We start from the raw sequence: 56179 nt of genomic DNA, 5'->3' as shown, positions 1-56179 counted from the left end.
CTGTATCGGCTGTGGCTACTGCATCACCGGCTGTCCGTTCAACGTGCCGCGCATCTCCAAGAAGGACCACAAAGCGTACAAGTGCACCTTGTGTTCCGACCGCGTGGCCGTCGGCCAGGAGCCAGCCTGCGTGAAGGCCTGTCCCACCGGGGCCATCGTGTTCGGCACCAAGGAAGACATGAAGCAGCACGCCGAAGAGCGGATCGTGGACCTGAAATCCCGCGGTTTCGATCAGGCTGGCCTGTATGACCCGCAGGGCGTGGGCGGCACCCATGTCATGTATGTGCTGCATCACGCCGATCAGCCCGGGCTGTATCACGGGCTGCCCAAGGACCCGCATATCAGCCCCATGGTGTCGTTGTGGAAGGGGCTGGCCAAACCCTTGGGCGTGGCTGCGATGGCCCTGACCGCGCTGGCAGGTTTCTTCCACTACGCCCGCGTCGGACGCAACGAGGTCTCGGAAGAAGACGAACGCCGTGCCGAAGAGGAGGTGCGCCATGACTGAAGATCGCCATTACCGCCGGATCAAGCGCTATTCGCCGGGCGAGCGCACCAACCACTGGATCATCGCGTTCACGTTCATCCTGTTGGCGCTCTCTGGCCTGGCGCTGTTCCATCCGTCGATGTATTGGTTGACCAACCTGTTCGGCGGCGGGCCCTGGACGCGCATCCTGCATCCTTTCATCGGGCTGGTGATGTTCGTCTGCTTCGTCGTGTTCGCCGGTCACATGTGGCGGCACAACATGATGACGAAGGCCGACCGCCAGTGGTTGAAGCAACTGAACGACGTGGTCGAGAACCGCGAAGAAAAACTGCCCGAAGTCGGCAAGTACAACGCCGGCCAGAAGCTGCTGTTCTATGTGCTGGTGCTGTGCATGCTGGGGCTGTTCGCCAGCGGCATCGTGATCTGGCGCGAATTCTTCGCGTTCTATTTCCCGATCTGGGTCGTGCGGGTCGCCTCCGTGGTGCACGCCGTGACGGCGCTGGTGCTGATCTGCTCGATCATCGTGCACATCTACGCGGCGATCTGGGTCAAGGGATCGTTGACCGCGATGCTGCGCGGTTACGTCAGCGCCGGGTGGGCGTGGAAACATCACCGGGCGTGGTTCCGCGAACAGGTAAAAAAATAAAAGCTGGGGTGCCCCCACGGTGCCCCACGGTGCGCGCACTGCGTGCGCTTCCTGCCCCCCGAGGGGCCTCTCCCTCCTCGGGGCGGCCCGGCGGAGGGAGAGGCCCCTCCACCTGGTTGTCAACGGCTGCTATCCTTCTTTGAAGGCCAGCAGCCGTGTTTGTTTTTCTGGAGACGCAATTGCAGCGAATTCTTCCGCGCGGCGAGATCGAAGCGCTAGACCACAACGTCATTCCCCGTGTCAGCCTGCCCGACCGCGGTTCCGTGTTCGCCACGCGTGCGGCGCGCCTGCGCCAATTGGCGGCGGACAGCCCGGTGGCCGACTATCTGCTGCTGATGGCGCAGTTGGTCGACGCCCAGCACCGCGCCTTGAAGGACTGCGCGGCGCCCGAGGCGTCCGAAGACCGTGTCGCGTTGGCGCAAGCGCACGGCATGCCGCCGTTGCAGGCAGTGGGCTGGCCGCGCGATCCCCTGTGGCGCGGCATCCTGGCGCAGCTGGTGGACGACGTGTCGCGCGGCAAGGACGTGCCGGCCGAAGCCATCGAAGTCTGCGCCGCGTTGCGCCGGGCGGTCGATGAAGACCCGGAGGCGCTGGAAGACCTGGCCGAAGCCGTGCTGTCCGAGCAGGACCAGGGCGTGGATGGTGCCGCGGCTCCGTTCGTGATGGCGGCCTTGCAGGTCTATTGGACCGATCTGGCCAGCCGCTTCGACGACAAGCAGCTGCCGGTGGTCAGCCCGTTCGGCGTCTGTCCCGTGTGCGCCAGCCTGCCAGTGGCCAGCGTGGTGCGCGTGGGCGGTCAGTACGAAGGCTACCGCTACCTGTGCTGCAGCCTGTGCGCCACGCAATGGCACATGGTGCGCGTGAAGTGCACGCATTGCGAAGACGTGGAATCGGTGGCGTATCAGGCCATCGATGGCCGTTCACCCGCGGTCAAGGCCGAAACCTGCGACCACTGCCACACCTACCGCAAGATCTTCTACCAAGACAAAGACTTCAATGTAGAGCCGGTGGCCGATGATCTGGCCAGCCTCATGCTGGACGTGCTGGTGGGCGAGGCCGGCTATTCGCGCGCCAGCGGCAACCCCTTGTTGTGGCATGGCGCCGAGGAATAGCATGGCCGAGCACCCGCCAGAAGGCGGCGTGGCCGCCGTCTCCGACATTCCCCCGCTGGACCGGCTGCTGAACGCCGATGCCCTGCGCGCCGCCTTGGAAACACACGGCCGCACCCAAGTGGTGGCGACGCTGCGGCGCGATCTGGATGCGCAGCGCCAGCGCGCGTTGGCAGGCCAATTGCCGCGTCGCGACCTGGAAGCGTCCGCCGTCGCCGGCCGTGTGTCGGCGGCGCTGGATCGCGCCGCCCAGCCGCGCCTGCGTGCCGTCTACAACCTGACCGGCACCGTGCTGCACACCAACCTGGGCCGGGCGCTATTGCCCGATGAAGCTGTTGCGTCCGTGTTGCGCGCGCTGACCACGCCGGCCAATCTGGAGTTCGACCTGGACACCGGGGGCCGCGGCGACCGCGACGACCTCATCGACGAACTTCTGTGCGAACTGACGGGCGCCGAAGCCGCCACCGTTGTCAACAACAACGCCGCCGCCGTGCTGCTGATGCTGAACGCATTGGCCGACCGGCGCGAGGCCGTTGTGTCGCGCGGTGAACTGGTCGAAATCGGCGGCGCGTTCCGCATCCCCGACATCATGAAACGCGCGGGCGCCAAGCTGGTGGAAGTGGGCACGACCAACCGCACCCACGCCGCCGACTACGAAAACGCCATCGGCCCGCGCACCGCGATGCTGATGAAAGTGCATTGCAGTAACTACGCCGTTACCGGTTTCACCAAGAGCGTCAGCGTGGCCGAGGTGGCGGCGCTGGCGCACGCGAAAGGCCTGCCCGCCACGGTCGACCTGGGCAGCGGTACCCTCGTGGACCTGACCCAGTTCGGCCTGCCCAAGGAAGACACGGTGCGCGAGACGATCGCTGCCGGCGCCGATCTCGTGACCTTCAGCGGCGACAAGCTGCTGGGCGGACCGCAAGCCGGCCTGCTCGTGGGCCGCGCCGACCTGATCCGCAAGATCAAGAAGAATCCGCTGAAGCGCGCCCTGCGCGTCAGCAAGCTGACGCTGGCCGCGCTGGAGCCCGTGCTGGGCTTGTACCGCGCGCCGGAATTCCTGGCCCAACGCCTGACCACGCTGCGCCTGCTGACCCGCCCGCAGCGCGAGATCCAGCCGCAGGCCGAGCGGCTGCGCGGTGTGCTGGCGCATGCGGCGGGCGCCCATTACGCGGTCGAGGCCGTGCCCATGTTCAGCCAGATCGGCAGCGGGGCGCTTCCGGTTGATCAGTTGCCCAGTTGGGGGCTGGCGCTGCGCTACACGGGCAGCGGCCGCCCGGGGCGGCACCTGGACAAGCTCGAGGCGCAACTGCGCCGCCTGCCCACGCCGGTCATCGGCCGCATCGCCGACGACGCCTTGTGGCTGGACCTGCGCTGCCTGGAAGCGCGCGACGAAGCGGCCTTCGCCGCGCAGTTGGCGGAGCCGCTGGCATGATCATCGGCACCGCCGGGCATATCGACCACGGCAAGACCACGCTGGTGCGCGCCCTGACCGGAGTCGACACCGACCGGCTCAAGGAAGAAAAAGCGCGCGGCATCTCCATCGAACTGGGCTACGCCTATACGCCGCTGGCCAACGGCGAAGTGCTGGGGTTTATCGACGTGCCCGGCCACGAAAAGCTGGTGCATACGATGGCGGCCGGGGCCAGCGGCATTGATTTCGGCCTGCTGGTGGTGGCGGCGGACGACGGCGTCATGCCGCAGACGCGCGAGCATCTTGCCATTCTGTCCCTGCTGGGCGTGGCCCAAGGCGCGGTGGCGCTGACCAAGACCGACCGCGCCGACGCCGCGCAGCAGATGGCCGTGCGAGCCGAGATCGCGGAACTTGCCGCTGGCACCTTCCTGGCCGGCGCGCCGGTGTTCGCCGTGCAGGCGTCCCAAGCCGGCGATCCCGGCGCCGCGGAACTGAAATCCTATCTGCATGCGCAGGCCGAAGGCGTGCGCCAGCGCGACGCCGCCGGTCTGTTCCGGCTGGCCGTTGACCGCGTGTTCACCTTGGCGGGCCATGGCACGGTCGTGACCGGCACGGTGCACGCAGGGCAGGCCCGGGCGGGCGACGACACGGCGGATCTACGCCTGATGCCTGCGGGCACGCGGGTGCGCGTGCGCAGCATCCACGCGCAGAACCAACCCAGCGAAACCGGCGCGGCCGGGCAGCGTTGCGCGTTGAACCTGGCGGGCATCGACAAGAGCGCCATCTCGCGCGGGGATTGGATTGCTGACGCACGCTGTTTTCTGCCCTCGCGCCATATCGATGTTGCGCTGACGTTGCTGCCTTCGGCCGATGCGCCCGTGCGCGCCTGGGCGCCGTTGCATGTCCATATCGGCGCCGCGCGCCATGTGGCGCATGCGGTGCCGCTTAGCGCGGAGACGCTGGCGCCGGGGCAATCGGGATGGGTGCAACTGGTGTTCGACGAGCCGGTCTGCGCCATGCCGGGCGACCGCTACATCGTGCGCAATGCGCAAGCCACGCGCACCGTCGGCGGCGGCCGGGTGCTGGACCCGAATGCGCCAGACCGCAAGCGCCGCGCCGCCTCGCGGCTGCAAGGCTTGCAGGCATTGATCGACATGCTGGATGGCGGCGGTTTGCCGCCCGTGCTGGCGCACGCGCCGCTGGGCCTGGACGAAGGCGCGTTGCAGCGCCTGACTGGCAAGCCGGTGCGCGCGATCGACGCGCCGCACGGCGCGCTGTGGATCGAAACGCGCAATGCCCAGGCGCCGCGCACGCTGATCCTTGGCACGCACTGGGATGCCTTGCTTGAACGCGTCGAACAAGCGCTGGCGGCCTTTCATCACAGCGCGCCGGACGAGCCTGGCCCGGACAGCGCGCGCTTGCGCCGGATGGCGATGCCGGTGGGATCGGATGCGTTGTGGACTGCGGTGCTGGACCAGCTGCAACGCGACGGCCGTGTGGCGCGAAATGGTCCGTGGCTGCATTTGCCCGCCCATACGTCCACGCTGGCGGACGCCGAATCGGCGCTGGCCCAGCGCCTGCTGCCGCTGTTGCAGCAAGGCGGGTTCGATCCTCCATGGGTGCGTGACCTGGCCCGTGCGCAGGACGAGCCCGAAGAGCGCGTGCGCCAATTACTGCGCAAGTTGTTGCGGCGTGGCGATGTGGCGCAGGTCGTGAAAGATCTGTTCTATCACCGTGACCAGGTGCGGGCGCTGGCGCGGCTGGCGGCCGACTTGGCGGCACGGCCCCAGGGGCTGAACGCGGCGGTGTTCCGCGACGCAACGGGGCTGGGCCGCAAGCGCGCTATTCAGATCCTGGAGTTCTTCGACCGCGTGGGCTATACGCGGCGCGTGCGCGATACGCACCTGTTGCGGCCGGAAAGCGCGTATGCCGCGATGCAGGCGGACGCAGAGCCGGTATCATAGGCGGTCCGCTGGGGAAGGCATTCGTGCCCGGCGGCACGGCTGGGCTTCAAACCCAGTTGGGGGCGTCAGACGTTCCCAGGTAGGTTCGACTCCTGCTGCCTTCCGCCAATCGCGCCACTTGCGCAGCATTCGCGCCACTTGCGCAGCATCCGCGCCGCCAGCGCAGCATTCGTATTATCTGCGCAGCATCCGCGTCACCACGCTCGTCACGCGGTCCGACCGCCAGTCCAGTTCCCCCAAATGCCAATACCTGATGGACCCGCCGCGGTCCACCAGGTAGTTTGCCGGCAGCCCGATCGCTTCCCACTTTTTTGATGCCGCGCTGTTGCGGTCGTGCAGCACCGTGCCGGCCACCGGCCATTTCGCCAGGAAGGTCGACACCTTGCCCAGCGCCTCGCCGACGTTCACCGCCACCAGGCGCAGGCCTTCTTCGCGGTGCCGCTTGGCCATGGCCGACATCAGCGGGATCTCATCGCGGCAGGGGTCGCACCAGGTGGCCCAGAAACTCACGATCACGACGTTGCCGCGCCAGGCCGAGAGCTTTTGTTCGCGGCCGCTCAGGTCGGGCAGGACGAGCGCGGGCGTGGGCGCGGTCCACGGCGCCCAATCGAGGCCGGTGGCGGCCTTCAGCCCCGAATCGCTGGCGGCCCGGGCCCAGGCGGGCAAGGCAGCCAGCGACAAACCGGATTGCAGCAGACGGCGACGGCTGATCAAGGCGGCTTCCTCAGGGGCAGGTTCAGATGGCGATGGGCCGGGCGCTGAGCTTATAGCTGAAACTGTCGGGGTCCAGGCTGTCCAGGCGGCCGGCGCGGGTTTCGCCGTTGGGGTACATCAGGAACGGCACGGGGTCGTGCGCGGAGCCCGGCAGCACAACATCGTGGCCATGGTTGTAGGCAACCCAGTTCATTTCCCATGCGCCGAACAGCATGACGCGGGCAGCCCGCACTTTGGCGTCGGTCAGCGGCAAGTCGCCCGGCGGTTCCTCCAGCATGACCTTGCGCACGTCGGCGGGGTCGACCGGAATCCAGCCGTACCCGGCCGCATGGAACTCGGCGCGGCAGTGCTGTGCCTTCGTGACGTCGAAGGCTTTGCCCAGGCTCTTGTAGCCCAGTTCGGAATTGGCCACGCGCACGCCATAGGCGTCGCGCGCGGGGATGCCGGCAGCGCGGGCAAGCGCCACGAACAGTGCATTGATGTCGGCGCATTTGCCGTTCAGATCGTTCGCCGTCAGCATGTAGCGCACGTCGCCCACGCCGCAGCCGCGCGTGGAGGCGGTTCTACAGGTGTTCTCCACCACCCATTCGTAAATGGCGCGGGCGCGCGCCACGTCGCCCACGTGACCCCGCGTGATGTGGTCGGCGGTTGTTTTGACGATGCCGTCGGTGGGCAGCAACGCGGTGGGTTTCAGGAATTCCCGTAGCGTGGCGGGGCGTTCAAGCGTGGCGCCCGGGGGCGGCGGCTGGGTGAGATCCACGCGACGGTTGCGGGTCTGGAACCGGCTGGTCACGGTGACGTTGCGCGGCGCCTGTCCGTCCGGCCATTGCACGGCCAGCATCTGAACGTCGTAGCCCGGCGTCCGCATCAACTGTGCAGTGCCGCCGCCGCTGACCTGCCAGGTGCTTTGCGCACCGCGCTGGTAAGGGGTGTCGATGGCATACGGCACCGGTATCCAGATGCGCGTGTGCGCGCCGGGCTCTTTCACGCTGATGTCGGTGGTCAGTTCAAAGCCGCGCCAGCCGGCGCTGACGGGGGCCTGCTGGGCGCGAAGCACCTGCGGCAAGGCGGTTGTGGCGGCGCACAATGCGCCGGAAAGTTGGAGAAAGTGTCGGCGATCCATGAAGCCCTCACGCACGGTGAAGTTTGGCTATCGGTGCGCCCGTGGCCGGGCGGCCGTCCCTTGGGGTGTGCTCCTGCGCGTCCAGCCGAATCATCATAGAGCCAACTTCTGCGGCGGTGCTATCCTTTTTGCATTGACTCATGGAGATTGAAATGACCCAGGATGTTGCCACGGCGGCCGTGCCGCGTTTGACGTCGCTGTCCCACGGGGGCGGCTGTGGCTGCAAGATCGCGCCGGGCGTGCTGTCCGAACTGCTCAAGCGCTTCGGACCCGCCGCCAGTTATCCGAACCTGATGGTGGGCACCGAGACCGCTGACGACGCCGCGGTCTACCGGCTGAACGACGAACAGGCGCTGATCGCCACCACCGATTTCTTCATGCCAATCGTGGACGACCCCTTCGACTTCGGCCGCATCGCGGCGACGAACGCGCTGTCGGACGTATATGCGATGGGCGGCACGCCGATCATGGCGCTGGCCATCGTCGGCATGCCCATCAATGTGCTGCCGCATAGTGTCATCGCGGATATTTTGCGCGGCGGTGAATCGGTCTGCGAGGAAGCGGGTATTCCGGTCGCGGGTGGCCATAGCATCGATTCGGTGGAACCCATCTACGGTCTGGCGGCGATGGGGCTGGTGCATCCCGGCCGTCTCAAGCGCAATGCCGATGCGCGGGCGGGGGATGTGCTGATCCTGGGCAAGGCGCTGGGCGTGGGCATCTTGTCGGCCGCGCTGAAAAAGAACCGCCTGGACGACGCCGGCTATCGCGTCATGATCGACACAACGACGCGCCTTAACCGTCCCGGCCCGGCGCTGGCCGCGCTGGACGGCGTGCATGCCATCACGGACGTGACGGGTTTTGGCCTGCTGGGCCACGCGCTGGAGATGGCGCGCGGCGCGAAGCTGACGGCGCGGCTGCGCCTGGATGCCCTGCCTTGGCTGCCGGGCGTGCAAGCGTTTGCGTCGGAAGGCGTGATCACCGGCGCGTCGGGCCGCAACTGGGCGTCCTATGGCGGATCCGTGCAGTTGGGCGACGCGGTGACCGACACGCAGCGTGCGTTGCTGACTGACCCGCAGACGTCCGGCGGCTTGCTGGTGGCATGCGCGCCGGAGGCGGCCGCCGCGGTGTTGGACCTGTTCCGCAGCCAAGGTTTCGAACAAGCCGCCGTGGTGGGCGAAATGACCGCCGGCGACGCGCAGGTGCGGGTGGAATAGGCAAGCGGAAAAGGCCGTCCAGCCGCGGCATGCCCGGCGGCCGGCCTTAACCGGTCGTCGCCGCCGGCGACAGTTCCCGCGCGGTCATGGCGGCTTGTTCCGTCAGCCACCGCGCCACCACGTCGGCGTCTGGCGTGCTGCGCCGCGTGTTGCGCACCAGCCAGTAGGCAAGGTCCGTGGCACGGGCGGCCTGCCCGCCCACCGCTTCCAGCCGGCCATCCGCCAGCATCGGCGCGATCAACGCCAGCCGGCCCAGCGCGACGCCGTGGCCCGCCAGCGCGGCCAGCACGATCTGGTCGTACTGGTTAAAGCGCAGCATGCCCTTGCCACGTACCCGCCCCAGTCCACGCGCGTTCAACCATTCCGACCACTGTAGCCAGGGGCGTGTAGGATCATCGAATTCCAGCAAGACGTGGCGTTGCAATTCGCTCGCGTCCAATTCGCGGGCATGGAGCGACGGGTGCGCGACCGGCACCACGGATTCCCCGAACAGCCAGGCCGCGCCGTCGGGCACCATGTCGCGCGGGCTGTAGCGGATGGCGATGTCCACGCTTTCACGGTCGATATCGATCAAGCGGTTGTCGGCCGCCACCCGCACGTCGATGTGCGGATGCGCCGCCTGGAATTCTCCCAGCCGGGGCAACAGCCACAGCGACGCCACGCCGATGGTGGTGGTCACCGTGATGGGGGTGCGCCGTTCGGGCGCGCGCAATTGTTCGGTCAGGTCGCCCAGTTGGCTGAGCCACACGTCCGCCATGCGGAACAGCTGCGCGCCTTCGGATGTGAAGGACACGCTACGGAATCCACGCACCAGCAGCGGCACGCCCAAGTGCGCTTCCAACGCCCGGATCTGACGGCTGACGGCCGATTGCGTCACATGCAGATCCTGCGCGGCAAGCGTGATGCTCATGCGGCGGCCCACGGCGACAAACCCGCGGACCAGGTCAAGCGGGGGAAGTTTGGCCAGGGGATATGGCATTCGTATAACTCATGCGTATCGGACGGAAATGTCGCTTGAGCAATAGTACGTCGGCGGGTTCAATGACAGACATGCGACAGGCATCCGGGACATCGATCCCGGGCCTTGCGCGATGGTTGTCGTTGCGGCCCCGAGAAAGCGCAGGTCGCGCTACTTTCCTAGCCATGCTGCCCACCCGGAGGTTCTTTGATGACCGCGCCCTTGCCTGATTCGCCCCGCATGCAGATGTGGTTCGATTTCGCCAGCCCCTACAGCTACCTGGCGATCGAGCGTCTCGACGCCTTGGCGCGCACGGCTGGCGTGCAGGTCGACCTGCGCCCCTTTCTGCTGGGCCCGATCTTCCAGGCGCAGGGGTGGAACGACACGCCGTTCCGGCTGTTTCCGGGCAAGGGCGCCTACATGATGCGCGACATCGCCCGCCTGGCCGACAAGTACGGCGTGGTCTACCACCGGCCGCGCCTTTTCCCGCGCATGAGCGTGCTGCCTGCCCGGATCGGGCTGCTGGGCCAGGACGAACCCTGGGGGCGCGATTTCTGCCTGGCCGTGTTCCGCGCCAATTTCCAACACGATCTGGACATTCAGGCCGAAGACGTCGTGCATGACCTGTTGACCGGCCTGTCTTTGGACGCGGATGCCTTGATCGCCCGCGCCAAATCCGAAGCCGCCAAGGAAGCGCTGCGGCGGCAGGTGGACCGCGCGCGCGATCTGGGCGTGTTCGGCGCGCCCACGTTCTTCGTGGGCGATGAAATGTTCTGGGGCAATGACCGCCTTGAAGACGCCCTGGAGTGGGCTCAACGATGAAAAACGCAAGCAATGCCTATCGCGGCGCGCCCATGCCGGGCGGCCGTTCGTTCACGCAATTCCGCGCCGCCCGCATCCGCCGCGTGTCGTTCCAATGGAAGCAGGCCGGGCAGGCACAAGGCCCGGCCGGCCAGGGGCGGGACAAGGGCGGGTCGTTCACCCCTTCGTGACCGGCGCGACCCGCGCCCATTCGTCGTCTGAATACAGGCGAGAGCGCAGCAGAAAGCGCTTGCCTTCCGCGCTGTCCAGCGAAAAGGCGCCGCCGCGTCCCGGCACGGCGTCGATGATCAGCTGCGTGTGCTCCCAATACGCAAACTGGTCTTCGCCCATGTAGAACGGGCAACCTTCCAGGTCGCCCAGCAGCACGTCCGAGCCGCCCACCATGAACTCGCCCAGCGCGTAGCACATGGGCGAACTGCCATCACAGCATCCGCCCGACTGGTGGAACATCAGCGGGCCATGCTTGGCCCGCAACGTATCGATCAATTGGCGCGCCTCGTCGGTCGCGACCACGCGCGGCGTGTGTTCTGCCATGGCGTCATTCCTGTCCGCAGCGCCGGGCGCGCCCGGCCCGAAGGCCGATGCGCCCGGCTGCCAGTTGGCGATCAGAAGAAACCCAGCTTCTTCGGCGAATAGCTCACCAGCAGGTTCTTCGTCTGCTGATAATGGTTGAGCATCATCTTGTGATTCTCGCGCCCGATGCCCGACTGCTTATAGCCGCCGAACGCCGCGTGCGCGGGATAGGCGTGATAGCAGTTGGTCCACACGCGGCCGGCCTTGATGGCGCGGCCCATCCGATAGCACGTGTTCGCGTCGCGCGACCACACACCGGCGCCCAGGCCATAGAGCGTGTCGTTGGCCAGCGCCAGCGCGTCGTCGGCGTCCTTGAACGTGGTCACCGCGACGACCGGCCCGAAGATCTCTTCCTGGAACACGCGCATCTTGTTGTGGCCCTTGAAGACCGTGGGCTGCACGTAATAGCCGCCTTCCAGCGCGCCCTGCATCTGCGCGCGCGAGCCGCCAGCCAGCACATCGGCGCCTTCCTGCTTGCCGATGTCCAGGTACGACAGGATCTTCTCCAATTGTTCGGTGGAGGCCTGCGCGCCCAGCATCGTGTCGCCGTCCAGCGGGTTGCCCTGCTTGATCTCGGCCACGCGCTTCAATGCGCGCTCCATGAACTTGTCGTAGAGCGATTCCTGGATCAGCGCACGGCTGGGGCACGTGCACACTTCGCCCTGGTTGAGCGCGAACATGACGAAACCTTCAACGGCCTTATCCAGGAAGTCGTCATCCTGCGCGGCCACGTCCGCGAAGAAGATGTTGGGCGACTTGCCGCCCAGTTCCAGCGTGACGGGGATGATGTTCTGCGACGCGTACTGCATGATCAGGCGGCCGGTGGTGGTTTCACCGGTGAAGGCGATCTTGGCGATGCGCTTGCTGGAAGCCAGCGGTTTGCCGGCTTCCAGGCCAAAACCCGTCACCACGTTCAGCACGCCCGGCGGCAGGATGTCGCCGATCAATTCCATCAACAGCAGGATGCCCAGCGGCGTCTGTTCAGCGGGCTTCAGCACCACGCAGTTGCCGGCCGCCAGCGCGGGCGCCAGCTTCCATGCGGCCATCAGGATGGGGAAGTTCCACGGGATGATCTGGCCGACCACGCCCAGCGGTTCATTGAAGTGGTAGGCCACCGTGTCGCTATCGATTTCAGACAAACCGCCTTCCTGGCTGCGGATGCACGAGGCAAAGTAGCGGAAGTGGTCGATCGCCAGCGGGATGTCGGCGGCCCGCGCTTCGCGAATGGGTTTGCCGTTGTCCCACGTTTCAGCCGTGGCCAGGCGTTCCAGGTTGGCTTCCATCACGTCGGCAATCTGCATCAGCATGCGGGCGCGCTCGGCGGCCGGGGTCGCTCCCCATTTCGGCGCGGCGCGGTGCGCGGCGTCCAGCGCCATATCGATGTCGCGTTCCTTGGAACGCGCGTTGCGGGTCAACACCTGGCCGGTCACTGGCGTGACGTTGTCGAAGTACTCGCCATCGGCGGGCTTTTGCCACTTGCCGTCGATGAAGTTGTCGTACTGCGTCTTCAGGTCCAGACGGGTGCCATACGTGTCCGGGGTGATGCGGGTCGCGATATCCATGCTTGTCTCCGATATTGTGGAATAGCGGCAGTGGGCTGCCTGTCTGGTATCAAGCAAGGAACATGCCAACCTGCGGGCTTCCCCCGCTGGACAGCGCGCGCCCTCGCGTGCGAAAGTTGACTTCGCCGCGCCGTGCCGCGCGTGCAACAGTTTTGCCCCTTCGAGGTGTCGTTATTTGCGACGTTGTCGCGGAACAGGTGTCGCAGAAGCGCCTGTCCTAGGAGACACGCATGGCCAGTCAATCCCGTCAGCACTCGCTGACGCAAGCGCGCCTGCTGTTCAACCAGCAGGGCGCCGTGCCCGGCGGCATCGTTGCCGAGCCCATCCTGCGATCCTGGCGCCGGTGCGCCGACCTGGGCTTTGACATGCGTGGCGTGCGGCGCGCCGAGCTCATGACACAGGGCGAACTGCGCGAGGCCCAGCAACGCAACGAAGCCTTGCGCCGCTTGTCGGAACCCGCCATGTCGTACTTGCGCCGGCAAGCCGGCGGCAGTGGCAATCTGGTGATTCTTTCGGACGCCCAGGGCCTGGTGCTGGACAGCGATGGCGACAGCGGCTTCGCCAGCCGCGCGTCCCGCGTGGCGTTGATGCCTGGCGCGCCTTGGGATGAGGCCGCGGCGGGCACCAACGCCATCGGCACCGCGCTGGTCGAGGGGCGGCCTATCGCCGTGCATGGCGCGGAACACTATTTCGAACCCAACCGCATCCTGACCTGCGCCGCGGTGCCTATCACCGACAGCGAGGGCCGCACGCTGGGCGTGCTGGACTTGTCCAGCCAGGCACGCGACATCCGTCCCGACATGCTGGAACTGGTGCGCGCGGCGGTCGACCTGATCGAACATGGGCTGTTCGAGCAAACCTACGCGCAGCATGCCGTGCTGCGGCTGCACACGGACCACGCCGGCCTGGGTGCGCCCGGCGAAGGCCTGCTGGCGTTCCAGGGCGACCTGCTGATCGGCGCCAACCGCCGCGCCTTGCTGGCGTTGGGGTTGGCGGCCACTGCCTTGGGCGTGTATCGCTATGCCGATGTATTCGACGGCGAGCTGGACCGCTGCCCGGATGCCGCGGGCCGAGTGCATGCACGCACGGGCGCCAGCTATCACGCCCGTCTGCACCTGCCGCGTTCGCGCCCGCCACAGCCTGTGGCGCCGGCGTCCCTGCGGGCAAGTTCCCCGCAGCCCGTGGCGCCCAGCTTCGACGCCGCGACCTTGGGGGCGCTGGCGCGCGCCGTGCATCTGGCGGATGCGGGCGTCTCCATTTTGCTGCAAGGCGAAACGGGGGTGGGCAAGGAAGTGTTTGCCCGCCAACTGCATGCGCGTGGCAAGCGCGCGTCGGGGCCATTCGTGGCGGTCAATTGCGCGGCACTGCCCGAAAGCCTGATCGAATCCGAACTGTTCGGGTACGAAGACGGCGCCTTTACGGGGGCGCGCAGGCAAGGCAGCAAGGGCCTGCTGCGCCAGGCGCATGGCGGCGTGCTGTTCCTGGATGAAATCGGCGATATGCCGCTGCTGCTGCAATCACGTTTACTGCGCGTGCTGCAAACGCGCGAAGTGTCGCCACTGGGCGCGGCGCGGCCGGTGCCGGTGGATTTTGCGCTGGTGTGTGCCACCCATCGTCCATTGGCGCACGAAGGATCCGATGCGCCGGTGCGCCCCGACCTGTACTTCCGCATCGCCGAATATACGGTCACGCTAGAACCGCTGCGCGCCCGCGCCGACCGCCTGGAGTTGTTGCGCGCGTTGTGGGCGGCGCAGGGCCCCGGCCCGGTGCTGCCGCCGGCGATCGAAGCCCGTCTGGCCGCGTATTCGTGGCCGGGCAATTACCGGCAGTTGGTGGCGGTGCTGCGCACCTTGCATGTATTGGCGGGCCCGTCGGGTGTGGTCGATGCCGACATGCTGCCGGCCGAACTGTTGCAGTCGCCGGCTGCGTCCTGCGCGCCGGACGCGGCGCCCACGACGGGCAGCGGCGCGGCGGATCTGCAATCCATGACGGATGCCGCAATACGCGATGCGCTGGCCGCGCACGGCGGCAACGTCAGCCGTGCGGCGCGCGCGCTGGGTGTGCACCGCAGCACGGTGTACCGGCGAGCGGGTAATCTGGTTGTGCCGCGTCCGCGATAGCTGCGCGGCAAGTTCGCAATAGCGTTCGCGCAGCCCCTGGCCGCAGGCGCCTCAGCCCACCAGACGCGCAAGCTCGGCGCCCGGATCCTTGGCGCGCATGAACGCTTCGCCCACCAGGAAAGCGTTGACCTGGTGGTCGCGCATCAGCTTGACGTCTTCCGGTGTCAGGATGCCGCTTTCGGTCACGACGCGCTTGCCCGCCGGAATGTTGGGCAGCAGGTCCAGCGTGTTCTTCAGGCTGGTCTCGAACGTGCGCAGATTGCGGTTGTTGATGCCCAGCAGCGGCGTCTTCATGGTCAGCGCCACATCCAGTTCCCGCGCGTCGTGCACTTCCACCAGGACGTCCATGCCCAGTTCCATCGCCAACGTTTCGTAGTCGCGCAATTGCGACGGTGACAGCGCGGCCACGATCAGCAGCACGCAGTCCGCGCCCATCGCGCGGGCGGCGATGATCTGGTAGGGGTCGATCACGAAATCCTTGCGCAGCACCGGCAGCGAGCAGGCGGCGCGCGCCTGGCGCAGGTGGTCGTGCGAGCCCTGGAAGAACTGCACGTCCGTCAGCACCGACAGGCACGCCGCGCCGTGCACCGCATAGGTCGAGGCGATGTCGGCGGGGGCGAAGGTGTCGCGCAGCACCCCCTTGGAGGGCGAGGCTTTCTTGATTTCAGCGATGACGCCGGCTTTGCCCTGCGAAATCTTGTCTTCAATGGCTTGGGCAAAGCCACGCACGTCCTGCCGTGCCTGCGCTTCACGCAGGACCTCGGCTTCGCTGCGCATCTGGCGAGCGGCGGCGACTTCCTCGACTTTGACGGCGAGGATCTTCGCAAGAATATCGTTCATTTCTGGAATTTCCGGGTATATGCGCAGAATTCTTCCAGCTTGGCTCGCGCCGCGCCGGTGGCAATCAATTCAAATGCTAGCGCTAAGGCTTCGGGAATGGAATCAGCTTTATTGCCGGCATAGATGGCTAGCCCCGCATTCAGCGCGACGATGTCGCGCGCGGCGCCCTCCACATTGTCCAGCGCTTCAATGACAAGTTCGCGCGACTGCTCGCGATTGGACACCTTGATGGACCGGTTGGACATCATGGATAGCCCGTAGTCCTCAGGGTGGATTTCATATTCCCGTATTTGACCATCTTTCAGCTCGCCCACAAGCGTGGCGCCGCCCAGCGAGGCCTCATCCATGCCGTCCTTGCCGTGTACGACCAGCACATGGCGCGACCCCAGGCGTTCCAGCACGCGCACCTGGATGCCGACGAGGTCGGGGTGGAACACGCCCATCAGCTGGTTGGCGGCGCCCGCGGGGTTGGTCAGCGGCCCGAGGATGTTGAAAATGGTGCGCACGGCCAGTTCCTTGCGCACGGCCGCCACGTTTTTCATGGCGCCATGGTGGGCGGGCGCAAACATGAAGCCGATGCCGGTGGCCTGGATGCACTCGGCCACGTCTTCGGGCGTCAGCACCAGGTTGGCGCCCAGGGCTTCCAGCACATCGGCGCTACCGCTGGAGGACGAGGCGCTGCGGTTGCCGTGCTTGGCGATCGGCACGCCGGCCGCCGCCGCTACGAACATGGCGGTGGTCGAAATGTTGAACGTGTGGCTGCCGTCGCCGCCCGTGCCGCACATGTCCAGCAGGTCCTGCGGATTGGGCGTCACGACCGGCGTGGCGAATTCGCGCATGACCTGCGCGGCCGCGGTGATCTCGCCGATGGTTTCCTTCTTCACGCGCAGACCCATCAGCAGGGCGCTGGCGATCTGCGGGGACATCTCGCCGCGCATCAGCATGCGCATCAGATGCAGCATCTCGTCGTGGAAAATTTCGCGGTGTTCAATGCAGCGCGTCAGCGCTTCGGTGGGGGAAATCGTCACGGTGCGTCCTTCTCAGGCGAGGTTCAGGAAATTGCGCAGCAGGGCGTGGCCATGTTCGCTGAGCACGGATTCGGGGTGGAACTGTACTCCGTACAGCGGCAGGGATTTGTGGCGGACCCCCATGATGTCGCCGTCCGGGGCGGTCGCCGTCACCGCCAGGCAGTCGGGCAGGGTGGCGGGGTCGATGGTCAGCGAGTTGTAACGGATCACGGTGTACGGGGTGGGCAGGCCGGTGAAGAGGTCGGTGCCCGTGTGCGAGATCTTGACGGTTTTGCCGTGCATGATCTGCTGCGCGCGGACGATGTCGCCGCCGTAGGCCGCGCCGATGGCCTGGTGGCCCAGGCACACGCCCAGGATGGGCTTCTTGCCGGCGAAGGCCTGGATCGCGGCCACCGAAATGCCGGCCTCGGCGGGCGAGCAAGGCCCGGGCGATACGCAGATGCGGTCCGGATTCAGGGCGGCGATCTCCTCCAGCGTGATCTGGTCATTGCGCGCCACGCGCACGTCTTCGCCCAGTTCGCCGAAGTATTGGACCAGGTTGTAGGTAAAAGAGTCGTAGTTATCGATCATCAACAGCATTTTTTTCTCCGTGCGGGGGCGGTATTCAGGTTGGGCGGGGCCGCGATCAGATGGGTTCGTCCAGGCCATGCTGCACCTGTTCGGCGGCGCGCAGCACGGCGCGGGCCTTGGCTTCCGTTTCGGCCCATTCGGCTTCGGGGTTGGAGTCGGCCACGATGCCGGCGGCGGCCTGCACGTACAGCGTGCCGTCCTTGATGACGCCGGTGCGGATGGCGATGGCCACGTCCATTTCGCCGCCATACGACAGGTAGCCAGCCGCGCCGCCGTAGATGCCGCGGCGCACGGGCTCCAGTTCATCGATGATCTTCATGGCCTCGACCTTGGGCGCGCCCGTCAGCGTGCCGGCGGGGAACGACGCGCGCAGCACGTCCATGCTGCTCATGCCGGGGTTCAGGTTTCCGGTCACGTTGGACACCAGGTGCATCACGTGCGAGTAGCGTTCGATGACCATGGTGTCGCTGACTTTCACCGAGCCGACTTCGGCCACGCGGCCCACGTCGTTGCGGGCCAGGTCGATCAGCATCACGTGTTCGGCCACTTCCTTGGGATCCGCCTTCAGTTCGGCGGCCAGCGCCGCGTCTTCCTCGGGCGTGGCGCCGCGCTTGCGGGTGCCCGCCAGCGGCCGGATGGTGATCTGCGACTTCGGCACGCCGTTGTCCACCACGCGTTCCTGGCGCACCAGGATCTCGGGCGATGCGCCCACGACCTGGAAGTCGCCGAAGTTCCAGAAGTACATGTAGGGGGACGGGTTCAACGACCGCAGGGCGCGGTAGAGGGACAGCGGCGAATCGCGGAAGGGCTTGGCGATGACTTGGCCCACCTGCACCTGCATCAGGTCGCCGGCGGCGATGTGTTCCTTGGCGCGGCGCACGGCCGCCAGATAGTCTTCCTTCTTGAAGTCGCGCCGCTCTTCGGTCTGCATGCTGGCGTGGCTGTAAGGGATTTCCACCGGGCGTCGCAGGCGCGCGCGCAGGTCGTGCAGGCGCTGCTGGGCGCGGCTATAGGATTCGGGCTGGCTGGGGTCGGCGTAGACCATCAGGTAGATGCGGCCGGCCAGGTTGTCCACGATGACCAGTTCGTCCACGTGCATCAGCATCAGGTCGGGGGTGCCGCCTTCCATGCCAGCCGGGAACGGTTTGACGGCGGGGCCCAGGCACGGCTCGATGTGGCGCACCGTGTCATAGCCGAAGTAGCCGGCCAGGCCGCCGCAGAAGCGCGGCATGCCTGGGCGCAGGGCAACCTTGAAACGGCCCTGGTACTGTTCGATGAAGGCCAGTGGATCGCCTTCGTGCGTTTCCACCACCTGACCGTCGTGCAGCACTTCCGTCACGGTGCCGCTGGCGCGGATCACCGTGCGGGCCGGCAGGCCGATGAAGGAATAGCGCCCGAAGCGCTCGCCGCCCACCACCGATTCCATCAGGCACGTCATGCGGCCGGCCAGGGGGCCCGCATGCGCCAGCTTCAGGTAGATGCCCAGCGGCGTGTCCAGGTCGGCGTAGGTCTCGGCGACCAGCGGGATGCGGTTGTAGCCTTGCGCGGCGAGGGCCTTGAATTCGATTTCGGTCATGTCGGGGTCTCGTAAGCGATGGGGTGTTTGCTTTCAGACCGGGCGCACAACAAAAAAGCCCGGTCCAGGTTACTGGTTCCGGGCTTGGCTCTGTGGTTTACACAGCTACGGCACTAGGCGGCATACGCGTCCAGGGCCGGGAGGGATCATCGCCACCCGGAAGACAAACGCCACCAGCGCCACGAGGCGCCGAGCATTTGGTTCTGGGGATAAGCGTTCATTGATCCGAAATAAGTCTTTGATAATTCAGGTGTTGCCAGGCCGCGTATGTTCCAGCAAAGCGTCCTTTTCAGGAGGCTGCCGTGGCGGCGTTCTGGTTTTGGTTCCAGAGCGCCACCCACTGCGCGGCGTTGACTAGCGTGTCCACTATACCATCGACATCCAGCTCGCGCACGTCACGGCCTTCGTTGTAGCCGTAAGGCACCACCAGCACCTGCGTGCCCGCCGTGCGGCCAGCCTGCGCGTCATTGATCGAGTCGCCGATGGTCACGGCTTCGGTCACCGCCACGCCCAGCAGTTCGCAGGCGTGCAGCACCTGGTCGGGGTCGGGCTTGCGGCGCGCGCAGGTATCGCCGCAGACGACCACGTCGAAAAAGCCCGCCAGGCCGGTGCGCTGCAAAAGCGGCAGCGTGAACTCGGTGGGCTTGTTGGTGACGACGGCCAGCTTCAGACCTTGGTCGCGCATGTGTTTCAGCCCGTCGATGACGCCCGGGTAGACCTGGGCGCGTTCGCCATTGACCAGGTGGTAGTGGCGGTAGAAGGCCTCGCGGGCGCGGGCGAAGTCCTCGGCCGACGGGTCGGCGGCGTCCAGGCTGCCCGCCAGGCTGCGGCGGACGAGGTTGTCCACGCCCTTGCCGACGAAGGTGGCCACCACGTCTTCGCGCAGCGCGGTCATGCCGAGCTCCACGCGCATGGCATTGGCCGCGAAGGCCAGGTCGGGGATGGAATCCAGCAAGGTGCCGTCCAGGTCCAGCAGCGCAGCGCGAAAAGCGGTCATGTCGGGTCCTGGTCCTTAGATGGCGGTGGTTTCGCCGATGGCGATCTGTTCGCGCATGGACGTGATGATGCCGGCGTAGTCCGGCTTGCCGAAAATGGCCGAGCCGGCCACGAAGGTGTCGGCGCCCGCGCGGCGGATCTCGGCGATGTTGTCGATTTTGACGCCGCCGTCTACCTGCAGCACGATTTCCTGGCCGCCGGCCTGCATCCAGGCGTCGATCTTCGCGCGCGCTTCGCGCAGCTTGGTCAGCGCGCCGGGGATGAAGCTCTGGCCGCCGAAGCCCGGGTTCACCGACATGATCAGGACCAGGTCGACCTTGTCCATGACGTAGTCCAGGTAGGTCAGCGGCGTGGCGGGGTTGAACACCAGGCCGGCTTTACAGCCGTTTTCGCGGATCAGCGACAGCGTGCGGTCCACGTGGCGGCTCGCGTCCGGGTGGAAGCTGATGTAGTCGGCGCCGGCCTTGGCGAACATCGGCACCAGGTCATCCACCGGTTCAACCATCAGGTGCACGTCGATCGGCACCTGGACATGGGGGCGGATCGCGGCGCACACCATCGGGCCGATGGTCAGGTTGGGGACATAGTGGTTGTCCATCACGTCCACATGGATCCAATCGGCGCCGGCGGCGACAACGTTGCGGACTTCCTCGCCCAGGCGGGCGAAGTCAGCCGACAGGATGCTGGGGGTGATGCGGGTGGTGGCCGTGGAGGGTGACATGATGTTCGGGGTCGGGAAGGGCATAATGTGCCATTATTGCAGTTTGAGGCGCGATATCGGGAACAGCCCGGTCCCGCGGGTCCGAAAACTGCGTCTTGCAAGCGTCCGGCGCCGTCATCCGGCCACCGCGCCCAGCCACACAGGGAAGGACTGTGAAACCTTACGAGCTTAGCGTCTCTGTCTCTCCGCGCTTCGTGCCTGAACAGTCCGATCCGGGCGAACAGCAATTCGTGTTTGCCTATACCGTCCGCATCACCAATACGGGCGAACATCCCGCCCAGGTGATCAGCCGCCACTGGGTCATCACCGATGGCAACCAGCGCGTGCAGGAAGTGCGCGGGTTGGGCATCGTCGGGCAGCAGCCCCTGCTGGCGCCCGGCGAGACCTTCGAATACACCAGCGGCTGTCCTCTGCCCACCCCGGTGGGCACGATGCGCGGCACGTACCACTGTGTCGGCGAGAACGGAATTCCGTTCGAAGTGCCGATCTCCGAATTCGTCCTGGCCATGCCGCGCACCCTGCACTGAATGGTCCGGCCCGTTGCCCCGTTTTCTCCTCTGCTCATGAAGCGCATTCTTAGCCTGTCCGTGCTGTCGGTCCTGCTGGCGGCATGTTCCACGCCCTCCGACGTCCCGCCCGACTCCGGCGACACCGGCCTGCCCGGCACACGCCCTCCCACGGCCGAAGGCCCCCTGGTGGTGCCTTCGCTGTCGGCCCTGCCGGATACCGCGCCGCGCGCGCTGGCGGGCAAGTTCAAACCGGCGAACTGGTCCGAGATGCCGGGCTGGTCCAACGATGACCTGACTCAGTTCTGGCCGCTGTTCCTGCGCAACTGCCGCGGCTTGATGCGGCCCACCAGCGGCAACCTGGCCGCGCCCGCGCGCGCCACGCCGCGCGCCTGGCAGCCGGTGTGCGCCGCGGCCGTCGACCCCTCCCGGGCGCCAGCCGCCGGCGACGGCGAGGGCGTGCGCCGCTTCCTGCAGACCTATCTGCAGCCGTGGCGCCTGAATGCGGCCGACGGCAAGCCGGCCACCAATACCGTCACCGGCTACTACGAACCCCTGGTGCGCGGCTCCCGCCGCCAGGGCGGCAATTACCAGTGGCCGCTTTACGCCGTGCCCGCCGATCTGCTGACGATCGACCTGGGTTCGATCTATCCGGATCTGGCCGGCAAGCGCGTGCGCGGCAAGCTGGAAGGCAAGCGCGTGGTGCCCTACGACACCCGCGCCGCGATCGAATCATCTGGCCGCCGGCCGCCCGTGGTTGTGTGGGTGGATGATCCCGTCGACAATTTCTTCCTGCAGGTGCAGGGTTCGGGCCGCGTGCAACTGACCGACGGCCCCGATACCGGCAAGACCATCCGCGTGGCCTACGCCGACCACAACGGGCAGCCTTACGTGTCCATCGGCCGCTGGCTGATCGACCGCGGCGAACTCACCGCCGACCAGGCGTCCATGCAGAACATCCGTGCCTGGGCGCAGCGCAATCCCAAGCGTGTGCAGGAAATGCTGAACGCCAACCCCGCAGTCGTCTTCTTCCGCGAAGAGCCGGTTATCGACCCCGAGCAGGGCCCGAAGGGCGCCTATGCGATCCCGCTGGCGCCCAAGCGTTCGGTGGCGGTCGACGCCACGTTCGTGCCGCTGGGCACGCCGGTGTACCTGGCCACCACGTTCCCGGCCTCCGACCGGCCGCTGCAGCGTTTGGTGTTCGCCCAGGACACGGGCACGGCCATCCGCGGCGCGGCGCGCGCCGACTTCTACTGGGGGTACGGCGAAGAGGCCGGCCAGCAGGCGGGCCGCATGAAGCAACGGGGCCAGATGTGGGTGCTGTGGCCTAAGCAAGCAGGGGAGCCTTCGGCAAGATGACCCATCAAATCGTCGTTTGCGGGGCCGGCATCGTCGGCCTGTCCACCGCGTTGGCGTTGGCCCGCCGCGGCCAGCGCGTCGCCGTCCTGGCGCCGCGCGCGTCGGTGCCGGCCGCCGACCCCAACCGCTATCACGCGCGCGTCTATGCCATTTCACCGGCCAGCCAGCGCTTTCTGGCAGAGCTGGGCGTGTGGGACGCCATGCCCGCGTCCCGGCTGATGCCGGTCGAAGCCATGGAGATCCACGGCGATGCGGACGGACAGGTCAACCTGAACGCCTGGCAGGCGGCACTGCCGCAACTGGCCTGGATCGTCGAATCCGGCGAAATCGAGCGCGTGCTGATTCAGGCCGTGCGCATGTTCGGCATCCCGTGGCTGGAAGACCGCTGCACGGGCTACCAGGATGGCGCGGTGGATACCGAAAGCGGCGCGCGCATCCGGGCGGAACTGTTCGTGGGCGCCGACGGCGCCGCCTCGCCGCTGCGCACGGCCGCCGGCATGAAGCACGATGCCGTGTCCTATGACGACACGGGCCTGGTCGTGCACCTGGACGCCGAACGCGCCCATCAGGGCACGGCGATCCAATGGTTCCGCGATGACGGCGTGTTGGCGCTGCTGCCGCTGCCCGATACCGCTGACGGCCCGCAAGTTTCCATGGTCTGGTCCATGCGCACCGAACCGGCGCAGGCCTTGCTGGCATTGCCGGCCGACGCGCAGGCCGCCAAGCTGGAAAGCCTGCTGGCCGAGGCTTCCGAGGGCCGCCTGGGCCGGCTGAAGGTGCGCAGCAAGCTGCACGGTTTTCCGTTGACGCTAGAGCGCGCCCAGATGGTGGCGCCCGGCATCGCGCTGGCCGGTGATGCCGCGCACCGCCTGCACCCGCTGGCGGGGCAGGGCCTGAATCTGGGCCTGGGTGACGTTGAAGCGCTGGCCCGCACGGTGGCCGGTCGCGAGCCCTACCGAACGGCGGGCGACCTGCGCGTGCTGCACCGTTACCAGCGCGCGCGCGCCGAACCGGTGCTGGCCATGCGTCTGGCCACCGACGGCCTGCACAAGCTGTTCGCGTCCCGCGTCACGCCGCTGGTGTGGCTGCGCAACGCGGGCATGCATTGGGTCGACAAGGCGCCGCTGGTGAAGCGCCGCCTGATCGCCGGCGCATCCGCCAATTGAGTCCTGCCGCGGCGGGCCATTGAACCTTGGCCAGGCGCGGCAGTCTGACAGGCTTCACGCTGCGTTCGGACCTGTCCCCGCCGGCACTGCCGGGATGCGTTACGCTTGCGTCCAAAGAACACGATAAGTACAGGAGTACTGATGAACTTCCGCATCTCCGCCACGCTGGCGGCTTGTTTCCTGGCCAGTGGCCTGGGGTTGTCCGCCACGGCGCTGGCGCAGGCGCCCGCCAAGGGCGACAAGTCCGTGTCCACGCAGTCCGTCGGCCAGCCTGGCAAGGGCGAAAAAAGCGTCTCGACCACGCAGGCCGATCCGGTGGCGGATGCCGTCAAGGAACGGTTCCAGCAGCGGTTCACCGGCATGGACGTGACCGCCGTGCGCCGCACGCCCTATGGCCTGTTCGAAGTGCAGCTGGGCATGGACCTGATCTACACGGACGAAAAGGTCACCTGGGTCATGGAAGGGCCGTTGATCGACGCCATGACGCGCCGCGACGTGACCCGCGAATCGCAGGAAAAGCTTAGCGCCGTCTCGTTCGACCAGCTGCCGCTGGATCTGGCCATCAAGCAGGTCAAGGGCGACGGCTCGCGCAAGGTCGCTATCTTTGAAGATCCCAATTGCGGCTATTGCAAGCAGTTGCGCAAGACGATGGAAGATCTGGACAACGTCACCGTCTACACCTTCATGTACCCCATCCTGTCGCCCGATTCCAAGGACAAGGTGCGCGACGTCTGGTGCGCGGCCGACAAGGGCCGTGCTTGGGACGACTGGATGGTGCGCGGCAAGAAGCCCGCCACGGCCAGCTGCGACGTGCCTGAAGACAAGCTGCTGGCCCTGGGCCACAAGCTGATGGTGCGCGGCACGCCCACGCTGTTCTTCGCTGACGGTTCGCGCGTTAGCGGGGCGATCCCGCTGGACCAACTCAATGCCCGTTTGAACTGACCGGCGCCGCGCGCGCCGGCCGGGTTGGCTGGCGCGGCTAGCGCCACGCCACCCGGAGACACCCTTGAAAATCGCAATTCTCGACGATTACCACGACGTAGCCCGGCGCTATGCGGATTGGACCTCTCTGGGCGGCGGCGCCGAGGTGCAGATCTTCAATAACTTCATTCCGAACGAACAGGTCGAGCCCACGCTTGAGGCCTTCGACGTGATCGTGGCCATGCGCGAACGCACGCCGTTCCCCGCCGAACGCATTCGCGCCCTGCCCAAGTTGCGCCTGCTGGTCACCACCGGCATGCGCAACAACGCCATCGACATGCCGGCCTGCACCGCGCAGGGCATTGTCGTGTGCGGCGCGCCCGGCAGCGCGGACGCCAACACCGCCACGGCCGAACTGGCCTGGGCGCACATTCTGGGCCTGTTCAAGCACCTGCCCGCCGAAGACGCGGCCATGCGCCGCGGCATGTGGCAAACCGCCATGCCCGAGCCTCTGGCCGGCAAACGGCTGGGCGTGCTGGGCCTGGGCAAGCTGGGCGCCGCCGTGGCCAAGGTAGGCCAGGCGTTCGGCATGGACGTGGTGGCCTGGAGCCCCAACCTGACGGACGAGCGCGCCGAGGCCGCTGGCGTCAAACGGGTGGATAAGCACGAGCTCTTCGCAACGTCGGATGTCGTCAGCCTGCACTTGATCCTGTCCGACCGCAGCCGCCATGTGGTCGACGCCGCCGCATTGGCCGCGATGAAACCCACCGCTTATCTGGTGAACACGTCGCGCGCCGGCCTGGTGGACCAGGAAGCGTTGATGGACGCGTTGGTGAAGTTCCGCATCGCGGGCGCGGGCCTGGACGTCTATCCCGAAGAACCGCTGTCGCCCACCGACACCGTGCGCGACCTGGACAATGTGATCCTGACCCCGCACCTGGGCTATGTCAGCCGCGAGAATTTCGAAGCGTTCTACCAAAATGCGCTGGAAGCCGTGAAGGCGTTCCAGGCAGGCAAGCCGATACGGGTGCTGAACGCCTGACCTGGGATGGGTTACGCGCGAAAAAATGGCCGCAGAACGCGGCCATTCAATGCGCGCAACCCATCGGCGTCAGCGACGCGTGAACGTCACCTTCTTTTCCAAGATGGCACCGGGTTCCAATGCTTCCGGCGTATCGCCGCAGGCGTCGTCGCTGTCTTCGTCGGGATCCACGGCGTCAAACGCCGTGTCGCCATTGGCGTCCGGCACGCCGGTGGGCTTCAAACCCACGAAGTCGAACAGGTCGCGGTCCATCAGGTGCGACGGCACCACGCGCGACAGCGCGTTGAACACGTTCCACGAGCGGCCGGGGTGCTGCTTGTCCCAATCCTTGATCATCCGGCCCACTTCCTTGCGCTTCAGGTTTTCCTGGGAACCGCAAAGATTGCACGGGATGATGGGGAATTGCTTTAGCTCGGCGTAGGCAATCAGGTCCGATTCGGCCACATAGGCCAGCGGGCGGATCACCGTGTGACGGCCGTCGTCCGACACCAGCTTGGGCGGCATGCCCTTGGCCTTGCCGCCGTAGAACAGGTTCAGGAAGAACGTGGCCAGGATGTCATCGCGGTGATGGCCCAGCGCAATCTTCGTGGCGCCCAGCTCCGATGCCACGCGGTACAGGATGCCGCGGCGCAGGCGCGAACAGAGCGAGCACATCGTCTTGCCTTCTTCCAGCACGCGCGTCACGATGGAATACGTGTCTTGCGTTTCGATATGGAAGGGTACGCCCAGTTCTTTCAGGTACTGGGGCAGGATGTGGTCGGGAAAGTCGGGCTGCTTCTGGTCCAGGTTCACCGCGATCAGTTCGAACTTGAACGGGGCGCGCTTTTGCAGCTGAAGCAGGATGTCCAGCATGGCATAGGAATCCTTGCCGCCCGACAGGCACACCATGACGCGGTCGCCTTCGCCGATCATGTTGTAGTCGGACAGCGCGCGCGTGGTCTCGCGGGCCAGGCGTTTGGTCAGCTTATTGCCTTCGTAGCGGGCCTTCTCCGCAGCAAGCGCATCTTGTGCGCGCAGCGTGGGGGCCGTCTCCCCGCCGGGCCGCCCCAAGGGGGGAAAGCCCCCTTGGGGGGCAGCAAGCGCATCTTGTGCGCGCAGCGTGGGGGCCACATTTTCTTCGGTTTCGGTACGGAAGCGGATGCCGGGGGGAGCGATATCGTTCATGGTCAACGGGTGATCTGTATTTCCACGCCCACCGCCGCACAGTCGGAAAAGGCCATGGGCTTGCTGATGCGAAGGCGCAGCGAGCGGATTTCCTGGAAGTCGGCCAGCAGGCGCGCAGCGACTTGTTCGGACAGGGTTTCAATCAGGTTCACATGCGCCTGCGTGCATTCCTCGACGATGGCTTCGCGCAGCCGGCGGTAATCCAGCACGCTGTGGATATCGTGATCGTCGACCGAACGTTGGATATCCACGTCGAACTCGGCGTCGACGTGCAGGGGCTGGGTGGCGCGTCGCTCGTGTTCGAGGATGCCGATGCGGGCGTCGAGCGCAAGCCCGGAAAGGATGATGCGGCGTGTGGGCATGATGGAAACCTGGGTGGGACAGCCGGAATTGTAAGGCGACAGCGGAACGGGGGCGGCGCGCTGGCTACAATTCGGCCATGTCCGAGCGTCTTCACGACGCCGGCGCAGTCAATAAGGGGTGAAATGCAACATATGCACGATGCGGTCATTGTAGGCGGCGGCCCGGCCGGCGCTTCCTGCGCCCTGTGGCTGGCCAGGCTGGGTCTGTCCCCGCTATTGGTCGAAGCCGGCTCCCGCCTGGGCGGCCTGGGCAATGACAACCCGTTCGCCGACGATTGGATCGCCGTGCTGCCCGGGGTGACCGGGCAGCAGGTCGCGGCCAACATCGACGCCAGCGTGCGCGCGGCCGGCGTGCCGCTGCGCCTGGAAACCCGCGTGACGGGCGTGCTGCCCTGCAAGGGCGGTATCCAGGCTACCTTGACCGGCCAGGACGGCAGCCAGACCCAGGTGCGCGGACGCACGCTGGTGATCGCCTCCGGCGTGCGGGCCAAGGGTTTGCCGGACCATCCGCCGGGGGCATCCTGGCCCGGCGTGCTGATCGGCCCGGGGTCGCCCATCGTCGCGCAGGACTACTCCGGCCTGTCGGTCGCGGTGCTGGGCGGGGGCGACAACGCGTTCGAGAACTACGTCTATGTGCGCAATCGCGGCGCCCGCGCCGTGCATCTATATGCGCGCAGCGTGCGCGCCCAGCAGCAGTGGGTCACGCGCGCCGGCCGCGAAGGCGTGCGCATCGGACCTTACCAGGTGGATCCCGCCCGGCGCAGCGTGGACGGCCAGCCCTACGACCTGATCCTGGTCTTCTACGGCTGGGAGCCGCAAGCCGCCTTTGCCGACGGCTTGCGATTGGCCCGCGATGACCGTGGCTACATCCGCACCGATTTCGCCACCGCCGAAACCAGCGTGCCCGACATCTACGCCGTGGGCGAAGTGGCGCACCGCATGCACCCCTGTGTCGTCACGTCGATGGCCGACGGGGTCGTGGCGGCCAAGGCCATCCAGCGGCGCTGGGAGCGGGCAGGGGAATAAGCCGTCCCGGCGCGCCCCGCCACTAGCGCGCCAGCAGGAACTCCAGCACCGCGTCCATGAATTGCGCAGGCAATTCGATGTTCGACAGGTGCACCGCTGGCAGTTCCAGCAACCGGGCGCCGGGCACCGTGGCCGCGATGGCCGCGCCATGGCTGGCGGCCGTCACGGTGTCATCGCGACCCGAGATGACCAGGGTCGGCGCCGTGATCAGCGCAATGGTGCGGCGCAAGTCCGCGTCGCGCACCGCCGCGAACGCACCCGCCAAACCGTGCTTGTCAGTGGCCATCAGCATGGCGCGGAACGCGTCGATGACCGGGCCGCCGGCTTGCAGCATGCGGGCGGGAAACCAATTGCCCAGGAACATCTCGGCGGTATCGGTCATGTCGGCCGCCCGCAGCGTGGCGGCGATGCGTTCGTCCCATTGCGGCGCAGGCCCCAGGTAGGCCGACGTGTTGGCCAGGACCAGCCGGCCGATGCGCTCCGGCGCGTGCACGCCCAGCCATTGCCCGATAAAGCCGCCTAGCGACAACCCCAGGAAATGCGCGCGCGGGATGGCCAGGCAATCCAGCAATTCGACGACGTCGTGGCCCAGCCGATCCATCGAATAGGCGCCCGCCGGCACGCCCGATGCGCCGTGGCCGCGCGTGTCGTAGCGCAGCACGCGGAAATGTTGGGAAAGGGCGGGAATCTGGCCGTCCCACATGTGCAACGTGGTGCCGATGGAATTGGACAGGACCAGCACGGGCAAGTCGGCGGCGCCATCAAGGCGGTAGGCCATCCGGACACCATCCCCGGTGGTGAAAAACGAGAGGTCTTGCATGGCGGTATCTGCCTTGTCAGGGAAAGGGTGACGCAAATCGTAGTTGCGTGCCGTGCGATAAGAAATTACAAAGTCTAGACGATCATTGTCAGAAAAACAGACACTGGAGGCCCCCATCAGCGACTTCACCTTGCACGATCTGCAGTGCTTCGACGCCGTGGCGCGCGCGGGCGGCTTCCAGGCCGCCGCCCAGGCGTTGCATCGTTCGCATCCCGCCGTGTTCGCGGCCGTGGCCAAGCTTGAACGCCAGCTGGATCTGGCCTTGCTGGACCGTAGCGGCTATCGCGTGCGGCTGACGCCGGCGGGGCAGTCCTTTCATCGCCGTGCCCAAGGCCTGCTGCGCGAACTGGAAGGCCTGCGCACGCATGCCGCGCAGTTGGCGATGGGCGAAGAAAGCGATCTGCACGTGGTGATCGGCGATCTGTGCCCGCGGCCGTGGATGCTGGCGGTGCTGAACCGCTTTTCCGCGCAGTGCCCCGGCACGCGCCTGCACCTGCACTTCGAAGCCGTCGGCGGCCCGGCGGAACGCCTGCTGGATGGCGACGCGGATCTGATCCTGCACCGCGTCGACAAGCAGGAGCCGCGCATCGAATGGTTGGACCTGGCCAAGGTGCCGTTCATTCCGGTGGCCGCGCCCGGGTTTTTTCCCGCTGCACGAGGCCGTGCCGTCAGCTTGCGGCAATTGCGCGAGGCCACGCAATGCGTGATGCGCGACACCGCCCGCCATACCCCGCCGCGTGATTACTTCATGGTGGACGGCGCGCCGCAATGCACGGTGCCGGACCAGCTCATGAAAAAGGACGTCATCCTGCAAGGCATGGGCTGGGGCCATCTGCCGCGGTTCCTGATCGAAGACGAATTGCGCGACGGTGGGCTGGTGTCGATCGCCAGCCGCCATCTGCCGGGCAGCGTCGAGGAACTGGTCGCCGCCCGGCGCAGCGACCGCCCGCAAGGGCCGGTCGCCAACCGCCTGTGGCACGCGCAGCAGGAAGAGGCCGCGGCAAAGCCGCAAGTCCAAGGCCTGCGTTCACCTCAGGCGAAGGCCGCCCTCCAGATTGCAGAATAGGCATTTGCCCGCGTCGCGCACACACTCTGTCTCCACAAGTTGATCAATCAATGATCACGTCGGGAGACAAGCATGTTGCACGTGCATCGCTGGCTGGCTGCCGGCGCGATGGCATTCGTCGTGGCAAGCCAGGCCCATGCCGCCTGGCCTGAACGGCCGATCACCTTCATCATCCCGGCCGCGCCCGGCGGCACCACCGACATCGCCGCGCGGCTGATCGCCGACAAGCTGGGCGTCAAGCTGGGGCAGCAGGTCATCGTGGAGAACCGCGCGGGCGCCGCCGGCATCATCGGCGCACAGACGATGGCGCGCGCGAAACCCGACGGCTACACCTTGCTGATGGGCAACATCGGCCCCAACGCCATCAACTACGCGCTGTACAAGACGCTGCCCTACAAGCCCGCCGATTTCGCGCCCGTGACGCTGGTGATTTCCGTGCCCAACGTGCTGGTGGTGAATGAAGCCTTGCCAGCACGCTCGGTCGCCGACCTGCTGGCCTTGGCCAGGAAGGACCCGGCCAAGGTGTCGTTCGGCAGCTCCGGCGCGGGACAGTCGCCGCACCTGTCGGCCGAACTTTTCAAGCAGCGCGCCGGCATTCCCGGCACGCACGTGCCCTACAAGGGTGCGGGCCCGGCGGTTGCCGCGCTGTTGGGCCAGCAGTTCACCTTCATGATCGACAACCTGCCTAGCTCCATGCCCTTCATCCAGTCCGGCAAGCTGCGCGCGCTGGCCGTCACCAGCGACCGCCGCCTGGCCGAATTGCCCGACGTGCCGACCATGGCCGAGGCGGGCGTGAAGGACATGGTAGTGACGGCATGGTTCGGCCTGGTCGCCCCGGCCGGCACGCCCCAGGCCGTCGTCGACAAGCTCTACGCGGCGACGCGCGATGTCGTGCGCAGCCCCGAAATCAGCGACCGCTTCAAGGCCATGGGCGGGCAGGCGGGCGGCAACACGCCGGCCGAGTTCAGCGCGTTCATCGACCAGGAGCGCGCCCGCTGGAAACAGATCGTGGATACGGCCGGACTGGCGCAGGAGCAATAAGTGATCGACAAGATTCAAGCATCCATGGCAGAGGCCGTGGCGGTTATTCCCGACGGCGCCTCCGTGCTGGTGGGCGGTTTTGGCGAAGCCGGCGTGCCCTACGAATTGCTGCAATGCCTGGCGGAATCGGGACGCCGCGATCTGACCATCATCTCTAACAACGCCGGCACGTTCGAGCGGGGCATTGCCGCGCTGCTGATCCGCAAGCAAGTCCGCAAGATCATCTGCTCGCATCCCCGCCCGCCCAATTCCGACGCGTTCGCGCGCGCGTTTCGCGCCGGCGAGGTGGAACTCGAATGCGTGCCGCAGGGCACCTTGGCCGAGCGCCTGCGTGCGGCCGGCGCCGGGCTGGGCCCGTTCTACACGCCCACCGGCTACGGCACGGAACTGGCCGCCGGCCGGCGCCAGGAGGTGATCGACGGCGTGGGCTACGTGCTGGAACATCCGCTGCGCGGCGACTATGCGCTGATCCGCGCGCACCTGGGCGACCGCTGGGGCAACCTGATGTACCGCCACGCGGCGCGCAACTTCAACCCGGTGATGTGCATGGCCGCGGGCCACGCCATCGCGCAGGTCGACGAGGTCGTGCCGCTGGGTTCGTTCGTGCCCGAACAGGTCATGACGCAGGGCATCTTCGTGAAATCCGTTGTGCGGGTGGAGGCCTGACATGCAAGACACTATCGGCTTGACCCGCCAGCAGATCGCGCAGTTGCTGGCCAGCGACATCCCCGACGGCTCCATCGTCAACCTTGGCATTGGCATGCCGACGCTGGTGGGCGACTACCTGCCCACCGACAAGGACATCCTGCTGCATAGCGAAAACGGGATCCTTGGCATGGGCCCTGCCGCCAGCGGCGACAACGTGGATCCGGACCTGATCAATGCCAGCCGCCAGCCGATCACGCTGCTGGACGGCGCGTCCATCACCGAGCACACCGTATCGTTCGCGATGATGCGCGGCGGCCACCTTGACTACGCCGTGCTCGGCGCCTTTCAGGTGTCCGAATCCGGCGACCTGGCCAACTGGAAGACCGACGCCGCCGACGCCATTCCCGCCGTGGGCGGCGCGATGGATCTGGCCGTGGGCGCCAAGCAGGTGCTGGTCACGATGGAACACCGCGGCCGTGACGGCTCGTCCAAGGTGCTTCGGCAATGCACCTATCCACTGACTGGCAAGGGCGTGGTGACGCGTATCTATACCGACCTGGCGGTGATCGACGTGACGCCTGGCGGCTTGAACGTCCACGCCATGAAGGCGGGCGTCAGCGCGGCCTTCCTGCGTTCCGTGACCGATGCGCCGCTGAACTTCCCGAAGACGCCGCGCATCATCGTGTTGGACCCGGCGGGCGTGCCGCGCTACGCCTGACGGTTTGCGCCCGCTTGAGGGCCAAGGAGATCCCTGATGATCCGTTCGCTTCTGATCGCCGTGTCGCTCGGCGCCCTGTCCCTGGGCCCCGCGCAGGCCGCGCCCGTGTATCCCGACAAACCGGTCACCCTGCTGATCCCGTATCCGCCGGGCGGCAGCGCCGATATGCTGGCCCGTCCGCTGGGCGCGGAACTGCAGAAGAAGTGGGGCCAGCCGGTGGTGCTGGAATACAAACCGGGCGCGGGCGGCGCCATTGCGTCGGCGCAACTGGCCCGCGCCAAGCCCGACGGCTACACGTTGCTGATGGTGCTGGCCGCGCATGCCATCAACCCCAGCCTGTACCCGTCCTTGCCCTACGACACCCGCCGCGACTTCGCGCCGGTCTCGCTGGTGGCCACCTTGCCCATGTTGGTCGCCGCGCCCCTGTCCACGCCGGCCAATACCATTCCGGAACTGATCGCTTATGGCAAGGGCCACCCCGGCAAACTCAGTTTCGCGTCGGCGGGCAACGGCAATACCAGCCATCTGGCCGCTGAAATGTTCAAGAGCCAGACGGGTGTGGACATGATGCATGTGCCGTACAAAGGCAGCGGGCCGGCGGTCGTTGCCTTGCTGGGCGGCGAGGTGTCGCTGATGTTCGACAGTATTTCCACGTCGTTGCCGCAGGTGCAGGCGGGCAAACTGAAGGCGATCGCCGTGACGGGGGAACGCCGCTCGCCCTTGCTGCCCGACGTGCCGACGGTGGCGGAAAGCGTGCCGGGCTTCGTGGTGAATGGCTGGTACGGCGTGCTGGCGCCGGCGGGCACGCCGCCCGACGTCGTCAACGCGTTAAGCCGCGGCATCGCCGAGGCCGTGGCGCTGCCGGCGTTAAAGCAACAGTTGGCGGGCTACGGCTACGAAACGGTGGGTTCGACGCCGGCCGAATTCGCCAGCCATATCGACCGCGAACTGGAGACGTGGAAAAAAGCGGTGGAAGTCTCGGGGGCCAAACTGAATTAAGCAGGGACCGGCGGGTCCCTGTTGCAAGACTCCGTCGCGTCGCGCTACACCGTCAGCACGCAATCCAGCGCTTCGGGCGCGCGCAGCTTCGCGCGGAACGCACGCAGCTCGTCGCGGCGGAACACATGCACCGTCACACGGTCACCGGGACGGTATTGCGCCAACAGCAGGTCCAGACCTGCGGGCGCATCGACCCGCAAACCATCCACCGCCACCAGCACATCGCCCGCCGACAGGCCGGCGTGATGGCCCGCGCCGCCTTCCAGCACCGTGGCCAGCAGCAGCGAGTCCCCTTGCTTGCGGGTGCGCACGTCCAGCGACGGAATGTTGGCCGTCGTCTTCCATTGCAGCGTGATGCCTTCGGCGGCCAGCAGTTCGGCCAGCGGCACATCGGCCGTGCCGTAGGCGTGGCGCGCGATGAAGCGGCGGGCGTCCACCCCGGTGGCCTCCTGGATCAGCGCGGGCAAGCCGTCTTCGGGCAGGCCCTGCGGATGGCCTTGATAGAAGTCGCGCCCATAGCGGTCCCACAGCAGGCGCATCACATCGTCCAGCGAATGTCGGCCCGCGCTCTCGCGTCGGATCAGCAGGTCAAGGCCCAGCGCCACCAGCGCGCCCTTGGTGTAGTAGCTGACCAGCGCGTTGGGCGAGTTCTCGTCCTGCTTGTAATAGCGGGTCCAGGCGTCAAACGAACTTTCCGCCACCGACTGCTTCGCGCGGCCCGGCGTGCGGGCCACGCTGGTGATGGTCTTGGCAAGCAGGCGCAGATAGTCGGACTGCGTGATCGCGCCGGAACGCAACAGCAGCAGATCGTCGTAATAGGACGTGAAGCCTTCGAACACCCACAGCAGGCGCGTCAGGTCGGGCTGGTCCAGGTGATAGGGTGCAAAGGCCTGAGGCTTGATGCGCTTGACGTTCCAGGTATGGAAGTACTCGTGGCTGACCAAGCCAAGAAAGCCGCGGTAGCCTTCCCCCTGACCTTGCTGGCCCACCACCGGCAGGTCCTTGCGCGACGTCATCAGCGCGGTGCTGGCGCGATGCTCCAGGCCGCCGTAACCGTCGCCCGTCACCATGGTCATGAAGACGTAGCGGTCGGCGCTGTCCAGGAATGGCGCGCGCTTTGTGCGCGGTTCGAAGAACTCGATCTGCGTTTCGCAGATCTTCTTCACATCGCCCGTGATGCGGGCCAGGTCCAAGTTCGGCGTCACGCCCGTGAACACCAGTTCGTGCTCCGCGCCGTGGGCGGTGAAGGTCGCCACATGCGGCGTGCCCATTTCCACGGGATGGTCGATCAGCGCATCGTAGTCCGGCGCCAGGTACAGGCCGAAGCCGTGGCGGCGGGCGGCGCCCCGATGGCCGCGGGCTTCCGGCAGGCTGGTGTAGACCTTCCAGCCATCCAAGCCCCGTGGCGGCTCCAGGTCCAGCAGGCAGGGCAGGTGGTCCTGGCCATGCACGCGCAGGAACACGCTGGTGCCATTGAAGAAACCGTGGCTTTCGTCCAGATGCGCGCCGCGCACCGACAAGTCCCAGGCGTAGACCTCGTAGTCGACGCGCAGCGGGCCGTCGCACGGTGCGGCCTGCCAGGTGTGGTTGTCGATTTTGTCGACATTCACGCGCCGCGTGCCCGCATGCGCTGTCAACGATTCGATTTGACGCGAGAAATCGCGGATGAGATAGCTGCCGGGAATCCACGCCGGCAGCGACAGGCGCTGGCCTTCCGGAGAGGGCGTGTCGACGGTTAGGGTTATCCGGTAGCGGTGTCCTGCCGGATCGAACGGCGCAAGGCGGTAAAGTATCGGAAAAGCGGCATCTGATTTTTTCATGCTTCTATCTTATTACTGGAGACATTCAATGAGCGAGTCGTTTGTACTGGTCGAAACCCGGGGCCGCGTCGGCCTGCTGACGCTGAACCGCCCCAAGGCGCTGAATGCGCTGAACGATCAACTGATGGACGAGCTCGGCGCGGCGTTGCTGGCGTTCGAGGCGAACGCCGACATTGGCTGCGTGGTCATCACCGGCAGCGAGAAAGCCTTTGCCGCGGGCGCCGATATCGGCGCGATGAAAGACTGGTCGTACATGGACGTGTACGGCAGCGAATACATCACCCGCAATTGGGAAACCCTCAAGCGCATCCGCAAGCCCGTGATCGCCGCGGTCTCCGGCTACGCTCTGGGCGGCGGCTGCGAACTGGCCATGATGTGCGACATCATCATCGCCGCCGATACGGCCAAGTTCGGCCAGCCGGAAATCAAGCTGGGCGTGATCCCGGGGGCTGGCGGCACGCAGCGCCTGCCGCGCGCGGTGGGCAAGGCCAAGGCGATGGACCTGGCGCTGACCGCCCGCATGATGGGGGCTGAAGAAGCGGAACGCGCCGGGCTGGTGTCGCGCGTGGTCGCCGCGGACAAGCTGATGGAAGAGGCGCTGGACGCCGCCACCGTCATCGCGTCCATGTCGCTGCCGTCCGTCATGATGGCCAAGGAATGCGTGAACCGCGCGTTCGAAAGCTCGCTCAACGAAGGTCTGCTGTTCGAGCGCCGGGTGTTCCATTCGCTGTTCGCCACTGAAGACCAGAAGGAAGGCATGGCCGCTTTCAGCGAAAAGCGCAAACCGGACTTTAAACACCGTTAATTGTTGTTACGTCCACGCCGCAGGCGTGGGCAAGCCCGGATATTCACGACGCGCCCGCACGGGGCGCGTTTTTCATGGGCGCGCGGAACAGGTTTGCTGGTTGCGCCTTGAAACGTCTGGGCAGCACCTTGTTGCAGGGATCTTCCCTATGCTGGTTAAGCGTCATCAAGAGGTGCCGCGCCAGAGCGGCTTGTCCAACCTGGCAAGTCCCGCGCGGCGGCTCGCTTGCAAACAAAATCAAGAAGGAGCCTTGCATGCGTACATATATCGCCAATCGCCGGTGGTCCGCCGCGATTCTCGCAGGCGCGCTCAGCGCCTGCTTCGTGACCGCCACTCAGGCTCAATCGCCGCAGTCCACACTGCGCCTGGTGTCCGAAACCCCGTATCCCGCCACCACCGCCGCGCCGCAGATGAGCGAGCAGGAGCTGCGCGATACGGCCATCGACGCCTATGTCTACGCCTATCCCATGGTGCTGATGGAACTGGCGCGCCGCAAGGCCACCGCCGTGCAGAGCCCATTGGACGGCCGCGCGCCGGTGAACCAGTTCGGCCACAAGACGGCTTTCCCGGACCCGCGCGCCGCCGATACGCCGTGGCCCAGCGCCGACGCGCTGTACTCCAGCCTGTGGTTCGACGTGTCGCAAACGCCCCTGATCGTGAACCTGCCCGATACCGGCGGACGCTATTCGGTGCTGTCGGCGTTGGACATGTGGAGCGATGTGTTCGCCTCGCGCGGCACCCGCACCAACGGCCGTGGCCCGCAATCCTTTGCAATCGTCGGCCCGAACTGGCAGGGTAGCGTTCCCGCAGGCATCGACGTGATCCGCAGCCCCACTTCGACAGGCTGGCTGATCGGCTGGACGCAGACCGGCGGCCCGCAGGACTATGCCGCCGTCAATCAGATCCAGGCCGGCATGACGGCTGCCCCGTTACTTGCGCAGACGGCCTCCACGCCAGTGCGCGGCGCCCGCCACAGCGGCAACGCCTATCCGCAGACCGGCACCCGCGTGGGGTCGGCCCCGATCGGCAGCGGGTTGCCGATGCCCATGCCGGTGAACGTGCCCGACGGCACGCCGGCCGAGCAGGCGGCCAGCATGGACGCGGCGTCGTTCTTTACGCTGTTCTTCGATGTGTTGCGCAACAATCCGCCGCATGCCAACGATTCGCCGATCCTTGACCGCATGCGCCGCATCGGCCTGGACGGCCGCCAGCCGTTCTCTTATGGGCGCTTGAGCCCGGCCGTGCAGCAGGCTTTGGCCGACGCGCAACCGCTGGCGGGCCGGCGCATCGCCGATGGCGTATCGCGTCTGGGCACGCCGATCAACGGCTGGAACACGGTCCTGTCGGGCATCGGCACGTATGGCACGGACTACGCGCGCCGCGCGGCCATCGCCTATGCGGGTCTGGGCGCGCCGACGCCGGAAGACGTGTTGTACCCGGTGACGCTGGCCGACTCGAAGGGCCGCGCGCTGGACGCAAGCGAGGACTACGTGCTGCACTTTGACAAGGGCCAGCTGCCGCCGGTCAATGCGTTCTGGTCGCTGCATGTCTATAACGACAAGCACGGCTTCGCCGACAATCCGGCCAACCGTTACGCGCTGCGCAGCACCGACGGGCTGAAGTACAACGCGGACGGCTCGCTGGACATCTACATCCAGCGTCGCGACCCCGGCGACAAGAAGCGGTCGAACTGGGTCAGCACGCCGGCCGCCGATGGTCCGTTCTTGCTTAGCCTGCGCCTGTATTGGCCGCAAGACACGGCGTTGGACGGCTTGTGGGCGCCGCCGCCGGTCAAGGAAGACTAAGCCTTCGCACCCGATTGGCACCGCCAGCCGGAACAAAGCGGCCCCGATGTCGGGGCCGCTTTATTTGAAGAGCGATAGGCGGGTTGCGCAGCCTTGCGCGGCACATTCGGCGGCCGCGTTCGCGTCCCTATTTTTGATGCGCGCCTTGGTACGCCAAGGTCGTTGTTTGCACCTTACAAACGGCCGAAAGTTCATTTGCTTGGGCAAAAAGAATCACGCTATACTCTGCGGGTTTGACGCTTGCGGGATAAGAACACGTGGCGGCTGGTAAGCAGTGAATGGATGCGGAATGCGGGGAAGAACGCGAAAGCAACGCAAAGGCAAATGCTAGGCAAACGCTAAGCAAATGCTGCAAGGCGAATGCTGAAAAGCGGACCCAGGCAGTCTGAATCCAGGCACTAGCGCGTACTTGAAAGCGGTGCCTTTGATCTATGTAGGGCCAAAGGACCAGGTTTCAAGTGCGGGCACGCCGGTTCTGATAGGGGCAAGAAGTACAGCGGGGTAGTTTGATGCAGCAGAACTCGATGCAACATGTGCAGCAGGGTTTGTTGGACCAGGACGAGATGGACAAAGTTCTGGTTCTTAGCGACGCGGATCGCGCGGCGCTGGATGCTCAAGCTAGCCGCGGGCTCCTGTTGGCATTGGCGGCGCAAGGCGCCATGGGGCTCGCAGCGGCAGTAATTGCAGGGGTTGTCGGAGGGGCGGCGGCTGGTTGGTCGGCGCTGGCGGGGGCGGGAGCGTATTTCATACCCAATGCATTGTTTGCATTGCGCCTGGTTGTCAGCGTTCGGTCTGGTCGCGCCAACCCTTTTACCTTTCTCTCTGGTGAGTTGATCAAGCTGTTCGCAACGGCATTGTTGTTGTGGCTGCTTTCGCGTGTGGCGCAGGACACCCTGGTGTGGCCTGCCGCATTGCTCGGTCTGATACTCACATTGAAGGGCTACCTCCTGCTCTTGATGTTCCGCAAGTTGTCTTAGCGCCGAGTAGTAAGTAGCGGCAAACGTGATCGTGGAATCGTCCGGCTCGCAAGGGTTCGGGCATACAGCAAATAGGGTAGGATTCAAATGGCTGCTGCCAGCGACGTGTCGCCTCAGTCCGCGTATATTCAGCATCACTTGGTGCATCTGAACAATACCGGTGAGAAACAGAGCGCAATTGCTCAGTTCGACATCATCAATTACGACTCGTTGTTCTGGTCTGGCCTGATGGGTCTGATCGTCATCTTCTTTCTGTGGCGCGCTGCTCGCCGCGCCACCAGTGGCGTGCCGACCCGCTTCCAGGCTTTTGTGGAAATGATCGTCGACATGGTCGACGACCAGGCCAAGGGCATCGTCCACAACGCCAAGAGCCGTCTTTTCATCGCCCCGCTGGCGCTCACCGTGTTCCTCTGGATCATCCTGATGAACGCGCTGGACTTGCTGCCGGTCGACCTGCTGCCCTCCATCTGGCGCCTGACCGGCCTGGGCGCGGAACACGGCGATCCCCTCTATTACCACCGCATTCTGCCGACCGCCGACCTGAACGTGCCGATGGGCATGTCGCTGGGCGTGCTGCTGCTGATGTTCTACTACGGCATCAAGATCAAGCACCCGGGCGGCTTCGTCAAAGAACTGTTCACCGCGCCGTTCCATGCGCACGGCCTGGGCGCTGTTGTGCTGGCCCCGTTCAACCTGCTGCTGAACCTGATCGAATACGCCGCCAAGTCCGTGTCGCTGGGCATGCGGTTGTTCGGCAACATGTTCGCCGGCGAACTGATTTTCATGCTGATCGCCCTCCTGGGCGGCGCCTGGACCGGCTTTAACGGCGCCAGCATCGGCTTGGGGATTGGCCACGTCCTGGCCGGCTCCATCTGGGCGATCTTCCACATCCTGATCGTTCTGCTGCAGGCCTTCATTTTCATGATGCTGACGCTGGTGTACCTCGGCCAGGCACACGAAGGCCACTGATCCCCCGAATTTCTTGCGCTGGCCACCCGGCCAGCGTGGGATAGCAAGATTATCTTGCATTGAGCTGTACCTCTTATTTTTCAATTTTTGACTTCAGATTTCTAACCAAGGAGTTGTCATGACCAACGTCGCTTTCGTTGCCCTCGCTTGCGGTCTCATCATCGGTTTGGGTGCTATCGGCGCTTGCATCGGCATCGCACTGATGGGCGGCAAGTATCTGGAAGCTTCGGCTCGTCAGCCTGAGCTGATGAACGCTCTGCAAACGAAGATGTTCCTGCTGGCTGGCCTGATCGACGCGGCATTCCTGATCGGCGTGGGTATTGCCATGCTGTTCGCCTTCGCCAATCCGTTCGTCGGCTAAGGCAGCGCCCGCCGGCGAATAGGCGGGTCATGACGCTGGCGGCGATGTGGGCGCAAGTCCCGTCGCCGGTCAGCAAAGTATCGAGTGCTCCGTGACGCCCCTTTCCGGGTGCGGTCGGAGCCGCAAGGTGTTAAAGGAACGACCGTGAATCTGAACGCGACGATCATTTTCCAGATGCTCGTGTTCTTCGTTCTGGGCTGGTTCACGATGAAATTCGTGTGGCCTCCTCTGACGAAGGCGATGGACGAGCGCCGCCAAAAAATCGCCGACGGCCTTGCCGCCGCCGAGAAGGGCAAAGCCGACTTGGCTCAAGCCCAGGCGCGTGTCAGTCTTATCGAGGCTTCTGCCAAGTCCGAAAACCACGCCCGCATCATCGAGGCCGAAAAGCAAGCCGCCTCGCTGATCGAGCAAGCCCGCCGTGAAGCGGAAGCTGAACGCGCCCGTATCGTGGCTCAAGCTGCTCAAGATGCCGCGCAGGAAGTCCAGCGCGCTCGTGACTCGCTGCGCGACGACGTTGCCGCGTTGGCTGTCAAGGGTGCTGAACAGATCCTCAAGCGCGAGGTTGACGCCCGCGCCCACGCCGAGCTGCTGAACCAGCTTCGCGCGCAGCTTTAATCCGGGACCGTCATGGCTGAACTTTCCACTGTTGCCCGTCCCTACGCTGAAGCGCTCTTCAGCGCAGCGCGCGACGACAAGGCCGGCTTGCCGGCCTGGGCCGACCTGGTCAGCGAAATGTCGCAGGTCGCCTCCAACCCCGACGTGCGCGAGGCCATGGCCGATCCGCGTCTGGGCGACAAGCAGCGCGTTGAGCTGTTTTCCGGCCTGATCAAGGCCGAACTGCCGCAGGCCGCCCGTAATTTCATCGAGCTGCTGGTTGAAAACGACCGACTGCTGCTGCTGCCCGACATCGCCACGCAATTCGTGGTGCTGCGGAATCGTCACGAGGGCACGGCGCAGGCGGAAATCACCAGCGCGTTCGAACTGAGCGACGACCAGGTCAAAGAACTGGTTGCCGCGCTCGAACAAAAATTCGGCCTCAAGCTCAAGCCCAACGTCACCGTCGACCAGTCGTTGATCGGCGGCGTGCGCGTGGCTGTCGGCGACCAGGTGCTCGATACTTCCGTACAAGCCCAATTGGTCCGCATGCGCGATCAGCTCGCCGCTTAAGGCAACTAACAGGATTCCAGGAGTCAATATGCAACTCAATCCCTCCGAGATCAGCGAACTGCTCAAGAGCCGCATCGAGGGCCTGGGCGCTTCGGCTGATGTCCGTACTCAGGGCACCGTCGTGTCCGTGACCGACGGTATTACCCGCATCCACGGCTTGTCCGACGTGATGCAGGGCGAAATGCTCGAATTTCCCAACAACGTTTTCGGTCTGGCGCTCAACCTCGAGCGTGATTCCGTCGGCGCCGTTATCCTCGGCGACTACACCGGCATCTCCGAAGGCGACCAGGTCAAGACGACCGGCCGCATTCTGGAAGTCCCGGTCGGTCCGGAACTGAAAGGCCGCGTGGTCAACACGCTGGGCGAGCCGATCGACGGCAAGGGCCCGATCAACGCCAAGGCTACCGACATCATCGAAAAAGTGGCGCCTGGCGTTATCGCCCGCCGCTCGGTGTCGCAACCGCTGCAAACCGGCGTCAAGGCTATCGACTCGATGGTGCCGATCGGCCGCGGCCAGCGCGAACTGATCATTGGCGACCGCCAGACCGGCAAGACCGCCGTCGCTGTCGACACCATCATCAGCCAGAAGGGCAAGGGCGTCACCTGCGTGTACGTCGCCATCGGCCAGAAGGCTTCCACGATCAACAACGTGGTCCGCAAGCTGGAAGAGCACGGCGCGATGGAATACACCATCGTCGTGGCTGCTACCGCTTCCGACTCCGCCGCCATGCAATACCTGGCTGCTTACGCCGGTTGCACGATGGGCGAGTACTTCCGCGATCGTGGCGAAGACGCCCTGATCGTTTATGACGATCTGACCAAGCAAGCCTGGGCCTATCGCCAAGTGTCGCTGCTGCTGCGCCGTCCGCCGGGCCGTGAAGCCTACCCGGGCGACGTGTTCTACCTGCACTCGCGTCTGCTGGAACGTGCCGCCCGCGTGAACGAAGACTACGTCGAAAAGTTCACCAACGGCGCCGTCAAGGGCAAGACCGGTTCGCTGACCGCGCTGCCGATCATCGAAACGCAGGCCGGCGACGTGTCCGCTTTCGTTCCGACCAACGTGATCTCGATCACCGACGGCCAGATCTTCCTGGAAACCGACCTGTTCAACGCCGGTGTCCGCCCCGCTATCAACGCCGGTATCTCGGTGTCGCGTGTGGGTGGCGCTGCGCAGACCAAGGTCGTCAAGAAGCTGTCCGGCGGTATCCGTACCGACTTGGCGCAGTACCGTGAACTGGCCGCCTTCGCGCAGTTCGCTTCCGACCTGGACGACGCGACCCGTCGCCAGCTGGAACGCGGCAAGCGCGTGGTGGAACTGCTCAAGCAGCCGCAATACCAGCCGCTGCAAGTGTGGGAACTGGCCGTCACGCTGTACACGGTCAACAACGGCTACCTGGATGACGTGGACGTGGCCCAAGTGCTGTCGTTCGAGAAGTCGCTGAAGGATCAGTTGAAGGCCAAGCATGCGGCCATGATCCAGCGCATCGAAGACACCAAGGAACTGTCCAAGGACGACGAGGCCGAATTGGCCACCGCCGTTCAGGAATTCAAGAAGCACGGTGCTTTTTAAGAAAGTGATGGGTTAGGCGTCTGCAACGCCTCACCCATCCTTACCGGATGGTTGAGGCGTGAGCGGAACCCATCGGCCAGTCTTCACAGGAAAGCGCAATGCCCGGAATTAAGGAAATCCGAACCAAGATCAAGAGCGTGCAAAACACGCGCAAGATCACCAAGGCGATGGAAATGGTCGCCGCATCCAAAATGCGCAAGGCGCAGGAACGGATGCGTGCTGGTCGTCCGTATGCCACCAAGGTGCGCGAGATTGCTGCGCACCTGATGCAGGCCAACCCCGAGTACAGCCACCCGTACCTGGTCGAACGCGAAATCAAAGCGGTCGGCGTGGTCATGGTGACGACTGACAAGGGTTTGTGCGGCGGCTTGAACACCAACATCACTCGCGTGACGTTGGGCAAGCTGAAAGAGTTCGAGAAAAACGGCATCGCCGTGCAAGCGACCGCTTTCGGCAATAAGGGCGTGGGTGTGCTGACCCGTATCGGCGCCAATCTGGTTTCCCAGGAAGTGCAACTGGGCGACAAGCCGCAACTGGACCGCCTGCTGGGCGCGATCAAGGTGCAGCTGGACGCCTACCTGGATGGCCGCATCGACGCGCTGTACGTGGCTTCGACCCGCTTCGTCAACACGATGAAGCAGGAGCCGTTGTTCTTGCGTCTGCTGCCGTTGGCCAGTGGTTTGGAAGATCCGTACCAAACGGGTGCTGATAGCCTGGCCAAGACGTCGGAAGTGAAGTCGGACTACAGCTGGGATTACATCTACGAACCCGACGCCCGTAGCGTGATCGACGACCTGCTGCAGCGTTACGTTGAAGGCCTGCTGTATCAAGCCGTGGCCGAGAACATGGCTTCGGAGCAGTCGGCCCGGATGGTCGCCATGAAGGCGGCGTCGGACAACGCCAAGAAGGTCATCGGAGAGCTGCAACTGGTCTACAACAAGACCCGTCAGGCCGCGATCACCAAAGAAATTTCGGAAATCGTAGGGGGCGCTGCCGCCGTTTAAGGCAGGCAGCTCCCATCTAAAGCTATCAAGCAAGGAATCGACATGAGCAACGGAACCATCGTTCAGTGCATCGGCGCCGTGGTGGATATTCAGTTCCCCCGCGATCACATGCCCAAGATCTATGAAGCGCTTACCCTGGCCGACGACGAGTCTTCGTCGTTCGCCGAAAAGGGCCTGACGCTGGAAGTGCAGCAACAGCTGGGCGACGGCGTGGTGCGTACCATTGCGCTGGGCTCCAGCGACGGTCTGCGCCGCGGCATGAAGGTCACGGGCACGGGCGCCCCGATCTCGGTGCCGGTCGGCACCGGCACGCTGGGCCGCATCATGGACGTGCTGGGTCGTCCCATCGACGAAGCCGGCCCGATCCAACACGAAGAAAAGCGTGGCATCCACCAATCGGCTCCCCGCTTCGACGAGCTGTCGCCGTCGGTGGAACTGCTGGAAACCGGCATCAAGGTGATTGACTTGGTGTGCCCGTTCGCAAAGGGCGGCAAGGTCGGCCTGTTCGGCGGCGCCGGCGTGGGCAAGACCGTGAACATGATGGAACTCATCAACAACATCGCTAAGCAGCACAGCGGTTTGTCGGTGTTTGCCGGCGTGGGCGAACGTACCCGCGAAGGCAACGACTTCTACCACGAAATGGAAGAGTCGAACGTTCTGGACAAGGTCGCCATGGTGTTCGGTCAGATGAACGAACCCCCGGGCAACCGTCTGCGCGTGGCGCTGACCGGCCTGACGATGGCCGAGAAGTTCCGTGACGAAGGCCGCGACATCCTGTTCTTCGTGGACAACATCTACCGCTACACGCTGGCCGGTACCGAAGTGTCCGCACTGCTGGGCCGTATGCCGTCGGCCGTGGGCTACCAGCCCACGCTGGCTGAAGAAATGGGCAAGCTGCAAGAGCGCATCACGTCGACCAAGACGGGCTCGATCACGTCCATCCAGGCCGTGTACGTCCCTGCGGATGACTTGACCGACCCGTCGCCTGCCACGACCTTCCAGCATTTGGACTCCACCGTCGTGCTGTCGCGTGACATCGCTTCGCTGGGTATCTACCCGGCCGTGGATCCGCTGGATTCGTCCAGCCGCCAGCTCGACCCGCAAGTCGTCGGCGAAGAGCACTACGCGGTTGCCCGCGGCGTGCAGCAAACGCTGCAGCGCTACAAGGAACTGCGCGACATTATCGCGATTCTGGGTATGGACGAACTGTCGCCCGACGACAAGCAGGCCGTGGCCCGCGCTCGTAAGATCCAGCGCTTCCTGTCGCAGCCGTTCCACGTCGCTGAAGTGTTCACCGGCTCGCCCGGCAAGTACGTTCCGCTGGCTGAAACCATCCGTGGTTTTAAGATGATCGTGAACGGCGAGTGCGATGCTCTGCCGGAACAGGCCTTCTACATGGTCGGTTCGATCGACGAGGCCTTCGAGAAGGCCAAGAAACTGCAATAAGGAACCGATATGGCTACCCTGCATGTGGATGTCGTCAGCGCAGAGGAAGCGATCTTCTCCGGTGAGGCGAAGTTCGTGGTGCTGCCTGGCGAAGCGGGTGAACTGGGCATTTTGCCCGGCCACACCCCGCTGATTTCGCGCATACGCCCCGGGACGGTCAAGATCGTTCGTGCCGACCAAGGCGAGGAAAACATCTTCGTCGCCGGGGGCATTCTGGAAGTGCAGCCGGGCAGCGTGACGGTTCTGGCCGACACGGCTATCCGTGCCTCCGACCTGGACGAAGCCCGTGCCCTGGAAGCTCGCAAGAAGGCCGAAGAGGCCCTTGCGAACGCCAAGGACAAGGCTGACATCGCTGTCGTGGAAGCGGAACTCGCCATGCTGGCTGCGCAAGCCATCGCGGCGCGCAAGCTGCGCCAAGGCGGTCGTTCGCACTAAGCGGCGCTGCAACAAGCGATCTTTCAGCCGCGTGGGGCTGCTAATAAATGCCCCACGCTCGGCTGAACTAACCCCCGAAAGTTGGGCATAGTGCCCACCTTCGGGGGTTTTTCATTTGATCCGCCTGGTTTTCTTGGACAGCGCTCCGCTGGCCAGTTGATCGGCCACAAGGGTGGGGGCTTTTATTCCCATTGTTTGCTATGGGAACTCGGCCCATCTTGCCGTTACTGACTCAATCAATGTGCACGTCGCATATTGCATGTTTTAGCCAACGGCAAGTCACTCAGGGGTCGCTCCATGAGCAATGGCATTTCGACATTCAACGCTGCACGTATTTTTTTTACCCATCAAGCCGCAAAAACCGCTTCGGCGCAGACCGGCAAGTTGGGGGCGCGCACATTTGTCCAAACTGAATCGCCCACGGCGCGCATCGCGCAGAAGCTAGCGGCGATCGGCATCGGCCTGAAGGCGCTGGTTTTCATGATTAGCGCAAGTCCGAGCCAGCGCGCAGCCGTTCGGGCGAAGGCTGAGGAGCTGCGAACGCAACATCGCTCGGCTGGCGCTGGCGCAGCACCGCCCAATGCGCAACAGTCGCCAACCATACCCAAGCCGCTTCCGCCCACGCCAACAGAGCAGGCGCACGCGCAGCCGCCAGGGCATGGTTCGGCGATACCCAAGCCGCTTCCGCCCACGCCAATGGAGCAGGCGCGCCCGCAGCCGCCAGAGAATGCCTCAGTGGCCCCCAAGCCGCTCCCGCCCACGCCAACGGAGCAGGCGGGCCCGCAGCTGCAAGCTAATGCCTCGGCAGCCCCCAAGCCGCTTCCGCGCACGCCAAAGGAGTACGCGCGGCCGCAGCCGCAAGAGAACGCCTCCCCCATAGCCGAGCCGCTTCCGCGCACGTCGAAAGCGCACGAGCAATCGCAGCCGCAGGCGGCCAAGACCGCTTCGGCGATACCGACACCGCCGCCACCTCCGCCGAAAGGGTGGGTGTCGAAAATTGCGACGACGCATGCGGAACCGCCGCCGATGGCCGTGCAGGCAAAGCCTCGGCAAGCGCAGCCGGCCGTGAACGCTGACCTGGCACAGGCCATAAATCAGCGCCGCGTCCATATTAAGGAGGATGACGACCAGGCTGATACCGCGTGGGAAACGGACGACGAATTCGGGCCGGAACCCGAGCCGAAACCAGCCATTGTCCAGGCGCGTAGTTCTGGGCCGGTCGTTGGGCGGGCGAGTGGTTATAGCGCCGGGGGCTTGGTATTCAATATGAAGATGGCCGATCGGGACGCCGGCGACTCAAAAACAGAGGACGCTACCAGTTCAGAATGGACATGAGCGCAGACCTTGGGTCTGAGAAATAACCATCTTGCGCCAAGTACGAATATGCACGCCGATGCCGCGACAGTAGCCTTCAACTTTGCTTACTGAGCCAAAGGGGGAAGCGTGCGAGAAGTCCTGGATTGCGGCGTTCTGCTGGCGCCTGGCCACGAAGGTGCCATGCGGGATTGGGTCGCCCGGCATCAAGCCCGTATGGCGCGGGTTCGGCTGCACTTGGTGCCCCTTGAGGAATCCGGGCTGTTCCCCGGCCCGGATCCGTTGCCGTTGCAGGGCCACGACGTCCGGGCGCTGGCGCGCCTGGCGGTGTCGCTCAGGCGATATGACGGCTGCATCCTGCCCGTGACGCCGTCCACGGTTGCCTGGGCGCGGATGGCCCTGGCCCAGGCGGGCCCCGCGCTGACGACCCCGGTGCTTCTGTTGATGGACGATATGAAGGCCCCGGCCATCGAAGACCTGCTGGGGCTGGGCGTGGCGGACTTCATCGCGCAGCCCGCCTGCCTGGAGAGCGTCAGGGTGCGATTAGGCCGGATGGCGCGGCCGTCGGCATGGCGGCATCCGGCAGGCGCGGGCCTGCAGGAGCCGGCGGCCAGCTATCCGGGATCCGACGGGGCAGAGGCGCACGGCCAGGCCCGGCCGCGCGTGCTGGCGGCATTCGTCGACCCGACCCTGGCCGGTATGCGACACCGTCGGGACATGCCGGACATGCGGGGCATGAGGGGCATGCGGGAAATGGGCGACGCCCGGGACAATCGGGATGCGGCGCGGGATTCCCGGGATATGCGGCGATTGCCGGCGCAGGAATCGTTCCGCGTGGCGAAATCCCTGGTGGTGGACGGCTTCGAACGGGACTACATTCGCCACGCGCTGTCGCGCCATGGCGGCAACGTGGCCCAGGCGGCGCGGGCCTGCGCCAAGCATCGGCGCGCGTTTTGGGCGCTGATGCGCAAGCACGGCATCGAGGCCGCTCCTTATCGGCAGGCGGCATTGGCACGCCGGATGGGCGACTGAACTTCGACGGGCTTGCGTCCCGACAAGACGCGTCTGCCCGCCGGGCGTGCCTTGTCAGCTTGGGGAAGTAAAATCACGGCTTCCGATCATCGAGGATAGTCGTGTCTGCTTCCAGCTTGAAGAACGATGTGTTCTTGCGCTCGCTCCTGCGCGAGCCCGTGCCCTATACCCCGATCTGGCTGATGCGCCAGGCGGGTCGCTACCTGCCCGAGTACCGCGCCACGCGCGCCCGGGCAGGCTCTTTCATGGGCCTGGCTCAGAATCCGGACTATGCGATGGAAGTCACATTGCAGCCGCTGGAGCGCTTCGACCTGGATGCGGCCATCCTGTTCTCGGACATCCTGACCGTGCCGCACGCGATGGGCCTGGGTCTGGATTTCGCTGAAGGCGAAGGCCCGCGCTTTGCCCGCCCCGTGCGGACCGAGGAAGACGTGGCGCGCCTGGCCGTGCCCGACATGGACAAGCTGCGCTATGTGTTCGACGCGGTCAGCGTGATCCGCCGCGAGCTGGACGGCAAGGTGCCGCTGATCGGCTTTGCCGGCAGCCCGTTCACCATTGCCTGCTACATGGTCGAAGGGCAGGGCAGCGACGACTACCGGCTGATCAAGACGATGCTGTATTCGCGTCCGGACCTGCTGCACCGCATCCTGGAAATCAATGCCGAAGCCACGCTGCAATACCTGAACGCGCAGATCGCCGCCGGGGCGCAGGCCGTCATGCTGTTCGACAGCTGGGGCGGCGTGCTGGCCGATGGCCTGTTCCAGCAGTTTTCACTGGCCTACACGAAAAAGGTCGTGGCCGGTCTGACCCGCGAACACGAAGGCCGGCGCGTCCCGGTCATTGTCTTCACCAAGGGCGGCGGCCAATGGCTGGAACAGATCGCGGCTTGCGGCTGCGATGCCGTAGGGCTGGATTGGACGGTGGACCTGGCTGCGGCCCGCCGCCGCACGGGCGATTCCGTGGCTTTCCAGGGCAACCTGGACCCCATGGCGTTGTTTGGCGGCGCGTCCGGCATCCGGACGGAGGCTCGCCGTGTTCTGGACGCATTTGGCCCGGTCGGCAAGGGCGGTCATGTGTTCAATCTGGGTCATGGCATTTCGCGCTTCACCCCGCCGGAAGCCGTAGCGGAATTGGTCGACGAAGTCCACCAACATAGCCGCTCGCTGAGGGGGTAAGTGAGTGAACGCTTCGGTCCGAAGGGCCGAAGTTTGGGGGCCCCGGCAAGCACTTGTGCACAGCAAGATTTTGCTCGGGGAAAACCCTTTAGAAGCTAGTTTACAATCTTGGAAGCTTGCATAAGTATTTGTTTTAAAAAACAAAAATCAAGTTTTCCACCGGATTGCAACGGCGTGCGCAATCTACGCTTATTCCAAATCCTGACGTTGCCCCAGCCTTTTCCCCAAAGTTATCCACAGGCAACCCGCCCCATGCACCGTCCAAGCCTCCATGTCTGAAGTGCCGCCGATTACGACTCCCGCAGCGGTTTGCTGGGTGCGCGTGGCGCTGGACGTGCCCTTGCCCGGCCCCTTCGATTACCGCAGCGACGCGCCGGTGCCGGTCGGGTTGCGGGTGATCGTGCCGTTCGGGCGGCGCAAGATGATCGGGGTCGTGGTGGAGAACCCGGCCGAACCGTCTTTCGACCCCAAAAAGATCGTGCCCATCGAACAGGTGCTGGACGATCTGCCGCCTTTTGACGAGGACTGGCTGCGCCTGGCCCGGTTTGCCGCGGACTATTACCAGCGCCCCTTGGGCGAGGTGATGCTGCCGACGTTGCCGCCGCCCCTGCGCAAACCCACCGCGTACCAGGGCAAGCGGTCGGCGGGCGGCCCGGTGGCTCGGCTGGACAACCGCAAACGCAAGGCGGCCCGCGCGCCGGCCAAGGCCGACCAGCCTCCTGAACTGAACGAAGCGCAGGCCGCCGCCGTGGACGCTATTGGCGCGCTGGCGGGGTTCAAGCCCGTGTTGCTGCATGGCGTGACGGGCAGCGGCAAGACCGAGGTGTATCTGCGGGCCGCGGAACGCGTGCTGGCGCAGGGGCGCCAAGTGCTCCTGATGGTGCCCGAAATCAACCTGACGCCACAGCTGGAAGGGGCGCTGCGCGCGCGCCTTGAGGCGGTGGTTGGTCCGGATGGGCTGGCCGTCATGCACAGCGGCCTGTCCGACGGCGAACGCCTGCAGGCTTGGGCGCGTGCCCAGCGCGGCGACGCGCGCATGCTGTTGGGCACGCGCATGTCGATTTTCGCGCCCTTGAGCAAGCTGGGCCTGATCGTCGTGGACGAAGAACACGATGCCTCCTACAAGCAGCAGGACGGCCTGCGCTATTCGGCGCGCGACCTGGCCGTGTGGCGCGCCCACGATCTGGACATTCCCGTGGTGCTGGGGTCGGCCACGCCGTCCCTGGAAACCTGGCAGCACGCCGAGCGGGGCCGATATCTGCGCCTGACGTTGCCGGCCCGCGCGCGTTCCAGCAGCCTGCCGTCCATGCGGCTGGTGGATACGCGCCGCTTGCAGATGAAGCACGGCATGTCGCCGCAGCTGCTGGAGGCCATTGGACAGCGGCTGGAACGGAAAGAGCAGTCGCTGATTTTCCTGAACCGGCGCGGTTATTCGCCGGTGCTGCATTGCCAGTCTTGCGCATGGGTCAGCAATTGTCCGCGCTGCACGGCATTTACCGTGCTGCACCGTACCGAAGGCCGGGGCCATCGCCTGCAATGCCACCATTGCGGCTATCAGGCGCCGGTGCCGCATGCGTGCCCGGAATGCGGCGACCAAGACCTGGCGCCGATGGGCCGCGGCACGCAACGCATCGAAGAACATCTTGCCGAGCTGTTTCCCGGCGCGCGCATCCTGCGCATCGATGCCGACAGCACTCGCAAAAAAGGCAGCGCCGAGGCGCTGTTCGCGTCGGTGCATGCGGGCGAGGTCGACATTCTGGTGGGCACGCAGATGGTGGCGAAGGGCCACGATTTTGCTCGGCTGGGACTGGTGGGCGTGCTGAATTCCGATTCGATGCTGTTCGCGCACGACTTCCGCGCGCCCGAGCGCCTGTTTGCCCAATTGATGCAGGTGGCGGGCCGCGCGGGACGCCACCAGGGCAACGGCGAGGTGCTGATCCAGACCGGCTATCCCGAGCAGCCCGTGTACCAGGCGCTGCTGCGCCACGACTACGCGGGCTTTGCGCGGCACGCACTGCACGAACGCGAAAGCACCGGCTTGCCGCCCTTCGTCTACCAAGCGCTGTTGACCGCCGAGGCGCGCGAGCTGAAGGTGGCGCAAGCCTTCCTGGAACGCGCGCGGGTGCTGCCGGAAGGCGAATGGGCCGCGGACTTTCCGGGCCTGGACGCGATCATGCTGTACGACCCGGTGCCGCTGCGCGTGGTGCGGGTGGCCAACATCGAGCGCGCCCAACTACTGGTGGAAAGCGCCAGCCGGCCCGCCTTGCAGGCGTTCCTGGCGTCCTGGTCGCACCACCTGCCTTACATCGCCAACGAGGCGCGCGTGCGCTGGCAACTGGAAGTCGATCCGCTGGAAATCTGACCCTGGGCAACGGCCGATGCGTCATCCATCCGATTGTTCTATGATCGTCTTCCTCTATCGCGCTGGCGTGGCAGGCCCGCATCGGCGGCTGCGCCCGTCCCCATTTTTTCGCGTGTTACCGGCCCGCTGACGGGCGGCCGCAGGCCTTGCGCCTGGCGGCCGCGGCCGCATTGCGGCGAGCGCGACGCATGACGATCCAACTCTCAAAATGTCCGCAAGCGAATCTATTGGTCAAGGCATGAATCCCGCCCAAAGGGAGGCGGTGCTTTACCTGGACGGCCCGTGCCTGGTGCTGGCCGGCGCCGGTAGCGGCAAAACACGCGTGATCACGCAGAAGATTGCCTATCTGCTGCGGGAATGCGGCTACATGGGCCGCAACGTGGTGGCCCTGACCTTCACCAACAAGGCCGCGCGCGAGATGGACGAGCGCGTGAAGACGCTGGTGGACCGCAAGCTGTCCAAGGGCTTGATCATCAGCACGTTTCACTCGTTGGGCGTGAAGATGCTGCGCGAAGAAGCGCGCAACGCGGGCTTGAAGCCCACGTTTTCGATCCTGGACGCCGACGATGCCATGTCGATCATCCAGGAACTGTTGGCCACGACCGACAAGGCCCGTCTGCGGCACGTGCAGGGCATTATCTCGTTGTGGAAGAACGCGCTGCTGGAGCCGGACGACGCCGCGCGCGAAGCCGTGACCCCCGGCGACGTCGAAGCGGCCAACATCTATCGCAGCTACGCCGCCACGCTGGCCGCCTATCAGGCGGTGGATTTCGATGACCTGATCCGCATTCCCGCCTTGCTGCTGGCCAGCAACGAGGAAGTGCGCACGCGTTGGCAGAACCGCGTGCGCTATCTGCTGGTGGACGAATACCAGGACACCAACGTGTGCCAATACCGTCTGGTGCAGCTGCTGACCGGCTCGCGCGCCATGTTCACGGCGGTCGGCGACGACGATCAGGCGATCTACGCCTGGCGCGGCGCCACGATCGAAAACCTGGCCAAGCTGACGACCGACTATCCCAACATCAAGCTCATCAAGCTGGAACAGAACTACCGCTCGGTGCAGCGCATTCTGGCGGCCGCCAATGCGGTCATTGAAAAGAATCCCAAGCTGTTCGAAAAGAAGCTGTGGTCGGATCTGGGTGTGGGTGAACCGATCCTGGTGTCGGCGATGGATGGCGAAGAGCAGGAAGCGGAATCGATCGCCATGAAGGTCTCGGCCTCGCGCTTCGAGCGCCAGGCGCAGTGGAAGGATTTCGCCATCCTGTACCGCAGCAACCACCAGTCGCGCATCCTGGAACAAGCCCTGCGCAACCTGAAGATTCCGTACACGATTTCGGGCGGCCAGAGCTTTTTCGACAAGACCGAAGTGCGCGACGTGCTGTCGTATCTGCGGCTGCTGGCCAATGACGATGACGATCCCGCCTTTATCCGCGCCGCCACCACGCCCAAGCGCGGCATTGGCCAGGCGACCTTGCAGGTGCTGGGGCAGTACGCGGCCACGCGCGAGATCTCGCTGTTGGCGGCGGTGGCCGAGACGGGCCTGGAAAGCCAGTTGGCGCCGCGCCAGCTGGACCCGCTGCGCACCTTCGCCGAGTTCATCCGCCGCATGCAGTGGCGCGCCGGACGTGGCGCGACCTCGGGCAAGGACGCGGCGCCCGCCGAACCTGCGGGCGTCATCCTGGACGATCTGGTGGAAGCCATCCAGTACGAACGCCACCTGTTCGAACTGTTTGAAGAGCGTCCCGCGCAAACGCGCTGGCAGAATGTGCTGGAACTGACGGGCTGGCTCAAGCGCAAGGCCGAAGAAGACAATATGACGCTCTTCGACCTGGTGCAGCACGTGGCACTGGTCACCATGCTGGAGCGTGGCGAAGAAGACGAGCCCGATGCCGTCAAGATGTCGACGCTGCACGCGTCCAAGGGCCTGGAGTATCCGCACGTGTACCTGGCCGGTGTCGAAGAGGGGCTGTTGCCCCACCTGGGCAAGGACGACGAGGTCGGCGACCCCGCGCGCGCGGCCGAAAACCTGGCGACGCGCATTCAAGAAGAACGCCGCCTGATGTACGTGGGCATCACGCGCGCGCAGCGCAGCCTGAATCTGAGCTGGTGCAAGCGCCGCCGCCGCGCCCGCGAAGACGTGGTGCGCGAGCCCTCGCGCTTCATCGAAGAGATGGGGCTGGGTGACGTGCGGGTGCAGGAAGATGAAGCCACGGCCGCCATGAATCCCAAGGAGCGCATGGCAATGCTGAAGGCGCTGCTGAAGAAATAGCGCGGGAGCCGACGCCATGACAGACGACGTCCGATACCATCCGGTGCCCGGCACGCCGGGACTGGTGCTGGGCGAGGCGCGGTTCAGCGCGTTCCAGTTCGACCGCCACTACCATGTCGACTATCACATCGGATTGGTGACGCAGGGCGTGCAGCGCCAGTCCTTTCGAGGCAAGAGCATCTTGCTGGGCCCTGGCGGCATCGCCCTGATGCCGCCAGGCGAGATTCACGACGGCGCGGGCGTCGGCGATGATGGCGCGTCCTACACGTTGAAGACGTTCCGCCTGTCGGCCGAACTGATGCGTGGCTTTATCGAAGAGGTGTCGGGCGCGGCGGCCGATGAACGCTTCTTCGGCACGCTGGTCGAGGATGCTGCGCTGGCTGCCCGCTTCATGGCGCTGCACAGCGCGTGGATGTCTGGCGCGCCGGCTGCGCCATTGGCGCAGGAATCGCAATCGCTGGCGCTGATGGGCGCCTTGTTCGCGCGGACCGGCGCGGTGCGGCCCGATCCTGTCAAGGGCGGCCTGTCGCCCACGCATCTGCGCGCGGTGCGGGACTATTGCCAAGCGCACCTGTGCGAGAAGATCGCGCTGGACGATCTGGCCCGGCTATGTGGATTAAGCCGCTTCCAGTTCCTGCGGCGCTTCACGCATTCGGCGGGTTTGACGCCGCATGCGTGGCTGGTGCGGCTGCGGCTTGAGCGCGCTTGCGCGGCCCTGGCCGCCGCGAAGGGGTCGGTGGCCCAGGTGGCGGCGGATGTGGGCTTCTACGACCAGAGCCACTTCAACCGGGCGTTCCGCACGGCTTACGGCGCACCGCCCTCGGCGTACTTGCCTGCGGCGTAGGCCGCAGGCGGGCGCCTTGGGCAAAGGCCTCAAGACACCCGTGCACGCAGCGCGGACAGGAAGTAGTCCACATCCTGCGCCTGCGTGGCGAACGACGTCACCAGGCGCACCACGCCAGGGCCCCAGCGATCGTGATAGAAGCGAAAACCATCGGCCAGCAGGCCCTCGATGGCGTGAGCGGGCAATTGGCAGAACAGGATGTTGGCATCGGCCGTGCCTTGCAACGTCACGCCCGCAAGCCCCTGCATGCCGGCCGCCAGACGTGCGGCCATGGCGTTGGCCTGGCGCGCGTTGCGCAGCCACAGGTCGCCATCCAGATACGCTTCCAATTGCGCTGACAGCAGCCGCATTTTCGAGAACAAATGCCCGCCGCGCTTGCGCCGGAACTCGAGTTCGCGGGCGCGTTCCGGGTTGAACACCACGATGGCTTCGGTGCCCAGCACGCCGTTCTTGGTGGCGCCGAACGACAGAATCTCGACACCGGCCTTCCAGGTCATTTCCGCTGGCGTGCATGCCAGGCTGACCAATGCGTTCGCAAAACGGGCGCCATCCATATGCAAGGGCAAGCCGGCATCTTGGCAGACGCGGCCGATGGCGGTGATCTCATCTTGCGTGTAGACCGCGCCGGTCTCGGTGGCCTGGGTGATGCTGACGCACGACGGTTGGACGGAGTGCACGTCACCCACTTTGCGGCGCGCTTCGACGGCCAGCTCCGCGGGATCGATCTTGGCGGCGTCGCCGCCCAGCAGCTTGAGGCGCGCGCCGTGAGTGTAGAACTCCGGCGCGCCGCATTCGTCGTTGGCGATATGGGCCTGGGCGTGGCACAGCACGGCGCCCCAGGGCGGGGTCAACGCGGCCAGGCTGATCGAGTTGGCGGCGGTGCCGGTGGGCACCAGCAGCACGTCCACCTCGTGTTCGAAGATGTCGGCCAGTTTGCGCTGCACGCGCAGCGTGCCGTCGTCCGCGCCATAGGCCGGCGCTTGGCCCGCGCCTGCGCGCATCAAGGCTTCGAAGACTTCGGGGCTGGCGCCCGCGATGTTGTCGCTGGAAAAGCCCTGTTGCAGGGCGGGGACGGATGAGGACGTATTCACGGGACAGGTTCCGGCTGATACTGGGAAAGGGCCACTATGCCGTTGGCTGGGCGCGCAAGCTTGTAGAAAATTGCGGGTCGCTCCTACACTGGGCAAGACTGTCTTGAAGGAGCGCGTCATGTGTCGTTGGCTGGCTTACACCGGTAATCCCCTGCAGATGGAGAGCGTGCTGTTCAAGGCCAAGCACTCCCTGATCGATCAGAGCCTGCACGCGCGTCTGGGCGCCACCACGACGAACGGAGACGGTTTCGGGCTGGGATGGTACGGACGCCCCGCGGATGGCCGTCCCCCAGAGCCGCCGTTTCGCTACCGCAGCGTGCACCCGGCCTGGAACGACCGTAACCTGCGCGAGGCGGCGCGCGCGATTCACGCGCCGTTGTTCGTGGCGCATATCCGCGCGGCCACCGATACGCCCGCGCAGGAAACCAATTGCCATCCGTTCCGGCACGGGCAATGGC

General features: G+C 65.6%; 54 protein-coding genes and 1 tRNA gene (2 of these 55 cut by a window edge). 39 read left to right on the top strand and 16 right to left on the bottom strand.

Going from position 1 to position 56179, the window contains the following annotated elements; all coding sequences use genetic code 11:
* The 6 genes from fdxH to ACI0FO_RS18550 form a co-directional block, all read left to right on the top strand.
* Positions 1-505, top strand: the 3' portion of a protein-coding gene (gene fdxH / locus ACI0FO_RS18575; protein WP_416028965.1) for a formate dehydrogenase subunit beta. 395 nt of this gene lie to the left of the window's left edge; only the last 505 of its 900 coding nucleotides appear in the window; the start codon falls outside the window, past its left edge; the stop codon is at positions 503-505.
* Complete coding sequence (locus tag ACI0FO_RS18570) at positions 498-1130, top strand: formate dehydrogenase subunit gamma (protein WP_416028964.1); 633 nt, start codon at positions 498-500, stop codon at positions 1128-1130. The genes fdxH and ACI0FO_RS18570 overlap by 8 nt, the downstream gene beginning before the upstream one ends.
* Positions 1131-1309: 179 nt before the next feature.
* Positions 1310-2242, top strand: coding sequence for a formate dehydrogenase accessory protein FdhE (gene fdhE, locus ACI0FO_RS18565; RefSeq protein ID WP_416028962.1), 933 nt, complete (start codon positions 1310-1312; stop codon positions 2240-2242).
* Between the two features lies 1 nt (position 2243).
* A complete protein-coding gene (gene selA / locus ACI0FO_RS18560; protein WP_416028960.1) occupies positions 2244-3674 on the top strand; it encodes an L-seryl-tRNA(Sec) selenium transferase in 1431 nt (476 codons plus the stop codon).
* Positions 3671-5617 carry a selenocysteine-specific translation elongation factor gene (selB, locus tag ACI0FO_RS18555; protein ID WP_416028959.1) on the top strand — a complete coding sequence of 649 codons (1947 nt, stop codon included), beginning with the start codon at positions 3671-3673 and terminating at the stop codon, positions 5615-5617. The genes selA and selB overlap by 4 nt, the downstream gene beginning before the upstream one ends.
* 12 nt (positions 5618-5629) lie before the next feature.
* Positions 5630-5725: transfer RNA gene (locus ACI0FO_RS18550), tRNA-Sec, on the top strand.
* 66 nt (positions 5726-5791) lie between these two features.
* Here ACI0FO_RS18550 and ACI0FO_RS18545 read toward each other — a convergent pair.
* Positions 5792-6331 (bottom strand): TlpA disulfide reductase family protein, encoded by a 540-nt coding sequence (locus tag ACI0FO_RS18545; RefSeq protein ID WP_416028957.1) that lies wholly within the window; start codon positions 6329-6331, stop codon positions 5792-5794.
* A gap of 22 nt (positions 6332-6353) precedes the next feature.
* The gene (locus ACI0FO_RS18540) at positions 6354-7454 is read right to left on the bottom strand and encodes a transglutaminase-like domain-containing protein (RefSeq protein WP_416028955.1); all 1101 of its coding nucleotides are present in this window, start codon (positions 7452-7454) and stop codon (positions 6354-6356) included.
* 152 nt (positions 7455-7606) lie between these two features.
* Between ACI0FO_RS18540 and selD the strand changes: the two genes are divergently transcribed.
* Positions 7607-8668, top strand: a complete 1062-nt coding sequence (selD, locus tag ACI0FO_RS18535; RefSeq protein ID WP_416028953.1) for a selenide, water dikinase SelD — start codon at positions 7607-7609, stop codon at positions 8666-8668.
* A gap of 46 nt (positions 8669-8714) precedes the next feature.
* Here the strand turns inward: selD and ACI0FO_RS18530 are convergent, their stop codons facing one another.
* Positions 8715-9647 carry a LysR substrate-binding domain-containing protein gene (locus ACI0FO_RS18530; RefSeq protein ID WP_416028951.1) on the bottom strand — a complete coding sequence of 311 codons (933 nt, stop codon included), beginning with the start codon at positions 9645-9647 and terminating at the stop codon, positions 8715-8717.
* A 189-nt stretch (positions 9648-9836) separates the two neighbouring features.
* Here ACI0FO_RS18530 and ACI0FO_RS18525 point away from each other — a divergent pair, with 189 nt between their 5' ends.
* Together ACI0FO_RS18525 and ACI0FO_RS18520 are read left to right on the top strand one after the other, a co-directional pair.
* Complete coding sequence (locus ACI0FO_RS18525; protein WP_416028949.1) at positions 9837-10448, top strand: 2-hydroxychromene-2-carboxylate isomerase; 612 nt, start codon at positions 9837-9839, stop codon at positions 10446-10448.
* Positions 10445-10618 carry a hypothetical protein gene (locus ACI0FO_RS18520; RefSeq protein ID WP_416028947.1) on the top strand — a complete coding sequence of 58 codons (174 nt, stop codon included), beginning with the start codon at positions 10445-10447 and terminating at the stop codon, positions 10616-10618. Before ACI0FO_RS18525 ends, ACI0FO_RS18520 begins: the two co-directional genes overlap by 4 nt.
* Here ACI0FO_RS18520 and ACI0FO_RS18515 read toward each other — a convergent pair.
* Positions 10605-10982, bottom strand: coding sequence for a DUF779 domain-containing protein (locus ACI0FO_RS18515; protein ID WP_416028945.1), 378 nt, complete (start codon positions 10980-10982; stop codon positions 10605-10607). The two genes, ACI0FO_RS18520 and ACI0FO_RS18515, sit on opposite strands and share 14 nt — an antisense overlap.
* 71 nt (positions 10983-11053) lie before the next feature.
* Positions 11054-12583 carry an aldehyde dehydrogenase gene (adh, locus tag ACI0FO_RS18510; RefSeq protein ID WP_416028943.1) on the bottom strand — a complete coding sequence of 510 codons (1530 nt, stop codon included), beginning with the start codon at positions 12581-12583 and terminating at the stop codon, positions 11054-11056.
* A gap of 230 nt (positions 12584-12813) precedes the next feature.
* Between adh and ACI0FO_RS18505 the strand changes: the two genes are divergently transcribed.
* Positions 12814-14703, top strand: coding sequence for a sigma-54-dependent Fis family transcriptional regulator (locus ACI0FO_RS18505; protein ID WP_416028941.1), 1890 nt, complete (start codon positions 12814-12816; stop codon positions 14701-14703).
* A 51-nt stretch (positions 14704-14754) separates the two neighbouring features.
* On the opposite strand, the gene trpC is transcribed toward ACI0FO_RS18505, so the two are convergent.
* The 6 genes from trpC to rpe form a co-directional block, all read right to left on the bottom strand.
* Positions 14755-15543 carry an indole-3-glycerol phosphate synthase TrpC gene (gene trpC, locus ACI0FO_RS18500; RefSeq protein ID WP_416028939.1) on the bottom strand — a complete coding sequence of 263 codons (789 nt, stop codon included), beginning with the start codon at positions 15541-15543 and terminating at the stop codon, positions 14755-14757.
* Entirely contained in the window at positions 15540-16571 is a 1032-nt protein-coding gene (gene trpD, locus ACI0FO_RS18495) for an anthranilate phosphoribosyltransferase (RefSeq protein ID WP_175175560.1), read from the bottom strand. Before trpD ends, trpC begins: the two co-directional genes overlap by 4 nt.
* Positions 16572-16583: 12 nt before the next feature.
* A complete protein-coding gene (locus ACI0FO_RS18490; protein ID WP_310034001.1) occupies positions 16584-17150 on the bottom strand; it encodes an aminodeoxychorismate/anthranilate synthase component II in 567 nt (188 codons plus the stop codon).
* Between the two features lie 46 nt (positions 17151-17196).
* Positions 17197-18717, bottom strand: coding sequence for an anthranilate synthase component I (gene trpE, locus ACI0FO_RS18485; RefSeq protein ID WP_416028936.1), 1521 nt, complete (start codon positions 18715-18717; stop codon positions 17197-17199).
* Positions 18718-19006: 289 nt separating this feature from the next.
* The gene (locus tag ACI0FO_RS18480; protein ID WP_416028935.1) at positions 19007-19714 is read right to left on the bottom strand and encodes a phosphoglycolate phosphatase; all 708 of its coding nucleotides are present in this window, start codon (positions 19712-19714) and stop codon (positions 19007-19009) included.
* Positions 19715-19729: 15 nt separating this feature from the next.
* Positions 19730-20458, bottom strand: coding sequence for a ribulose-phosphate 3-epimerase (gene rpe / locus ACI0FO_RS18475; protein ID WP_416028933.1), 729 nt, complete (start codon positions 20456-20458; stop codon positions 19730-19732).
* 128 nt (positions 20459-20586) lie between these two features.
* On the opposite strand from rpe, the gene apaG reads away from it, so the two are divergent.
* The 5 genes from apaG to ACI0FO_RS18450 all read left to right on the top strand — a co-directional run bounded on the left by apaG (position 20587) and on the right by ACI0FO_RS18450 (position 25428).
* Entirely contained in the window at positions 20587-20961 is a 375-nt protein-coding gene (apaG, locus tag ACI0FO_RS18470) for a Co2+/Mg2+ efflux protein ApaG (RefSeq protein WP_416028931.1), read from the top strand.
* A 36-nt stretch (positions 20962-20997) separates the two neighbouring features.
* Positions 20998-22299 (top strand): murein transglycosylase A, encoded by a 1302-nt coding sequence (locus ACI0FO_RS18465; protein ID WP_416028930.1) that lies wholly within the window; start codon positions 20998-21000, stop codon positions 22297-22299.
* A complete protein-coding gene (locus tag ACI0FO_RS18460) occupies positions 22296-23465 on the top strand; it encodes a UbiH/UbiF family hydroxylase (protein WP_416028928.1) in 1170 nt (389 codons plus the stop codon). Before ACI0FO_RS18465 ends, ACI0FO_RS18460 begins: the two co-directional genes overlap by 4 nt.
* Positions 23466-23606: 141 nt before the next feature.
* Positions 23607-24407, top strand: coding sequence for a DsbC family protein (locus tag ACI0FO_RS18455; RefSeq protein ID WP_416028926.1), 801 nt, complete (start codon positions 23607-23609; stop codon positions 24405-24407).
* A gap of 64 nt (positions 24408-24471) precedes the next feature.
* Entirely contained in the window at positions 24472-25428 is a 957-nt protein-coding gene (locus tag ACI0FO_RS18450) for a D-2-hydroxyacid dehydrogenase family protein (RefSeq protein WP_416028924.1), read from the top strand.
* A gap of 69 nt (positions 25429-25497) precedes the next feature.
* On the opposite strand, the gene ttcA is transcribed toward ACI0FO_RS18450, so the two are convergent.
* Positions 25498-26592 carry a tRNA 2-thiocytidine(32) synthetase TtcA gene (gene ttcA / locus ACI0FO_RS18445; protein ID WP_416028922.1) on the bottom strand — a complete coding sequence of 365 codons (1095 nt, stop codon included), beginning with the start codon at positions 26590-26592 and terminating at the stop codon, positions 25498-25500.
* A 2-nt stretch (positions 26593-26594) separates the two neighbouring features.
* Positions 26595-26954 carry a dihydroneopterin aldolase gene (folB, locus tag ACI0FO_RS18440; RefSeq protein WP_006217044.1) on the bottom strand — a complete coding sequence of 120 codons (360 nt, stop codon included), beginning with the start codon at positions 26952-26954 and terminating at the stop codon, positions 26595-26597.
* Positions 26955-27077: 123 nt separating this feature from the next.
* On the opposite strand from folB, the gene ACI0FO_RS18435 reads away from it, so the two are divergent.
* A complete protein-coding gene (locus tag ACI0FO_RS18435; protein WP_416028920.1) occupies positions 27078-27980 on the top strand; it encodes an NAD(P)/FAD-dependent oxidoreductase in 903 nt (300 codons plus the stop codon).
* A 22-nt stretch (positions 27981-28002) separates the two neighbouring features.
* Here the strand turns inward: ACI0FO_RS18435 and pcaD are convergent, their stop codons facing one another.
* A complete protein-coding gene (pcaD, locus tag ACI0FO_RS18430; protein WP_416028918.1) occupies positions 28003-28800 on the bottom strand; it encodes a 3-oxoadipate enol-lactonase in 798 nt (265 codons plus the stop codon).
* A 115-nt stretch (positions 28801-28915) separates the two neighbouring features.
* On the opposite strand from pcaD, the gene ACI0FO_RS18425 reads away from it, so the two are divergent.
* From ACI0FO_RS18425 to ACI0FO_RS18405, 5 genes are all read left to right on the top strand, one after another.
* Positions 28916-29866 carry a LysR family transcriptional regulator gene (locus tag ACI0FO_RS18425; RefSeq protein ID WP_416029283.1) on the top strand — a complete coding sequence of 317 codons (951 nt, stop codon included), beginning with the start codon at positions 28916-28918 and terminating at the stop codon, positions 29864-29866.
* A gap of 72 nt (positions 29867-29938) precedes the next feature.
* Positions 29939-30907: a Bug family tripartite tricarboxylate transporter substrate binding protein gene (locus ACI0FO_RS18420; protein WP_416028916.1), complete on the top strand. Its 969-nt coding sequence runs from the start codon at positions 29939-29941 to the stop codon at positions 30905-30907.
* Positions 30908-31573, top strand: coding sequence for a 3-oxoacid CoA-transferase subunit A (locus tag ACI0FO_RS18415; protein ID WP_105559600.1), 666 nt, complete (start codon positions 30908-30910; stop codon positions 31571-31573).
* 1 nt (position 31574) lies between these two features.
* Entirely contained in the window at positions 31575-32273 is a 699-nt protein-coding gene (locus ACI0FO_RS18410; protein ID WP_416028913.1) for a 3-oxoacid CoA-transferase subunit B, read from the top strand.
* A gap of 36 nt (positions 32274-32309) precedes the next feature.
* On the top strand, positions 32310-33272 hold the full coding sequence (locus ACI0FO_RS18405; RefSeq protein WP_105559602.1) for a Bug family tripartite tricarboxylate transporter substrate binding protein: 963 nt from the start codon (positions 32310-32312) through the stop codon (positions 33270-33272).
* A gap of 44 nt (positions 33273-33316) precedes the next feature.
* Here ACI0FO_RS18405 and ACI0FO_RS18400 read toward each other — a convergent pair whose 3' ends face one another.
* Complete coding sequence (locus ACI0FO_RS18400) at positions 33317-35092, bottom strand: M61 family metallopeptidase (protein ID WP_416028911.1); 1776 nt, start codon at positions 35090-35092, stop codon at positions 33317-33319.
* Between the two features lie 28 nt (positions 35093-35120).
* On the opposite strand from ACI0FO_RS18400, the gene ACI0FO_RS18395 reads away from it, so the two are divergent.
* From ACI0FO_RS18395 to ACI0FO_RS18315, 17 genes are all read left to right on the top strand, one after another.
* A complete protein-coding gene (locus ACI0FO_RS18395; protein WP_416028909.1) occupies positions 35121-35897 on the top strand; it encodes an enoyl-CoA hydratase in 777 nt (258 codons plus the stop codon).
* Between the two features lie 254 nt (positions 35898-36151).
* Positions 36152-37702 (top strand): DUF1254 domain-containing protein, encoded by a 1551-nt coding sequence (locus ACI0FO_RS18390; RefSeq protein ID WP_416028907.1) that lies wholly within the window; start codon positions 36152-36154, stop codon positions 37700-37702.
* Between the two features lie 563 nt (positions 37703-38265).
* Positions 38266-38679, top strand: coding sequence for an ATP synthase subunit I (locus ACI0FO_RS18385; RefSeq protein ID WP_416029281.1), 414 nt, complete (start codon positions 38266-38268; stop codon positions 38677-38679).
* Positions 38680-38766: 87 nt separating this feature from the next.
* Positions 38767-39648 carry a F0F1 ATP synthase subunit A gene (gene atpB / locus ACI0FO_RS18380; protein ID WP_416028905.1) on the top strand — a complete coding sequence of 294 codons (882 nt, stop codon included), beginning with the start codon at positions 38767-38769 and terminating at the stop codon, positions 39646-39648.
* 118 nt (positions 39649-39766) lie between these two features.
* Positions 39767-40009, top strand: a complete 243-nt coding sequence (gene atpE / locus ACI0FO_RS18375; protein WP_003815363.1) for a F0F1 ATP synthase subunit C — start codon at positions 39767-39769, stop codon at positions 40007-40009.
* A gap of 144 nt (positions 40010-40153) precedes the next feature.
* Entirely contained in the window at positions 40154-40624 is a 471-nt protein-coding gene (locus ACI0FO_RS18370) for a F0F1 ATP synthase subunit B (RefSeq protein WP_006227275.1), read from the top strand.
* A 12-nt stretch (positions 40625-40636) separates the two neighbouring features.
* Positions 40637-41176, top strand: a complete 540-nt coding sequence (locus ACI0FO_RS18365) for a F0F1 ATP synthase subunit delta (protein WP_105559607.1) — start codon at positions 40637-40639, stop codon at positions 41174-41176.
* A gap of 28 nt (positions 41177-41204) precedes the next feature.
* Positions 41205-42746: a F0F1 ATP synthase subunit alpha gene (atpA, locus tag ACI0FO_RS18360; protein ID WP_054421222.1), complete on the top strand. Its 1542-nt coding sequence runs from the start codon at positions 41205-41207 to the stop codon at positions 42744-42746.
* Between the two features lie 98 nt (positions 42747-42844).
* Positions 42845-43750 (top strand): F0F1 ATP synthase subunit gamma, encoded by a 906-nt coding sequence (gene atpG / locus ACI0FO_RS18355; protein ID WP_105559608.1) that lies wholly within the window; start codon positions 42845-42847, stop codon positions 43748-43750.
* Positions 43751-43792: 42 nt separating this feature from the next.
* Positions 43793-45196 carry a F0F1 ATP synthase subunit beta gene (atpD, locus tag ACI0FO_RS18350; protein WP_006227272.1) on the top strand — a complete coding sequence of 468 codons (1404 nt, stop codon included), beginning with the start codon at positions 43793-43795 and terminating at the stop codon, positions 45194-45196.
* Between the two features lie 9 nt (positions 45197-45205).
* Positions 45206-45631 carry a F0F1 ATP synthase subunit epsilon gene (locus tag ACI0FO_RS18345; RefSeq protein ID WP_105559610.1) on the top strand — a complete coding sequence of 142 codons (426 nt, stop codon included), beginning with the start codon at positions 45206-45208 and terminating at the stop codon, positions 45629-45631.
* Between the two features lie 297 nt (positions 45632-45928).
* Positions 45929-46966, top strand: coding sequence for a hypothetical protein (locus ACI0FO_RS18340; RefSeq protein WP_416028900.1), 1038 nt, complete (start codon positions 45929-45931; stop codon positions 46964-46966).
* Between the two features lie 108 nt (positions 46967-47074).
* Entirely contained in the window at positions 47075-47977 is a 903-nt protein-coding gene (locus ACI0FO_RS18335; RefSeq protein ID WP_416028898.1) for a helix-turn-helix domain-containing protein, read from the top strand.
* Between the two features lie 101 nt (positions 47978-48078).
* Positions 48079-49152, top strand: a complete 1074-nt coding sequence (gene hemE, locus ACI0FO_RS18330) for a uroporphyrinogen decarboxylase (RefSeq protein ID WP_416028896.1) — start codon at positions 48079-48081, stop codon at positions 49150-49152.
* Positions 49153-49423: 271 nt separating this feature from the next.
* Positions 49424-51514 carry a primosomal protein N' gene (locus ACI0FO_RS18325; RefSeq protein WP_416028894.1) on the top strand — a complete coding sequence of 697 codons (2091 nt, stop codon included), beginning with the start codon at positions 49424-49426 and terminating at the stop codon, positions 51512-51514.
* A 208-nt stretch (positions 51515-51722) separates the two neighbouring features.
* Positions 51723-53786 (top strand): UvrD-helicase domain-containing protein, encoded by a 2064-nt coding sequence (locus tag ACI0FO_RS18320; RefSeq protein WP_416028892.1) that lies wholly within the window; start codon positions 51723-51725, stop codon positions 53784-53786.
* A gap of 16 nt (positions 53787-53802) precedes the next feature.
* The gene (locus ACI0FO_RS18315; protein WP_416028890.1) at positions 53803-54630 is read left to right on the top strand and encodes an AraC family transcriptional regulator; all 828 of its coding nucleotides are present in this window, start codon (positions 53803-53805) and stop codon (positions 54628-54630) included.
* A 29-nt stretch (positions 54631-54659) separates the two neighbouring features.
* On the opposite strand, the gene ACI0FO_RS18310 is transcribed toward ACI0FO_RS18315, so the two are convergent.
* Positions 54660-55721, bottom strand: a complete 1062-nt coding sequence (locus ACI0FO_RS18310) for a threonine aldolase family protein (RefSeq protein ID WP_416028888.1) — start codon at positions 55719-55721, stop codon at positions 54660-54662.
* Between the two features lie 118 nt (positions 55722-55839).
* Here ACI0FO_RS18310 and ACI0FO_RS18305 point away from each other — a divergent pair, with 118 nt between their 5' ends.
* Positions 55840-56179, top strand: partial view of a class II glutamine amidotransferase gene (locus ACI0FO_RS18305; protein ID WP_416028886.1) — the start only. It continues 524 nt past the right edge of the window; the window shows 340 of its 864 coding nt (coding positions 1-340); the start codon lies at positions 55840-55842; its stop codon lies beyond the right edge, outside the window.

The organism is Achromobacter marplatensis (assembly GCF_049060505.1).
Taxonomy (GTDB): domain Bacteria; phylum Pseudomonadota; class Gammaproteobacteria; order Burkholderiales; family Burkholderiaceae_B; genus Achromobacter; species Achromobacter marplatensis_A.
The sequence above is the reverse complement of the archived record's forward strand: the minus strand, read 5'-3'. Positions and strand labels throughout refer to the sequence as shown.

What these genes read in the sequence shown, in the direction of transcription:
- ACI0FO_RS18540 (WP_416028955.1), bottom strand. Translation starts at nt 7,454, where the DNA reads ATGGATCGCCGACACTTTCTCCAACTTTCCGGCGCATTGTGCGCCGCC.
- ACI0FO_RS18315 (WP_416028890.1), top strand. Translation starts at nt 53,803, where the DNA reads ATGACAGACGACGTCCGATACCATCCGGTGCCCGGCACGCCGGGACTG.
- ACI0FO_RS18530 (WP_416028951.1), bottom strand. Translation starts at nt 9,647, where the DNA reads ATGCCATATCCCCTGGCCAAACTTCCCCCGCTTGACCTGGTCCGCGGG.
- ACI0FO_RS18460 (WP_416028928.1), top strand. Translation starts at nt 22,296, where the DNA reads ATGACCCATCAAATCGTCGTTTGCGGGGCCGGCATCGTCGGCCTGTCC.
- ACI0FO_RS18515 (WP_416028945.1), bottom strand. Translation starts at nt 10,982, where the DNA reads ATGGCAGAACACACGCCGCGCGTGGTCGCGACCGACGAGGCGCGCCAA.
- ACI0FO_RS18570 (WP_416028964.1), top strand. Translation starts at nt 498, where the DNA reads ATGACTGAAGATCGCCATTACCGCCGGATCAAGCGCTATTCGCCGGGC.
- ttcA (WP_416028922.1), bottom strand. Translation starts at nt 26,592, where the DNA reads ATGAACGATATCGCTCCCCCCGGCATCCGCTTCCGTACCGAAACCGAA.
- ACI0FO_RS18390 (WP_416028907.1), top strand. Translation starts at nt 36,152, where the DNA reads ATGCGTACATATATCGCCAATCGCCGGTGGTCCGCCGCGATTCTCGCA.
- ACI0FO_RS18490 (WP_310034001.1), bottom strand. Translation starts at nt 17,150, where the DNA reads ATGCTGTTGATGATCGATAACTACGACTCTTTTACCTACAACCTGGTC.
- ACI0FO_RS18345 (WP_105559610.1), top strand. Translation starts at nt 45,206, where the DNA reads ATGGCTACCCTGCATGTGGATGTCGTCAGCGCAGAGGAAGCGATCTTC.
- atpG (WP_105559608.1), top strand. Translation starts at nt 42,845, where the DNA reads ATGCCCGGAATTAAGGAAATCCGAACCAAGATCAAGAGCGTGCAAAAC.
- selA (WP_416028960.1), top strand. Translation starts at nt 2,244, where the DNA reads ATGGCCGAGCACCCGCCAGAAGGCGGCGTGGCCGCCGTCTCCGACATT.
- ACI0FO_RS18365 (WP_105559607.1), top strand. Translation starts at nt 40,637, where the DNA reads ATGGCTGAACTTTCCACTGTTGCCCGTCCCTACGCTGAAGCGCTCTTC.
- atpB (WP_416028905.1), top strand. Translation starts at nt 38,767, where the DNA reads ATGGCTGCTGCCAGCGACGTGTCGCCTCAGTCCGCGTATATTCAGCAT.
- selD (WP_416028953.1), top strand. Translation starts at nt 7,607, where the DNA reads ATGACCCAGGATGTTGCCACGGCGGCCGTGCCGCGTTTGACGTCGCTG.
- ACI0FO_RS18520 (WP_416028947.1), top strand. Translation starts at nt 10,445, where the DNA reads ATGAAAAACGCAAGCAATGCCTATCGCGGCGCGCCCATGCCGGGCGGC.
- ACI0FO_RS18400 (WP_416028911.1), bottom strand. Translation starts at nt 35,092, where the DNA reads ATGAAAAAATCAGATGCCGCTTTTCCGATACTTTACCGCCTTGCGCCG.
- selB (WP_416028959.1), top strand. Translation starts at nt 3,671, where the DNA reads ATGATCATCGGCACCGCCGGGCATATCGACCACGGCAAGACCACGCTG.
- trpE (WP_416028936.1), bottom strand. Translation starts at nt 18,717, where the DNA reads ATGACCGAAATCGAATTCAAGGCCCTCGCCGCGCAAGGCTACAACCGC.
- atpE (WP_003815363.1), top strand. Translation starts at nt 39,767, where the DNA reads ATGACCAACGTCGCTTTCGTTGCCCTCGCTTGCGGTCTCATCATCGGT.
- rpe (WP_416028933.1), bottom strand. Translation starts at nt 20,458, where the DNA reads ATGCCCTTCCCGACCCCGAACATCATGTCACCCTCCACGGCCACCACC.
- folB (WP_006217044.1), bottom strand. Translation starts at nt 26,954, where the DNA reads ATGCCCACACGCCGCATCATCCTTTCCGGGCTTGCGCTCGACGCCCGC.
- ACI0FO_RS18320 (WP_416028892.1), top strand. Translation starts at nt 51,723, where the DNA reads ATGTCCGCAAGCGAATCTATTGGTCAAGGCATGAATCCCGCCCAAAGG.
- ACI0FO_RS18405 (WP_105559602.1), top strand. Translation starts at nt 32,310, where the DNA reads ATGATCCGTTCGCTTCTGATCGCCGTGTCGCTCGGCGCCCTGTCCCTG.
- pcaD (WP_416028918.1), bottom strand. Translation starts at nt 28,800, where the DNA reads ATGCAAGACCTCTCGTTTTTCACCACCGGGGATGGTGTCCGGATGGCC.
- ACI0FO_RS18435 (WP_416028920.1), top strand. Translation starts at nt 27,078, where the DNA reads ATGCAACATATGCACGATGCGGTCATTGTAGGCGGCGGCCCGGCCGGC.
- ACI0FO_RS18340 (WP_416028900.1), top strand. Translation starts at nt 45,929, where the DNA reads ATGAGCAATGGCATTTCGACATTCAACGCTGCACGTATTTTTTTTACC.
- ACI0FO_RS18325 (WP_416028894.1), top strand. Translation starts at nt 49,424, where the DNA reads ATGTCTGAAGTGCCGCCGATTACGACTCCCGCAGCGGTTTGCTGGGTG.
- atpA (WP_054421222.1), top strand. Translation starts at nt 41,205, where the DNA reads ATGCAACTCAATCCCTCCGAGATCAGCGAACTGCTCAAGAGCCGCATC.
- trpC (WP_416028939.1), bottom strand. Translation starts at nt 15,543, where the DNA reads ATGAACGATATTCTTGCGAAGATCCTCGCCGTCAAAGTCGAGGAAGTC.
- atpD (WP_006227272.1), top strand. Translation starts at nt 43,793, where the DNA reads ATGAGCAACGGAACCATCGTTCAGTGCATCGGCGCCGTGGTGGATATT.
- ACI0FO_RS18465 (WP_416028930.1), top strand. Translation starts at nt 20,998, where the DNA reads ATGAAGCGCATTCTTAGCCTGTCCGTGCTGTCGGTCCTGCTGGCGGCA.
- ACI0FO_RS18420 (WP_416028916.1), top strand. Translation starts at nt 29,939, where the DNA reads ATGTTGCACGTGCATCGCTGGCTGGCTGCCGGCGCGATGGCATTCGTC.
- ACI0FO_RS18505 (WP_416028941.1), top strand. Translation starts at nt 12,814, where the DNA reads ATGGCCAGTCAATCCCGTCAGCACTCGCTGACGCAAGCGCGCCTGCTG.
- ACI0FO_RS18410 (WP_416028913.1), top strand. Translation starts at nt 31,575, where the DNA reads ATGCAAGACACTATCGGCTTGACCCGCCAGCAGATCGCGCAGTTGCTG.
- ACI0FO_RS18525 (WP_416028949.1), top strand. Translation starts at nt 9,837, where the DNA reads ATGACCGCGCCCTTGCCTGATTCGCCCCGCATGCAGATGTGGTTCGAT.
- ACI0FO_RS18480 (WP_416028935.1), bottom strand. Translation starts at nt 19,714, where the DNA reads ATGACCGCTTTTCGCGCTGCGCTGCTGGACCTGGACGGCACCTTGCTG.
- ACI0FO_RS18455 (WP_416028926.1), top strand. Translation starts at nt 23,607, where the DNA reads ATGAACTTCCGCATCTCCGCCACGCTGGCGGCTTGTTTCCTGGCCAGT.
- adh (WP_416028943.1), bottom strand. Translation starts at nt 12,583, where the DNA reads ATGGATATCGCGACCCGCATCACCCCGGACACGTATGGCACCCGTCTG.
- ACI0FO_RS18385 (WP_416029281.1), top strand. Translation starts at nt 38,266, where the DNA reads ATGGACAAAGTTCTGGTTCTTAGCGACGCGGATCGCGCGGCGCTGGAT.
- ACI0FO_RS18395 (WP_416028909.1), top strand. Translation starts at nt 35,121, where the DNA reads ATGAGCGAGTCGTTTGTACTGGTCGAAACCCGGGGCCGCGTCGGCCTG.